The 53670-nt window shown below is 70.1% G+C and carries 59 protein-coding genes (2 of these 59 cut by a window edge); 28 read left to right on the top strand and 31 right to left on the bottom strand.

Going from position 1 to position 53670, the window contains the following annotated elements:
• The 8 genes from rsd to LMJ29_RS07425 form a co-directional block, all read right to left on the bottom strand.
• Positions 1 to 367: the 5' portion of a sigma D regulator gene (gene rsd / locus LMJ29_RS07460; protein ID WP_229604886.1), read on the bottom strand. 98 nt of this gene lie to the left of the window's left edge; 367 of the gene's 465 nt are visible here — the first part of the coding sequence; it begins with the start codon at positions 365 to 367; the stop codon falls past the left edge of the window.
• 193 nt (positions 368 to 560) lie between these two features.
• Positions 561 to 1052, bottom strand: coding sequence for a disulfide bond formation protein B (locus tag LMJ29_RS07455; protein ID WP_229604885.1), 492 nt, complete (start codon positions 1050 to 1052; stop codon positions 561 to 563).
• A 113-nt stretch (positions 1053 to 1165) separates the two neighbouring features.
• Positions 1166 to 2386 (bottom strand): heme biosynthesis HemY N-terminal domain-containing protein, encoded by a 1221-nt coding sequence (locus tag LMJ29_RS07450; RefSeq protein WP_229604884.1) that lies wholly within the window; start codon positions 2384 to 2386, stop codon positions 1166 to 1168.
• Positions 2383 to 3588 carry a uroporphyrinogen-III C-methyltransferase gene (locus LMJ29_RS07445; protein WP_229604883.1) on the bottom strand — a complete coding sequence of 402 codons (1206 nt, stop codon included), beginning with the start codon at positions 3586 to 3588 and terminating at the stop codon, positions 2383 to 2385. Before LMJ29_RS07445 ends, LMJ29_RS07450 begins: the two co-directional genes overlap by 4 nt.
• Positions 3589 to 3641: 53 nt before the next feature.
• Positions 3642 to 4415: a uroporphyrinogen-III synthase gene (locus LMJ29_RS07440; protein WP_229604882.1), complete on the bottom strand. Its 774-nt coding sequence runs from the start codon at positions 4413 to 4415 to the stop codon at positions 3642 to 3644.
• On the bottom strand, positions 4412 to 5353 hold the full coding sequence (gene hemC, locus LMJ29_RS07435) for a hydroxymethylbilane synthase (protein WP_229604881.1): 942 nt from the start codon (positions 5351 to 5353) through the stop codon (positions 4412 to 4414). The genes LMJ29_RS07440 and hemC overlap by 4 nt, the downstream gene beginning before the upstream one ends.
• A gap of 114 nt (positions 5354 to 5467) precedes the next feature.
• Entirely contained in the window at positions 5468 to 6211 is a 744-nt protein-coding gene (locus LMJ29_RS07430) for a LytR/AlgR family response regulator transcription factor (RefSeq protein ID WP_229604880.1), read from the bottom strand.
• On the bottom strand, positions 6208 to 7287 hold the full coding sequence (locus tag LMJ29_RS07425; protein WP_229604879.1) for a sensor histidine kinase: 1080 nt from the start codon (positions 7285 to 7287) through the stop codon (positions 6208 to 6210). The genes LMJ29_RS07430 and LMJ29_RS07425 overlap by 4 nt, the downstream gene beginning before the upstream one ends.
• Before the next feature lie 153 nt (positions 7288 to 7440).
• Here LMJ29_RS07425 and argH point away from each other — a divergent pair, with 153 nt between their 5' ends.
• The 4 genes from argH (at position 7441) to LMJ29_RS07405 (ending at position 11165) form a co-directional block, all read left to right on the top strand.
• Positions 7441 to 8835: an argininosuccinate lyase gene (gene argH / locus LMJ29_RS07420; RefSeq protein ID WP_229604878.1), complete on the top strand. Its 1395-nt coding sequence runs from the start codon at positions 7441 to 7443 to the stop codon at positions 8833 to 8835.
• Positions 8836 to 8950: 115 nt separating this feature from the next.
• Positions 8951 to 9409 carry a hypothetical protein gene (locus LMJ29_RS07415; protein WP_229604877.1) on the top strand — a complete coding sequence of 153 codons (459 nt, stop codon included), beginning with the start codon at positions 8951 to 8953 and terminating at the stop codon, positions 9407 to 9409.
• 52 nt (positions 9410 to 9461) lie between these two features.
• Positions 9462 to 9698, top strand: coding sequence for a TIGR02647 family protein (locus tag LMJ29_RS07410; protein WP_229604876.1), 237 nt, complete (start codon positions 9462 to 9464; stop codon positions 9696 to 9698).
• A gap of 180 nt (positions 9699 to 9878) precedes the next feature.
• Positions 9879 to 11165 (top strand): hypothetical protein, encoded by a 1287-nt coding sequence (locus LMJ29_RS07405; protein ID WP_229604875.1) that lies wholly within the window; start codon positions 9879 to 9881, stop codon positions 11163 to 11165.
• Between the two features lie 73 nt (positions 11166 to 11238).
• Here the strand turns inward: LMJ29_RS07405 and rnk are convergent, their stop codons facing one another.
• On the bottom strand, positions 11239 to 11643 hold the full coding sequence (gene rnk, locus LMJ29_RS07400; protein WP_229604874.1) for a nucleoside diphosphate kinase regulator: 405 nt from the start codon (positions 11641 to 11643) through the stop codon (positions 11239 to 11241).
• Between the two features lie 447 nt (positions 11644 to 12090).
• Entirely contained in the window at positions 12091 to 12423 is a 333-nt protein-coding gene (gene cyaY / locus LMJ29_RS07395) for an iron donor protein CyaY (RefSeq protein WP_229604873.1), read from the bottom strand.
• Positions 12424 to 12583: 160 nt separating this feature from the next.
• On the opposite strand from cyaY, the gene lptM reads away from it, so the two are divergent.
• The 7 genes from lptM to LMJ29_RS07360 all read left to right on the top strand — a co-directional run bounded on the left by lptM (position 12584) and on the right by LMJ29_RS07360 (position 18196).
• Positions 12584 to 12718, top strand: coding sequence for an LPS translocon maturation chaperone LptM (gene lptM, locus LMJ29_RS07390; protein ID WP_229604872.1), 135 nt, complete (start codon positions 12584 to 12586; stop codon positions 12716 to 12718).
• 53 nt (positions 12719 to 12771) lie between these two features.
• Complete coding sequence (lysA, locus tag LMJ29_RS07385) at positions 12772 to 14019, top strand: diaminopimelate decarboxylase (protein ID WP_229604871.1); 1248 nt, start codon at positions 12772 to 12774, stop codon at positions 14017 to 14019.
• Positions 14020 to 14032: 13 nt separating this feature from the next.
• On the top strand, positions 14033 to 14863 hold the full coding sequence (dapF, locus tag LMJ29_RS07380; RefSeq protein WP_229604870.1) for a diaminopimelate epimerase: 831 nt from the start codon (positions 14033 to 14035) through the stop codon (positions 14861 to 14863).
• Entirely contained in the window at positions 14860 to 15546 is a 687-nt protein-coding gene (locus tag LMJ29_RS07375) for a DUF484 family protein (protein WP_229604869.1), read from the top strand. The genes dapF and LMJ29_RS07375 overlap by 4 nt, the downstream gene beginning before the upstream one ends.
• A gap of 130 nt (positions 15547 to 15676) precedes the next feature.
• A complete protein-coding gene (locus LMJ29_RS07370) occupies positions 15677 to 16600 on the top strand; it encodes a tyrosine-type recombinase/integrase (protein ID WP_229604868.1) in 924 nt (307 codons plus the stop codon).
• A gap of 58 nt (positions 16601 to 16658) precedes the next feature.
• Positions 16659 to 17363: an HAD family hydrolase gene (locus LMJ29_RS07365; protein ID WP_229604867.1), complete on the top strand. Its 705-nt coding sequence runs from the start codon at positions 16659 to 16661 to the stop codon at positions 17361 to 17363.
• A 68-nt stretch (positions 17364 to 17431) separates the two neighbouring features.
• The gene (locus LMJ29_RS07360) at positions 17432 to 18196 is read left to right on the top strand and encodes a CPBP family intramembrane glutamic endopeptidase (protein ID WP_229604866.1); all 765 of its coding nucleotides are present in this window, start codon (positions 17432 to 17434) and stop codon (positions 18194 to 18196) included.
• Between the two features lie 59 nt (positions 18197 to 18255).
• On the opposite strand, the gene sutA is transcribed toward LMJ29_RS07360, so the two are convergent.
• From sutA to glnK, 4 genes are all read right to left on the bottom strand, one after another.
• Positions 18256 to 18567, bottom strand: coding sequence for a transcriptional regulator SutA (gene sutA / locus LMJ29_RS07355; protein ID WP_229604865.1), 312 nt, complete (start codon positions 18565 to 18567; stop codon positions 18256 to 18258).
• A 222-nt stretch (positions 18568 to 18789) separates the two neighbouring features.
• A complete protein-coding gene (locus LMJ29_RS07350; RefSeq protein WP_229604864.1) occupies positions 18790 to 20040 on the bottom strand; it encodes an ammonium transporter in 1251 nt (416 codons plus the stop codon).
• Between the two features lie 81 nt (positions 20041 to 20121).
• Positions 20122 to 21438 carry an ammonium transporter gene (locus tag LMJ29_RS07345; protein ID WP_229604863.1) on the bottom strand — a complete coding sequence of 439 codons (1317 nt, stop codon included), beginning with the start codon at positions 21436 to 21438 and terminating at the stop codon, positions 20122 to 20124.
• Positions 21439 to 21484: 46 nt separating this feature from the next.
• Positions 21485 to 21823: a P-II family nitrogen regulator gene (gene glnK / locus LMJ29_RS07340; RefSeq protein ID WP_229604862.1), complete on the bottom strand. Its 339-nt coding sequence runs from the start codon at positions 21821 to 21823 to the stop codon at positions 21485 to 21487.
• A gap of 460 nt (positions 21824 to 22283) precedes the next feature.
• On the opposite strand from glnK, the gene LMJ29_RS07335 reads away from it, so the two are divergent.
• The 5 genes from LMJ29_RS07335 to nhaA all read left to right on the top strand — a co-directional run bounded on the left by LMJ29_RS07335 (position 22284) and on the right by nhaA (position 28396).
• On the top strand, positions 22284 to 22544 hold the full coding sequence (locus LMJ29_RS07335) for an accessory factor UbiK family protein (RefSeq protein ID WP_229604861.1): 261 nt from the start codon (positions 22284 to 22286) through the stop codon (positions 22542 to 22544).
• Between the two features lie 36 nt (positions 22545 to 22580).
• Positions 22581 to 24074, top strand: coding sequence for a YifB family Mg chelatase-like AAA ATPase (locus LMJ29_RS07330; protein ID WP_229604860.1), 1494 nt, complete (start codon positions 22581 to 22583; stop codon positions 24072 to 24074).
• A gap of 84 nt (positions 24075 to 24158) precedes the next feature.
• Positions 24159 to 24596, top strand: coding sequence for a hypothetical protein (locus LMJ29_RS07325; RefSeq protein ID WP_229604859.1), 438 nt, complete (start codon positions 24159 to 24161; stop codon positions 24594 to 24596).
• A 90-nt stretch (positions 24597 to 24686) separates the two neighbouring features.
• On the top strand, positions 24687 to 26696 hold the full coding sequence (gene rep / locus LMJ29_RS07320; RefSeq protein ID WP_229604858.1) for a DNA helicase Rep: 2010 nt from the start codon (positions 24687 to 24689) through the stop codon (positions 26694 to 26696).
• Positions 26697 to 27028: 332 nt separating this feature from the next.
• Entirely contained in the window at positions 27029 to 28396 is a 1368-nt protein-coding gene (nhaA, locus tag LMJ29_RS07315; RefSeq protein ID WP_229604857.1) for a Na+/H+ antiporter NhaA, read from the top strand.
• A 6-nt stretch (positions 28397 to 28402) separates the two neighbouring features.
• Here the strand turns inward: nhaA and LMJ29_RS07310 are convergent, their stop codons facing one another.
• Complete coding sequence (locus LMJ29_RS07310) at positions 28403 to 28822, bottom strand: group II truncated hemoglobin (RefSeq protein WP_229604856.1); 420 nt, start codon at positions 28820 to 28822, stop codon at positions 28403 to 28405.
• Positions 28823 to 28931: 109 nt separating this feature from the next.
• Between LMJ29_RS07310 and LMJ29_RS07305 the strand changes: the two genes are divergently transcribed.
• Complete coding sequence (locus tag LMJ29_RS07305; protein WP_229604855.1) at positions 28932 to 29870, top strand: class I SAM-dependent methyltransferase; 939 nt, start codon at positions 28932 to 28934, stop codon at positions 29868 to 29870.
• A 251-nt stretch (positions 29871 to 30121) separates the two neighbouring features.
• Positions 30122 to 30328, top strand: coding sequence for a hypothetical protein (locus tag LMJ29_RS07300; protein WP_229604854.1), 207 nt, complete (start codon positions 30122 to 30124; stop codon positions 30326 to 30328).
• On the opposite strand, the gene LMJ29_RS07295 is transcribed toward LMJ29_RS07300, so the two are convergent.
• A complete protein-coding gene (locus LMJ29_RS07295) occupies positions 30325 to 30813 on the bottom strand; it encodes a DUF523 domain-containing protein (RefSeq protein ID WP_229604853.1) in 489 nt (162 codons plus the stop codon). The genes LMJ29_RS07300 and LMJ29_RS07295 overlap by 4 nt on opposite strands.
• A gap of 267 nt (positions 30814 to 31080) precedes the next feature.
• Between LMJ29_RS07295 and LMJ29_RS07290 the strand changes: the two genes are divergently transcribed.
• Both LMJ29_RS07290 and LMJ29_RS07285 read left to right on the top strand, forming a co-directional pair.
• Positions 31081 to 32088: a TerC family protein gene (locus LMJ29_RS07290; RefSeq protein WP_229604852.1), complete on the top strand. Its 1008-nt coding sequence runs from the start codon at positions 31081 to 31083 to the stop codon at positions 32086 to 32088.
• A gap of 270 nt (positions 32089 to 32358) precedes the next feature.
• A complete protein-coding gene (locus LMJ29_RS07285) occupies positions 32359 to 33387 on the top strand; it encodes an RNA methyltransferase (protein ID WP_229604851.1) in 1029 nt (342 codons plus the stop codon).
• A 30-nt stretch (positions 33388 to 33417) separates the two neighbouring features.
• Here LMJ29_RS07285 and LMJ29_RS07280 read toward each other — a convergent pair whose 3' ends face one another.
• Positions 33418 to 34230 (bottom strand): DUF2780 domain-containing protein, encoded by an 813-nt coding sequence (locus LMJ29_RS07280; RefSeq protein ID WP_229604850.1) that lies wholly within the window; start codon positions 34228 to 34230, stop codon positions 33418 to 33420.
• Between the two features lie 171 nt (positions 34231 to 34401).
• On the opposite strand from LMJ29_RS07280, the gene LMJ29_RS07275 reads away from it, so the two are divergent.
• Positions 34402 to 34974, top strand: a complete 573-nt coding sequence (locus LMJ29_RS07275) for a xanthine phosphoribosyltransferase (protein WP_229604849.1) — start codon at positions 34402 to 34404, stop codon at positions 34972 to 34974.
• 75 nt (positions 34975 to 35049) lie between these two features.
• Here LMJ29_RS07275 and LMJ29_RS07270 read toward each other — a convergent pair whose 3' ends face one another.
• The 5 genes from LMJ29_RS07270 to dadA form a co-directional block, all read right to left on the bottom strand.
• Positions 35050 to 35472 carry a c-type cytochrome gene (locus LMJ29_RS07270; RefSeq protein ID WP_229604848.1) on the bottom strand — a complete coding sequence of 141 codons (423 nt, stop codon included), beginning with the start codon at positions 35470 to 35472 and terminating at the stop codon, positions 35050 to 35052.
• 152 nt (positions 35473 to 35624) lie between these two features.
• Positions 35625 to 36173 carry a cupin domain-containing protein gene (locus tag LMJ29_RS07265; RefSeq protein ID WP_229604847.1) on the bottom strand — a complete coding sequence of 183 codons (549 nt, stop codon included), beginning with the start codon at positions 36171 to 36173 and terminating at the stop codon, positions 35625 to 35627.
• 147 nt (positions 36174 to 36320) lie between these two features.
• Positions 36321 to 37409 carry an alanine racemase gene (gene alr / locus LMJ29_RS07260; RefSeq protein ID WP_229604846.1) on the bottom strand — a complete coding sequence of 363 codons (1089 nt, stop codon included), beginning with the start codon at positions 37407 to 37409 and terminating at the stop codon, positions 36321 to 36323.
• A gap of 52 nt (positions 37410 to 37461) precedes the next feature.
• A complete protein-coding gene (locus tag LMJ29_RS07255) occupies positions 37462 to 37812 on the bottom strand; it encodes a RidA family protein (protein ID WP_229604845.1) in 351 nt (116 codons plus the stop codon).
• On the bottom strand, positions 37787 to 39085 hold the full coding sequence (gene dadA / locus LMJ29_RS07250) for a D-amino acid dehydrogenase (RefSeq protein ID WP_229604844.1): 1299 nt from the start codon (positions 39083 to 39085) through the stop codon (positions 37787 to 37789). Before dadA ends, LMJ29_RS07255 begins: the two co-directional genes overlap by 26 nt.
• 148 nt (positions 39086 to 39233) lie before the next feature.
• On the opposite strand from dadA, the gene LMJ29_RS07245 reads away from it, so the two are divergent.
• The gene (locus LMJ29_RS07245; RefSeq protein ID WP_229604843.1) at positions 39234 to 39722 is read left to right on the top strand and encodes an Lrp/AsnC ligand binding domain-containing protein; all 489 of its coding nucleotides are present in this window, start codon (positions 39234 to 39236) and stop codon (positions 39720 to 39722) included.
• Between the two features lie 60 nt (positions 39723 to 39782).
• Entirely contained in the window at positions 39783 to 41087 is a 1305-nt protein-coding gene (locus LMJ29_RS07240) for an NAD(P)/FAD-dependent oxidoreductase (protein ID WP_229604842.1), read from the top strand.
• 17 nt (positions 41088 to 41104) lie between these two features.
• Here the strand turns inward: LMJ29_RS07240 and LMJ29_RS07235 are convergent, their stop codons facing one another.
• From LMJ29_RS07235 to radC, 5 genes are all read right to left on the bottom strand, one after another.
• Positions 41105 to 42250: an MFS transporter gene (locus LMJ29_RS07235; protein ID WP_229604970.1), complete on the bottom strand. Its 1146-nt coding sequence runs from the start codon at positions 42248 to 42250 to the stop codon at positions 41105 to 41107.
• A 105-nt stretch (positions 42251 to 42355) separates the two neighbouring features.
• Positions 42356 to 43849 carry an aldehyde dehydrogenase gene (locus LMJ29_RS07230; protein WP_229604841.1) on the bottom strand — a complete coding sequence of 498 codons (1494 nt, stop codon included), beginning with the start codon at positions 43847 to 43849 and terminating at the stop codon, positions 42356 to 42358.
• A 315-nt stretch (positions 43850 to 44164) separates the two neighbouring features.
• Entirely contained in the window at positions 44165 to 44320 is a 156-nt protein-coding gene (gene rpmG, locus LMJ29_RS07225) for a 50S ribosomal protein L33 (protein WP_090312847.1), read from the bottom strand.
• An 11-nt stretch (positions 44321 to 44331) separates the two neighbouring features.
• The gene (gene rpmB, locus LMJ29_RS07220; RefSeq protein ID WP_229604840.1) at positions 44332 to 44568 is read right to left on the bottom strand and encodes a 50S ribosomal protein L28; all 237 of its coding nucleotides are present in this window, start codon (positions 44566 to 44568) and stop codon (positions 44332 to 44334) included.
• Positions 44569 to 44787: 219 nt separating this feature from the next.
• Positions 44788 to 45462, bottom strand: coding sequence for a RadC family protein (radC, locus tag LMJ29_RS07215; RefSeq protein ID WP_229604839.1), 675 nt, complete (start codon positions 45460 to 45462; stop codon positions 44788 to 44790).
• 180 nt (positions 45463 to 45642) lie between these two features.
• Here radC and coaBC point away from each other — a divergent pair, with 180 nt between their 5' ends.
• The 4 genes from coaBC (at position 45643) to argB (ending at position 50682) form a co-directional block, all read left to right on the top strand.
• On the top strand, positions 45643 to 46851 hold the full coding sequence (coaBC, locus tag LMJ29_RS07210) for a bifunctional phosphopantothenoylcysteine decarboxylase/phosphopantothenate--cysteine ligase CoaBC (protein ID WP_229604838.1): 1209 nt from the start codon (positions 45643 to 45645) through the stop codon (positions 46849 to 46851).
• Between the two features lie 6 nt (positions 46852 to 46857).
• Positions 46858 to 47313: a dUTP diphosphatase gene (gene dut, locus LMJ29_RS07205; RefSeq protein ID WP_229604837.1), complete on the top strand. Its 456-nt coding sequence runs from the start codon at positions 46858 to 46860 to the stop codon at positions 47311 to 47313.
• Between the two features lie 1051 nt (positions 47314 to 48364).
• Positions 48365 to 49759, top strand: a complete 1395-nt coding sequence (locus LMJ29_RS07200; RefSeq protein ID WP_229604969.1) for a phosphomannomutase/phosphoglucomutase — start codon at positions 48365 to 48367, stop codon at positions 49757 to 49759.
• 17 nt (positions 49760 to 49776) lie between these two features.
• On the top strand, positions 49777 to 50682 hold the full coding sequence (gene argB / locus LMJ29_RS07195; RefSeq protein WP_229604836.1) for an acetylglutamate kinase: 906 nt from the start codon (positions 49777 to 49779) through the stop codon (positions 50680 to 50682).
• Between the two features lie 32 nt (positions 50683 to 50714).
• Here argB and LMJ29_RS07190 read toward each other — a convergent pair whose 3' ends face one another.
• Complete coding sequence (locus LMJ29_RS07190; protein ID WP_229604835.1) at positions 50715 to 51293, bottom strand: DUF4124 domain-containing protein; 579 nt, start codon at positions 51291 to 51293, stop codon at positions 50715 to 50717.
• A gap of 296 nt (positions 51294 to 51589) precedes the next feature.
• On the bottom strand, positions 51590 to 52231 hold the full coding sequence (gene pyrE / locus LMJ29_RS07185; RefSeq protein ID WP_229604834.1) for an orotate phosphoribosyltransferase: 642 nt from the start codon (positions 52229 to 52231) through the stop codon (positions 51590 to 51592).
• A 71-nt stretch (positions 52232 to 52302) separates the two neighbouring features.
• On the opposite strand from pyrE, the gene LMJ29_RS07180 reads away from it, so the two are divergent.
• Positions 52303 to 53082, top strand: coding sequence for an exodeoxyribonuclease III (locus LMJ29_RS07180; RefSeq protein ID WP_229604833.1), 780 nt, complete (start codon positions 52303 to 52305; stop codon positions 53080 to 53082).
• Positions 53083 to 53139: 57 nt separating this feature from the next.
• Here the strand turns inward: LMJ29_RS07180 and LMJ29_RS07175 are convergent, their stop codons facing one another.
• Both LMJ29_RS07175 and rph read right to left on the bottom strand, forming a co-directional pair.
• Positions 53140 to 53526 carry a DUF4870 domain-containing protein gene (locus tag LMJ29_RS07175; protein ID WP_229604832.1) on the bottom strand — a complete coding sequence of 129 codons (387 nt, stop codon included), beginning with the start codon at positions 53524 to 53526 and terminating at the stop codon, positions 53140 to 53142.
• Positions 53527 to 53567: 41 nt separating this feature from the next.
• A protein-coding gene (gene rph, locus LMJ29_RS07170) for a ribonuclease PH (RefSeq protein ID WP_229604831.1) crosses the window boundary here: on the bottom strand, positions 53568 to 53670 show its end. The gene runs 620 nt beyond the window's last position; only the last 103 of its 723 coding nucleotides appear in the window; its start codon lies off the right edge, out of view; it ends in the stop codon at positions 53568 to 53570.

Here is a 53670-nt window from a genome sequence, read left to right as displayed (position 1 = left end):
GCTGCAACTCGCGACCGAAGCCGACGGTATCGCGGCAGTCGCCGTTGTCGCAGCGGTCGTTGAAGTCGAGCACCGCGAGGGTGCTGGCCTCGATCTGCGGATAGACCTGGGCGGCGAGCGCCAGGGCGGGCTGGTCGCCGAAGGCGTGAGCCTCGCCGAGCAGCTGTTCGTAGATTTCGAAATGACCGGCGGAGACGTAGTCCATCAGTTGGGCACAGAAACCTTCCAGTTCCGGCCCGGCGCCCTGGGGACGACTGTGCAGGAGCTGATAGGCACTGACCAGCTGGTGGCGGTCCTGCAACCAGCGATCCAGCAGCTGGTGCACACCGCCCCAGCGTTCCTGGGCGTTGCGGCAATTCTCGAGCATGCTACACCTCGCTTCCCGCGTCGGATGTGTTGTTATGCGCAAGGGACGCGATGCCACCAGGCATCGACGGCTGGCACGGGCGTGGGTCACGCGGCGACATCCCGGGCTGCCGGTGCCGGCCAGACTATGCTGGCCATCTACCGCCAGCAAGCCGTGGCCGGGAAATTTTTGATACGGGTGTTTGAGGCGATTCTCAGTCGCGCCGCAGCAGCTGCAGCAGCGCCAGCGCCGCCAGTCCGGCGAAGGCCAGCAGACTCCACTCCGGGATGCTCAGGCCGAGCAGGGTCCAGGTCACCTCGGCGCAGTCGGCGGTACCGTGCAGCACCGCACGCACGATGTCCTGGAACGGCAGCGCCTCCATCATGTACTCGAGGCTCGGCAGGCAAGCCGGCAGCTGGTCCGCCGGCAAGCCCTGCAGCCAGACCTGGCGGCCGGCGGTGGCGATGCCGGCCGCGGCGAACAGCAGGCTGAAGAACGCATAGACGCGCCGGCCGCGGCGCTGCGGGCCGTGAATCGCCGCGGCCAGGCCGATCAGGCCGACGGCGATGAATTCGATGCGCTGCACCACGCACAGCGGGCAAGGCTCCAGGCCGTCGACATGCTCCAGGTACAGGCCGAAGGCCAGCAGCCCGGCGCAGAACAGGAAGGCAACGAGATTCAACAGGCGGGGATTGGCCAGCGACATGGCGGCTCCGGTAGCGGGAACGAAGGGGCGTTACGGTAGAGGAAAGCCGGGCGGCCTTTCAAGGCCGCTCGGCAGAGCTGCTGCACCGCTTGTCAAGGGAGTAGCGACAATCGTCACTTCCGCTCGGCAGTCGGTTGCGGCAAGACCGGCAGGGTGGCGCCGAACAGCCCCAGGCCGTCCTGCAGCAGGTGGTTGCTGCGCTCCAGCTCGCCAAGCCGGGCGAGCAGGCGGGCCAGCTCGCCATAGGTCTCGACGCGCCGTTCGAGGCGCAGGCTGTGCTCGAAATAGTCGCGCGCCTTGCCCCACAACTGATTGCGCAGGGCCAGGCGGCCGAGGGCGAGCAGCAGGCCGGGGTGTTCCGGCTGCGCCTTCAGCCAGGCCTCGGCAGTGGCCAGCTGGCGCGCCGGATCGCGGCCCTGGGCGCAACCGTAGAGTTCGACCAGACGGGCATCGAAGTGGCGCTTGAGACCGCCGCGCAACGCCTCCTCGGCCTCCGCCTCGGCGCCCAGGCGCATCAGCTGCTCGGCGTAGGCCGCCAGCGGCGCCGGGCTCTGCCGCTGCGCCTGGGGCAGTTGCTGCCAGGCCTGCTGCAGGGCCGCCAGGCCCTGCTCGGCGGCACGCGCCAGCTGGGCGCGGCGGACGCGCTGCTCGAGCGCGTCCAGTTCGGCGTCGTTGAGCAGCTTGTGGCGACGCAATTCGGGCAGCAGCTCGCCGAGCGCCGCCCAGTTCTCCAGACGCACGTACAGCTCCTGCAGCAGGCGCAGCGCATGGGGGTTGTGCGCCTGCTGCTCGCGCACCGCTCCCAGCGTCGCCACCGCTTCGGCGTCGGCGCCACGCGCCATCAGCAGCTGCGCGCGGGCCAGGGCGATGGCCACGGCGGCCTTCGGCTCGCGCTCGCGGGCCTGGTCGAGCAGCTGTTCGGCGCTGGCGTGCTCGCCCAGTTCGCTGGCCGCGCGCGCCGCCGCCAGGTAGCTGACCAGCGGCTGCTGGCCGTGCTCGGCGGCACGGCGCAGCAGGCGCAGGGCACGCGACCAGCGCCCGGCGGCCAGCTCGAGCAGACCGCGCTCGGCGGCCAGTTGGCCGCGGCGCCGGCGGTTGCGCCGCGACCAGGGGTTGACCAGGCGTCCCGAGGCGCCCATCAGGCCGAGCAGCAGACGCACCCCGAACAGCAGCGCCCACAGTCCGAGGCCGACGGCGAGGAACACCCAGAAGGTGGACTCGTAGCGGAAGCCCTTGTAGGCGATCAGCACGTAGCCGGCCTGGTCGGCGATCGCCAGGCCGAGCAGCGCGGCGGCGAGGATGACCAGCAGGAACAGCAGGAAGGTGCGGCTCATTGCCCCTCCTCCACCGCCGGCTCACCGGCTGCGGGCGCGGCTTCGGGGCGGCTCGCCGGCACGGCCTCTGCCGGAGCGGGCGAGCCGGCCGGTTGCTGGCGCCCCGTCGCCGCCTCCAGCGCGGCGCGCTCGCGCTGGGCGAGGTAGGCCTGCAGGGCGTTGAGCGCCGGGGCCAGGTCGGGCAGCTCCTGGGCCACCGGCTGGTCGGCGAGCTCGCCGAGGCGGTCGTGCAACGCCTGGTTCTCCGGGGTATCCAGGCCGAAGTAGCGCTGCACCAGGGCCCGGCCCTGCTCCAGGGCGCTACGGTAGACCTGCGGCTGGCCGTTGAGCACCGCCCACTGCGCCTGCTCCAGAGCCAGGCGCAGGGCCAGGCGCAATTGCTCGAGGGTCTCCCCGGCGAGCAGCGGCTTGACCTCGTCGGTAGCGGTGAACTCCAGGCGTACGAAGCCGCTGAGGTGTCGCCACCACTCGGCCCAGCGGCTGGCACCGTCGCCCTCGGCGACCCGGGCGGCGGCCGGCAGGTTGTCGCCCTGCGGCGGCTGGAATTCGGGACGCCGGGTATTCAGCCGCGACGCCTGCTCGCCGAGCGCAGTCAACTGCAGGAACACCCCGGAGCGGTCGAGTACCGGCAGACGGCGCAGCGCTTCCAGAGCGTCCACCACCCGCTCGCGGGCGGCGAAGGCGGCCGGATCGTCGTGGTCGCGCAGGATCTGGTCGGCGGCGGCGACCAGGAAGCGCGCGCTGGCGACGTCCTGCAGCGCCGACAGGCGCAGGCTGGCCAGGCGCAGCAGGTGCTCGGCCTCGGCCAGGCGCCACTCCTGGCGGCTGGCGCCCAGCACGCGGTCGACGCGCTCGCTGAGCTGCTGCTGGCCGAGCTGCAGGTCGGCGACCAGCCGGCGGCGCTCTTCCAGCTCGGCCGGCGACGGCAGCTGGGCGAGCTGGTGGCTCATCACCAGATCGCGCTCGGCCAGGCCCATGGACTGGCTGCGCGCCTCCTCCAGGCGGCGCTCCTGCTGCACATCGACATCATGCAGCGCGCGTACCTGCCACAGGCTCCAGGCGCCCGCCAGCAGGCCGCCGGCCCCCAGCAGCAAGGCCAGGACGGAAAGCGCCCGGCCGCTGCCGTGCGCGCGAGGCGGCCCCGGCGGCGCGACGGCAGCCGGAGTGGATGCGGGTTCGGTTTGCGGGGCGGGATCGATCACGTCGGCATCCTTCTGGTCGATTGGCGCGGCCGGCAACTCGGCGTCGGCCGGTCTCAGCGCGGCATGCTTCCCGCCTCGCGGGTCAGACATGCCAGCAGGGCCGCGGCGCTGGCGCCGCGGCAGTCACGTATATCGGTGGCCCCGGCCTCGGCGGCCAGTGCGGCGACCCGCGGGCTGGGCACGAACAGCGGCAGGCGCGCCAGTCCCGACCAGTCGGCGCCGGCCAGGCGCTGCAGATTGGCCAGTCCCTCGCCGCTGCTGACCACCAGGCCATTCAGCGCGTGCTCGCGCACCGCGGCGGCCAGCGCACCGGCGGGATACTCCGGCAGGCGGCGGCGGTACAGGGAAAGATAGTCGACGGCCACCCCTTGCTCGCGCAAGCGTTCGGCGAGCCAGTCGCGACCGCCCTCGCCGCGCAGGATCAGCAGCCGCGGATTGGGCACCGCGAGCGCCTGTTGCAGCTGCGGCAGGGCGAGCAGCGCTTCGCTGTCGTCGCCGTCCTCCGGCCAGCAGGCGTCCAGCCCGTAGGCGTCGAGCAGGGCGCCGGTGGCGGCGCCCACGGCGAACCAGCGCTGGCGCATCGGCGGTTGCGGCCAGTAGCGGTCGAGGAGGGCCAGCCCCAGGCGCGCCGCCGGCTTGCTGACCACCACTACCGCGCTGTAGCGGTCGAGATCGAGAAACAGGCTGCGCTGCTCGGGCGTCTCGGCCAGCGCCTCGAGCTCCAGCAGCGGCAGGCAATGGCCGAACACGCCGTGCTCGGCGAGGGTCTGCGCCAGTGCGGCGCAGTCCTCGGCCGGACGGGTCAGCAGCAGGCGCCAGTCGCTCACGGTTGTTCGACCGCTTCGCCGTAGACTGCGGCAAGGATGCGGTCGGCACCCTGCGCCAGCAGCGCCTCGGCCACCTGCACGCCGAGCGTCTCGGCTGCCGCGCGCGGCGCGCGGGCCTCGGCGCGCAGCAGCGCGCCGCCGTCGGGCTGGCCGACCAGGCCGCGCAGCCACAGGTTCTCGCCCTCGAGCAGCGCGTAGCAGGCGATCGGCACCTGGCAGCCGCCGTTGAGGCGCTTGTTCAGCGCGCGCTCGGCGTTGACCCGGTCGGCGGTGTCGGCGTGATGCAGCGGAGCCAGCAGCGCGTGCACCTCGGCATCGGCCGTGCGGCACTCGATGCCCACCGCGCCCTGGCCGCCGGCTGGCAGGCTGTCCTCGGCGCTGATGAAGGCGCGGATGCGCGCCTCGAAGCCGAGGCGGATCAGCCCGGCAGCAGCGAGGATGATGGCGTCGTACTCGCCGGCGTCCAGCTTGGCCAGGCGGGTGTTCACGTTGCCGCGCAGGAACTGGATCTTCAGGTCGGGACGGCGGGCCAGCAGCTGGGCCTGGCGGCGCAGGCTGGAGGTGCCGACCACGCTGCCGGCGGGCAGCGCGTCGAGGCTTGCGAAGCTGTTGGAAACGAAGGCGTCGCGCGGGTCCTCGCGCTCGCAGATGCAGTACAGGCCGAGCCCCTCGGGGAAGTCCATCGGCACGTCCTTCATCGAATGCACGGCGATGTCGGCCTCGTTCTCCAGCAGGGCGGTTTCCAGCTCCTTGACGAACAGACCCTTGCCGCCGATCTTCGCCAGAGGCGCGTCGAGCAGCTTGTCGCCGCGGCTGACCATCGGCACCAGGGTCACCACCAGACCGGGATGGGCCGCCTCCAGGCGGGCCTTGACGTACTCGGCCTGCCACAGGGCGAGGGCACTCTTGCGGGTGGCAATGCGGATTTCGCGGGACATGGGCAATTCCGGATGCAGGGGGATTGCCGCGATGATAACAGGCTCGGCGCGGCGGCTGGACCGGCCACCGGCAAGGAAAGGCGTCGCCGGGTCAGTCGGCGTCGCCTGTGGCCATCACAGCTCGTTCATCAGCTTGCGCACGCCGGCCACGTGGCGACGGCTGACGATCAGCGCCTCGTCGCCCAGACCGCGCAGGTAGATCTGGAAATGCCCGAGCGGCGTGCGCTGCAGGCGCTCGATGCGCGTGCGGGCCACCAGCGCGTTGCGGTGGATGCGCACGAAGCGCTCGCCGAACTCGTCCTCCAGCGCCTTGAGCGGCTCGTCGAGCAGCACCTCGCCGTGCTCGTGGCGCAGGGTCACGTACTTGTGATCGGCGATGAAGTAGATCACCTGCTCCAGCGGAATCAGGTCGATGCCCTTGCGGGTGCGCGCGCCGATGTGGCTGCGCGGCGGGGCATGCTCGGCGGCGGGACGGCCGAGGGCCGCCAGCTGCATGCGGTTGGGCCGCTCGGCCTTCTTCAGCGCCTCGACCAGCGCCTCCTGGCGCACCGGCTTGACCAGGTAGCCGACCGCGCTGACCTGGAAGGCCTCGAGGGCGAACTCGTCGTGCGCGGTGCAGAAGATCACCGCCGGCGGCGCCTCGCGCTCGCAGAGCTTGGCCGCCACCTGCAGGCCGTCGAGGCCGGGCATGCGAATGTCGAGCAGGACGATGTCGGGCTTGAGGCTGTCGATCAGCGCCAGTGCCTCCTCGCCATTGCCGGCCTGGGGCTCGAGCACCCGATAGCCGTCCAGCTGCCCGACCATTCGAGCCAGGCGTTCACGCGCAAGAGGTTCGTCGTCGACTATCAGGACATTCATGATGCTCTGGCTTCCTGCTTAGGTCTCGCACAAGCATAGCGTAGACAGGTGAAGTGCCGTCCGTCACGGCGCTCGATGCTCAGACTCGCATCTGGTCCGAAAAGTGCCGTCAGCCGCGCCTCGATGTTGCCCAACGCCAGGCGGGTGCCGCCCGACTCCGCGGCCTCCTGGGTCGCCAGCGGGTTGCTCACGCACAGGTGGAAGTGGCCGTCGGCATACTCGGCGCGCACTTCGACCAGGCCGCCGTCGATGCGCGGTTGCACGCCGTGGATGATGGCGTTCTCCAGCAGCGGCTGCAGGGTCAGCTGGGGAATCGGCAGGTCGTCCGGCACCCCGTCGATCCGCCAGTCCAGGCGCAGGCGCTCGCCCAGGCGGTAGCGCTCGATCGACAGGTAGCGCTGCGCCAGGGCCAGCTCGTCGCGCCAGGCGACCAGACTGCCGGGGCGTGCCAGGCTGGCGCGAAACAGGTCGGAGAGATCCAGCACCGCCTGCTCGGCCTTGTCCGGATCGATGGCGACCAGGCTGGCGATGCTGTTCAGGCTGTTGAACAGGAAATGCGGGCGGATGCGCGCCTGCAACGCTTCCAGACGCGCGCGCAGCTCGGCCTGCTGCTGGCGGCGCCACTGGCTCTGCAGCCAGAAGTAGCGCAGCACCAGGCCGGACATGATCAGCGCGATCAGCCCATGGCGCAGGTACAGGTTGAGCTGGCCCTCCAGCGGGCGCGGCGCGGCCAAGCCGAAATGACCGGCGGCCCAGGTGCAGGCCAGGGTCAGCGCCACTACCAGGCCGCCGCACAGCATGCCGGCCAGCGCCTGCGGCAGGCGCATCAGCCAGGGGCGCAGGCGGCACAGCGCCGCCGCCGAGAGCAGCACCAGCCACTGCACGAACAGCGAGGTCAGCGCCATGCGCACCCAGTCGAACGCCGGCTGCAGCGGCTCGGCCAGCACCAGCACCAGCACCAGCAGCTCGGCGAGCAGCACCAGGCTGAGCAGCGCCTCCGGGGTGCACAGCTCGGGCAGGAAAAAGTCGTCGGATGAGGCCGGCGGGCGGGTGCCGGTGGACCAGGGTGCGCGCATCGCACCAGTGTCGATGGCGACCGTTCGTCCGGCAAGCCGCCGCGCATGCGAGCGGTGACCTACGTCACCGAATGCCGCTGCCGGGTTTGGCCGGTCGACCTGCTATCATGCCCGCCACTTACCCCATCGACGCATGCACAGCACGAGACACCGATGAGCAGCGAAAAAACCAACCAGTCCTGGGGCGGCCGCTTCAGCGAGCCGGTCGACGCCTTCGTCGCCCGCTTCACCGCCTCCGTCGACTTCGACAAGCGCCTGTACCGCCACGACATCATGGGCTCGATCGCCCACGCCACCATGCTGGAACAGGCCGGCGTGCTGACCGTCGCCGAGCGCGACGCGATCATCGACGGCCTCAAGCAGATCCAGGCCGAGATCGAGGCCGGCAGCTTCGACTGGCGCGTCGACCTGGAAGACGTGCACATGAACATCGAGGCGCGGCTGACCGACCGCATCGGCATCACCGGCAAGAAGCTGCACACCGGCCGTAGCCGCAACGACCAGGTGGCCACCGACATCCGCCTGTGGCTGCGCGACGAGATCGACGTCATCCTCGCCGAGATCACCCGTCTGCAGCAGGGCCTGCTGGCCCAGGCCGAGCAGCACGCCGAAGTGATCATGCCCGGCTTCACCCACCTGCAGACCGCCCAGCCGGTGAGTTTCGGCCACCACCTCCTGGCCTGGTTCGAGATGCTGTCGCGCGACTACGAGCGCCTGGTCGACTGCCGCAAGCGCGTCAACCGCATGCCGCTGGGCTCCGCCGCGCTGGCCGGCACCACCTACCCGATCCAGCGCGAGATCACCTGCCAGCTGCTCGGCTTCGAGGCCATCGGCGGCAACTCGCTGGACGGCGTGTCGGACCGCGACTTCGCCATCGAATTCTGCGCCGCCGCCTCGCTGGCGATGATGCACCTGTCGCGCTTCTCCGAGGAGCTGGTGCTGTGGACTTCGGCGCAGTTCAACTTCATCGAGCTGCCCGACCGCTTCTGCACCGGCTCCTCGATCATGCCGCAGAAGAAGAACCCGGACGTCCCCGAGCTGGTGCGCGGCAAGAGCGGCCGCGTATTCGGCGCGCTGACCGGCCTGTTGACCCTGATGAAGGGCCAGCCGCTGGCCTACAACAAGGACAACCAGGAGGACAAGGAGCCGCTGTTCGACGCCGCCGACACCCTGCGCGACTCGCTGCGCGCCTTCGCCGACATGGTCCCGGCGATCAAGCCGCGCGTCGAGGTGATGCGCGAGGCCGCCCGCCGCGGCTTCTCCACCGCCACGGATCTTGCCGACTACCTGGTGCGCAAGGGCCTGCCGTTCCGCGACTGCCACGAGATCGTCGGCCACGCGGTGAAGTACGGCGTGCAGACCGGCAAGGATCTGGCCGAGATGAGCCTCGACGAGCTGCGCCAGTTCAGCGACCAGATCGCTGACGACGTATTCGCCGTGCTGACCCTGGAAGGCTCGGTCAACGCCCGCAACCATATCGGCGGCACCGCTCCGGCCCAGGTGCGCGCCGCCGTGGCGCGCGGCCAGGAACTGCTGGCCGCCCGCTGATCGCCCTCGCCTCCGGCCCCGCCCGTGCGGGGCGGAGGCTTGCGACCAACGAGCGCTTGCCCCACCCGCTCCCGGCGCGGTATGAAGGAGGCCACGGCCGCCCGGAATGCCCGCCATGCCCACCGACCGCCCGCGCTTTCGCGTCAGCGCCGACCGCCAGTCGGCACACCGGCGCGTGCGTTACGTCGAAACCAGCCGCCCCGACGAGGGCAGTTGCACCCTCTGCCGGCTGGATGAAGACCCTCCGCCGCCTCCCGACGAGTCCCCCGCCATGAGCGAACACCACGCCGAGGACGATGCCGTCTTCGCCGAACAGAAGCTGATCGAAGCCGTCGAAAACCAGATCGCCGCCGGCGAGCCGCCGGCCGCCCTGGCCACCCTCAACAAGCTGACCCTGGTCGGCTACGAACGCAGCGAGGCCGTGCGCCTGATGGCGCTGATCCTCGCCCACGAGATCGAGAACATGCTGGCCGCCAACCGCTCGTTCGACGGCGCCGGCTACGAAAGCATGCTGCGCGCCCTGCCCGAGCTGCCGGAGGCGCTGGGCGATAGCGAAGAAGAAGACGACGAATAACAACATCCCGCGGACGCCAGCGGCGCCCGCCCTGTCCTGCACTGGAGGCACCATGAACCTGACCCCCGAGCTGATCGCCGAACTGGAACTGCTCACCCTGTTCAACCCGGACAATTCCCAGGAGGGCCTCAAGATCCATCACGACGCGGCGCCGCAGAAGGTCGCCGCCGGCGAGCGCCTGCACGCCAAGGGTCTGATCACCAAAGCCGACGGCGGCTACCTGACCAGCCTCGGCCTCGACGCCACCGAGCAGCTGCGCACCGTACTGACCATTCTGCAGCCGGCCTGAGGGCCCGGTGGGCGGGCCGGGCGCCACACGGCGCCGGCCCGCCAGGCCACGTCCAAACCTCTCTCCCCGCATCGCGGCCCGCCGCCCCGGCTCGAACCGATACGAGCCTTGACTCCCCTGGCAACGCCAGTGGCGGGAAGCCGCCATGCGGCGCAGCTTCTCCCGGACAAGGACGTCCCCATGACTCGTGCTTCTCAGCTCATTCTCGTCGTGCTCGGCGCCGCCGTGCTGCTCGTCTCACTGGCGCTGATCTGGATCCGCGACGTGCCCCTGGACCGCCAGGCGAGCACCTGGGTGGCGGAGGCCCGCGCCCAGCAGAACCCCAGTGCCGGGCACCTCTACCTGCTGGGTCTGGATGCCGCCGCCGAACCGATGAGCGCCGGCCAGGCCCGCCTGGCCGAGTACCGGCAGTGGCGCGCCACGCATTCGCCTTTCGATGATTCGTTCCAGCCGGCGCCGCTGCGCCAGCTGGACATCCCCAAGCTCGCCGCACCGCACGACCAACCCAGCTGCCTGGAACCAGTGCGCAACGCGGCGCATCTGGAGCAAGGCCGGGAACTGCTGGCACGCTACCGACAGGCCGCGCGCCTCGCCGATCTGCGCCGCCTGATCGCCAGCGAGCTGGCGGAACCGTGGCCGAACTATGCCGCCCTGGTCGCCGGCAACCGCCTGCTGGCGCTGGAAGCCTGCCGGCTGCTGCTCGATGGCCAGCCCGAGCAGGCCCGGGCCCTGCTCGAGGAAGACCTCGGCCACTGGCGCCGGCACCTCGCCGCCTCCGACAGCCTGATCCAGAAGATGATCGTCGCCCAGCTGGTCGCCGGCGACATCGGCACTCTTGGCGCGCTGTACCAGCAGGCCCTGATCGAGCGGCCTTCGCCACAGCCCGCCCTGACGGCCGCCGAGCGCTCGCTGCAGAGCGCCATGCAGAGCGAGTTCGTCATGCAGGCCAACGGCTTCGCGGCGATGCGTGACGACCCCACCTTCATCACCGACAAGGGCCGCCTCGCCCTGCAGCTGCTGTACAAGCCGAACATGAGCAGTAACACCATCCTGCCCCACTACCTGCACATTGCCGCCGCCTCGCAGCTGACGGCGAGCGAGTTTGCCGGCTGGCTACGCGAGCAGCCGCAACCTCCGCTCCACCGGGACTGGCGCAACCCTATCGGCAATATATTGGCCGCCGTCGCCGGACCGGACCTGCGCCAGTACCTGGCGCGGTTGCATGACCTGGATGCACGCATCCAGCTCTTCAACCGCCTCAACACCCTGGCTCCCGGCTTCACCGCCGCGCAGGCGCTGAGCGCCACCGCCGAAGGCAATCCCTACGGCGCGGGGCCGGCCCGGCTGCTCGAGGCCAACCCGCCGCAGCTCTGCTATGACGGCCCGCTGGCCGACCCCAAGCACAGACGTTGCTTGCCGCTGCTCGGCCGCGCCGTACCGGCCACGATCGGATCCGCTTCGCGCTAGCGCCTTGCCCCAGAAACGACAAAGCCCGCGACCGATCATCGGTGCGGGCTGTTGCCGTACTCGTCGACCGATTTCAGCGCACCGCGCCGGCCGCCTCCGGCTGGTAGTCGACGCCGAGCAGGGTCAGTTGCAGGGCCTTGCCGCCCGGCACGGCCCAGTCGATGGTCTGCCCCACCGACAGGCCGAGCAGCGCGCAGCCGACCGGCGCCAGCACCGACACGGTGCCCTCGCCGCCCGCCTCGTGCGGGTAGACCAGGGTCAGGCGGTACTCCTTGCCGCTGGCTTCCTCGCGGCAGCGCGCGGTGGAGTTCATGGTCACCACGCCCGGCGGCACCTCGTCCAGACCGACCACCGCGGCGCGGCCCAGCTCGCGCTCCAGGGCCTCGGCGGTGGGTCCGAACTCCTCCAGGCTGTCCAGCAGGCGCTCCAGGCGCTGCAGGTCGAGACGGGTGATGGTGATGGGGGGCGACAGGCTCATGATGTCGGCAGGGCTCCTTGGCAGGTTGCGAAAAAGGAAAACCCCACCCGAACAGGCTGTGTGAAAACGTCGCGAACGTCAGCGAAGCAGGGCCGAAAGCGATGCCCGAGGGGGCGGCCGCTTTCAACGGCGCATCGCCAGACGCGGTGTCTTGACACAACCGGCGCAGGCGGGGTTTGCAACCGACCATACCACAGCAAGGCGAATAGACAAGCCGGTGCAGCCGTCTGGGCCCGGCGGCTCGCGCACAGGCAGGCGCCACGCACACTCCGCTTTCGGCCGCGGGGGCGGACCAGGCAGCGTGCCCACTCAGGGGTGGACACGATCACCAGCGACTGAGCCTTACGGCCTGCTCCCCCGGGGGCGCTGGAACTGCGCGCGCTTCGCGCCCACTCGCGGGAATGCGCCGCGCAGCATGCCAGCGCTGGGCGCAGGCATGCTCAGCCCTCACAGGGCGGAGAAGTCCACCGGCTCGCCGCCCTGCTCGCGGACCAGGCGCGCGAGCATCGCCGGCAGCGCCTCGCCATTGGCGTCGCACACCCAGGTGGCGGCCGTCTCGTCGTAGTCGAAGTGGAAGCCGCCCGAGCGCGCCGCCAGCCACAGCTGGCGCAGCGGCTCCTGGCGGCTGAAGATCAGCTGGCTGCCGTTGTCGAAGCGCACGGTGAGCACGCCACCGCTGTTTTCCAGATCCACATCCAGGTCGCTGGCATCGAAGGCATCCTCGACCGCCCGCTGCAGGGCGTCCACCAGGCTATGGAAGCGGGCTTCGCTGAGACTCATGGGCTTTTCTCCACTGAAACGGAAAGGCTCCCGGAGCGCCTGCCGGACGCTGCGCGACGCAGCGCGCAAGCCGCGCCCGCCGCGCGTCCCGGCGCATAGGCAAGCCCACGGGGGGCCGGTATACTCCGGCGCATTCGATGCTTTTACAAGGATTTCCGCCATGAAGCGCCTGCTGCTTCCGCTCCTCGCGCTGCTCGTGATCAGCGCGGGCCTCACCGGCTGCGGCCAGAAAGGGCCGCTGTACCTGCCCGGCGACGACAAGGCCGGCCACAGCAAAGACCGTTTCGAACTCTAAGATTCTGCGCACCCGCCCCTGCCGCGGGTGCCCCGGCTCCCCCAGGAGGCCTCATGCAACCCTTCCAGTACCGCGACGGCCAGCTGTTCGCGGAGGGCGCGGCGCTGTCCGCCATCGCCGAGCGCTTCGGCACCCCCACCTACGTCTACTCGCGCGCCCACATCGAGGCGCAGTTCCGCGCCTACGCCGACGCGCTGACCGGCATGCCGCACCTGGTGTGCTTCGCGGTCAAGGCCAACTCCAACCTCGGCGTGCTCAACCTGCTCGCCCGTCTGGGCGCCGGCTTCGACATCGTCTCGCGCGGTGAACTGGAGCGCGTGCTGGCCGCCGGCGGCGACCCGGCCAAGGTGGTGTTCTCCGGGGTCGGCAAGACCCGCGACGACATGCGCCGGGCGCTGGAAGTCGGCGTGCACTGCTTCAATGTCGAGTCCGAGGTCGAGCTGGAGCGCCTGCAGCAGGTGGCGGCGGAGCTGGGCGTCAAGGCGCCGGTGTCGCTGCGCGTCAACCCGGATGTCGATGCCCAGACCCACCCGTACATCTCCACCGGCCTCAAGGAGAACAAGTTCGGCGTCAGCATCGACGTCGCCGAGCGCGTCTACGCCCGCGCCGCCGAACTGCCGAACCTCGAGGTGGTCGGTGTCGACTGCCACATCGGCTCGCAGCTGACCCAGCTCGACCCGTTCCTCGACGCCCTCGAGCGCCTGCTGGCGCTGGTCGACCGCCTGGCCGCACGCGGCATCCAGATCAAGCATCTGGATCTGGGCGGCGGCCTCGGCGTGCGCTACCGCGACGAGGAGCCGCCGCTGGCCGGCGACTACATCAAGGCGGTGCGCGAGCGTCTGGCCGGCCGCGAGCTGGCGCTGGTGTTCGAGCCGGGCCGCTCGATCGTCGCCAACGCCGGCGTGCTGCTGACCCGCGTCGAGTACCTCAAGCACACCGAGCACAAGGACTTCGCGGTGATCGACGCGGCGATGAACGACCTGATCCGCCCGGCGCTGTACCAGGCGTGGATGGACATCGTGGCCGTGCAGCCGCGCGACGGCGAAGCGCGCCGCTACGACCTGGTAGGGCCGATCTGCGAGACCGGCGACTTCCTCGGCAAGGACCGCGAGCTGGTGCTGGCCGAGGGCGACCTGCTGGCGGTGCGCTCGGCCGGTGCCTACGGTTTCGTCATGAGTTCCAACTACAACACCCGCGGTCGCGCCGCCGAGGTGCTGGTGGACGGCGAGCAGGTGCACCTGGTGCGCCGCCGCGAAAGCATCGAAGAGCTGTACGCCGGCGAAAGCCTGCTGCCCAACTGATCCGGAGGCCGGCATGCTGCTGCGTTTCACCAAGATGCACGGGCTGGGCAACGACTTCATGGTCCTCGACCTGGTCACCCAGCACGCCCACGTGCAGCCCAAGCACGTGCGCCAGTGGGGCGACCGCCACACTGGCGTCGGCTTCGACCAGCTGCTGATCGTCGAGCCGCCGAGCCGTCCGGACGTGGACTTCCGCTATCGCATCTTCAACGCCGACGGTTCCGAGGTGGAACAGTGCGGCAACGGCGCGCGCTGCTTCGCCCGCTTCGTGCTGGACAAGCGGCTGACCGCCAAGAAGCGCATTCGGGTCGAAACCAAGAACAGCGTGATCGAGCTGAACGTGCGCAGCGACGGGCAGATCACCGTGGACATGGGCGCACCGCGCCTCGAGCCGAGCGAGGTGCCCTTCGTCGCCGCCGAGGCGGCGATCGCCTACGAGGTCGAGGTGGGCGGGCGCACCGTCGAGCTGGCCGCCATCTCGATGGGTAACCCGCACGGCGTGCTGCGCGTCGACGATGTCGACAGCGCCCCGGTGCACGAACTCGGCCCGCAGCTTGAGACCCATCCGCGCTTCCCGCAGAAGGCCAACATCGGCTTCCTGCAGATCGTCGACGCCCACCGGGCGCGCCTGCGCGTCTGGGAGCGCGGCTGCGGCGAGACCCAGGCCTGCGGCACCGGCGCCTGCGCCGCCGCGGTGGCCGCCATTCGCCAGGGCTGGCTGAGCTCGCCGGTGCAGATCGAACTGCCCGGCGGCAAGCTGTCCATCGAGTGGGCCGGCCCCGGCCAACCGGTGCTGATGACCGGCCCGGCGATGCGCGTGTTCGAAGGCCAGGTGCGCCTGTGAGCGAGCTTCCGGAGCTGGACGCCGAACAGGTGGCCGCCTGGCTGGCGGCGCACCCGCAGTTCTTCGTCGGCCGCGACGAGCTGCTCGAGCAGCTGCTGATCCCCCACGAGGCGGGCCACGCGGTGTCGCTGGTCGAGCGCCAGCTGCGCCTGCTGCGCGAGCGCAACCACGAGCTGCGCGCGCGCCTGACCCAGCTGATGGACATCGCCCGCGACAACGATCGCCTGTTCGCCCGCACCCGCCGGCTGATCATCGCCCTGCTCGACGCCGACGACCTCGAGGAGCTGGTGGCCGCCGCCGAGGACAGCCTGCGCCACGACTTCCAGGTGCCCTACGTCAGCCTGCTGCTGTTCAGCGACAACCCGCCGGCGGTGGGCCACTGGGTCAGCCCGGAGCAGGCCCAGCAGGCGGTCGGCGCCCTGCTCGCCGGCAACAAGACGGTATGCGGCGTGCTGCGCCCCAGCGAACTGGCCTTCCTGTTCCCCGCCGAAAACGTCGGCAGCATCGGCTCGGCGGCGGTGGCGGTGCTCGACCACCAAGGTCTGCACGGCGTGCTGGCGCTCGGCAGCCCCGACCCGCAGCATTACAAGAGTTCCTTGGGCACCGTGTTCCTCGGCCACGTGGCGGAGATCATCGCCCGCCTGTTGCCGCGCCTGGTGCCCGCGCTGCGGCCGGTGCGCTGAGGCGACGCCGCGCCGTCTTCGCCAAGCCGGGTGGAAGACGACCGCCGGTGTTTTCCACCCTCCCGATTCTCGGTGGAAAATCGCTGCGCGAGTTTTCACCCCACGTGTGGGGCAACCCCGGGAGCCCGCCATGCACGCCGAACTCGACGCCTACCTCGACCATCTGCGCCGTGAGCGCCAGCTGTCGGCGCACAGCCTGGCCGGCTACCGCCGCGACCTCGACAAGCTGCTCGCCCTGGCCGCCGAGGCCGGCCTGAGCCACTGGGAACAGCTCGACGACAAGGCGCTGCGCCGCCTGCTCGCCAGCCTGCACCAGCAAGGCCTGGCGCCGCGCAGCCTGGCGCGCTGGCTGTCGGCGGTGCGCGGCCTGTACCGCTACCTGATCCGCGAAGGGCATTGCCGCCACGACCCCAGCGCCGGCCTGCGCCCGCCGAAGCGGCTCGACACCGAGCGCGACCAGCAGCTGCTCGACGGGGCTGCGGGCGACGCTGCGCTGGAGCTGGAAGACGACTTCCTCGCCCGCCGCGACCAGGCGATGCTCGAGCTGTTCTACTCCTCCGGCCTGCGCCTGTCCGAGCTGACCGAGCTCGACCTCGCGCACCTCGACCTCGCCGCCGGCCGGGTGCGGGTGCGCGGCAAGGGCGACAAGGTTCGCGAGCTGCCGGTCGGCCGCCAGGCGCGCGAGGCGCTGCAGGCCTGGCTGGCGCTGCGCGAGGGCGTCGCCGTCGACCAGGCGTTGTTCGTCGGCCGGCGCGGCCAGCGCCTCGGTCCGCGTGCGGTGCAGCTGCGCGTGCACCAGGCGGGGGTACGCGCCCTCGACCAGCGCCTGCCTCCGCACATGCTGCGCCCCGATCTCGTCAGCCCCCTGCGCGAGCCGCCCCGGCACCTGCGGGCGGTGCAGGAGTCGCTCGAGCCTGCCGGCATCGGCACTTCGCAGAGCTATGCCCGTCTCGACTTCCAGTACCTGGCGCACGTCTACGACCGGGCCCACCCGCGTGCCCACCGGCGCAGCGCAGAGCCCCCGGCACGCGACGAAGACGACAGCCCGGAATGATTTCCGGCGGTATGATGGGTGGACCTACCGCAATACTCGGCCATTCGGGAGGCCGCCCGTGACCCTGCGCCTGATCACCTTCGACCTCGACGACACCCTGTGGGACGTCGGCCCGGTCCTCGACACCGCCGAAGCCGGCCTGCTCGCCTGGCTGGCCGAGCACGCCCCGGAACTCGGCGCCGCGGCCGGCGAGCGCCTGCAGCACAGCAAGCGCTGGGTACTGGAACAGGACCCGGACCTGGGCGGGCGCATCAGCGAGCTGCGCCGCCGCACCCTGCGCCATGGCCTGCTCGGCGCCGGCTACGCCGAGGCCGAGGCCGCGGCGCTGGCCGAGCAGGCCTTCGAGCACTTTCTCACCGCGCGCCAGCAGGTCAGCCTGTTCCCCGAGGTGCTGCCCACCCTGGAACAGCTCGGCCGCCAGTTCCGCCTGGGCGTGCTGACCAACGGCAACGCCGACGTGCGCCGCATCGGCATCGCCGACTACTTCCACTTCGCCTTCAATGCCGAAGAGCTGGGAGTCAGCAAGCCCGATCCGCGCGCCTTCCACGCCGCACTGGCGCACGCCGAGGTGCCGGCGCACGCCGCCGTGCATATCGGCGACCACCCGCGCGACGACATCCGCGGCGCCCAAGCGGTCGGCATGCGCGCGGTGTGGGTCAATCCGCAGGGCAAACCCTGGGAGGGCGAAGGCCGTCCCGACGCGCAGATCGCCAGCCTGGCCGAACTGCCGGCGCTGCTCGCCGCCTGGCAGGCCGGACGCTGAGCCCGTTGGCGCAGCGTCCCGCTCCCCGCCAGGTCGGCGCGCCATCCCCCCTCTTCTCCCCGTCGCCCGTGCCTCTGGCCGTGACCCTGGCGCTACCCGCCCTGGTGCTGCTGGCCGGCCTGCTCGCCGGCGGCATTCGCCTGCCCGGCCTGCTTGCCGGCGTGCTGTTCGCCGGCTGGCTGCTGTATCCGCCGGGCCATCTGCCGACCAACCTGTGGCTGGGCGCCAGCCTGCTCGCCGGCGTGGCGCTGGCCGCCCATGCGCTGCCCGGCTTCGCGCCGCTGGCGCTCAGCGAGCCGCGCCCGCTCAGCCCCGATGCCGCGCCCTACGGCGTACGCCTGCACTGGGACAAGCTGCTGCTCGGCGCCACCCTGCTGGCCTGGTGGTGGCGAGCCGGGCGCCGGCCGGCTGCGCCGCCACGCCCAGCCGCCGCCTGGCTGTGCGCGCTGGCCACCCTGCTGGGCATGCCGGCGCTGGCCTGGACGCTCGACGTGGTGGCCTGGCAGCCGAAATGGCCGGCGGAACTGCTGCCGTGGCTGGCGGTGAACCTGGGAGTGACGGCGCTGGCCGAGGAGCTGCTGTTCCGCGGCCTGCTGCAGGGCGCGCTCGTCGCCCGTCTCGGTGCGGCGCGCGGTATCGGCCTCACCGCCCTGCTGTTCGGCCTGGCCCACGCGCCGTTCAGCGCGGCCTTCGCCGTGGCCGCCGGGCTGGCCGGGCTCGGCTACGGCTGGATTCTCCAGCTGTCCGGCCGCCTGGGCGCGGCCGTGCTGCTGCACGGCGCGGTCAATCTGGGGCACTTCCTGCTGCTCAGCTATCCGCTGCGCCTGGCCTGAAAACGACGAGGGCGATCCCGGCCAGGCCGGGATCGCCCTCGCTACCCGCTCCGCGCCGATCAGATCGGGCGGCTGCCGTACTTGCTGTCCGGCTTCTTGGGCGGATCGGCAACCACGTTGGATTCGATTTCCTGCACCTTGCCGCCGCGTGCCAGGAATTCCTCCATGGCCTTGGCCAGCGCGTCGCGCTCCTTCTGCTTGGCCTCGACGGAGGGCAGCTCTTCGGGCTCGGCCTCCTTCTTGGACTTCTTGGCAGCCGGTGCGGCCGCTTCCTCCTCGTCGCCGCCGTCGTCATCCGGCGCAGCGCCCAGCTCCTCTTCGCCTTCCTCGGCGCCTTCCAGCTCGTCCTGTTCCAGATCTTCTTCGCTCATGATGGGGACCCCATGGTGCTGCAAAAGCATTTTCTATATAGCCCAACAGCGTCGCTTGCGCGCGCTGCCGGTGCGGATTCCGTCGACCCGGGCGGCCATGGCCCACCGAGTGGTGGGAACAAAGCCCGACTCCAGAGCCATTCGCGCGCATTCTAGCGTGCCGCCAGAAAAAGCAAAGGGCACCCGCAGGTGCCCTTTGTCCGCCGCGCGGAACCACCGGGGTCAACTCTTGCGAGTGAACTCCGGATAGGCCTCCATACCGCATTCGACAATGTCGACGCCGGCATATTCGTCCTCGGCGTCCACGCGCAGGCCCATCACCACCTTGAGGACGCCCCACACCACCAGGCTGGCGGAGAACACCCAGGCGAAGATGCAGGCGATGCCGAGCAGCTGCGCGCCGAAGCTGGCGGCGTCGTTGGTCAGCGGCACGGCGAGCAGGCCCCACAGACCGCCCAGGCCGTGCACGGCGATGGCGCCGACCGGGTCGTCGATCTTCAGCTTGTCGAGCAGCAGCACGCCGCCGACGCACAGCACGCCGCCCACCGCGCCGATCAGCAGGGCCACCTGCGCGGTCGGCGTCACCGGCTCGGCGGTGATCGACACCAGGCCGGCCAGGGCGCCGTTGAGCGCCATGGTCAGGTCGGCCTTGCCGAACAGCAGACGGGCGGCGATCAGCGCGGCGAGCAGGCCGCCGGCGGCGCCCAGGTTGGTGTTGAGGAAGGCCGCGGCCACCGCGTTGGCGTCCTCGATGCTGCTCACCTTGAGCTGCGAGCCGCCGTTGAAGCCGAACCAGCCGAACCACAGGATCAGCGCGCCCAGGGTGGCCAACGGCAGGTTGGCGCCGGGAATGGCGTTGACCTGGCCGTCCGGGCCGTACTTGCCGCGCCGCGCCCCGAGCAGCAGCACGCCGGCCAGCGCCGCCGAGGCGCCGCACAGGTGCACCATCCCCGAGCCGGCGAAGTCGTGGAAGCCGGCCTGGTCGAGGAAGCCGGAGCCCCACTTCCAGTAGCCCTGCACGGGGTAGATGAAGCCGGTCATCACCACCGCGAAGGCGAGGAAGCTCCACAGCTTCATGCGCTCGGCCACCGCGCCGGAGACGATCGACATGGAAGTGGCGACGAACACCACCTGGAAGAAGAAATCGGCGCGCTTGGAGAAGGCCGGTGCGCCCTCGCCACCGGCGGCGACCACGTCGACCGCGTGCTCGTCGCCGATCAGGAAGCCCAGGCTGGGCAGGAAGCCGCCTTCCGGGCTGGAGTACATGATGTGGTAGCCGATCAGCAGGTACATCACGCAGGCCACGCCGTAGAGCACGACGTTCTTGGTGAGGATCTCGGCGGTGTTCTTGGCGCGCACCAGGCCCGACTCGAGCATGGCGAAACCGGCGGCCATCCACATCACCAGAGCACCGCAGACCAGCAGGTAGAAGGTATCGAGGGCGTAGTGCAGGGGAATCAGATTGCTATCCATGGAGAGACCTTTTTTCGCAGGCGCAGGGGCGCCCGTGACGGGCGCCCGAAGGCGCCCGCCATGTCCATCATTGGCGAAGGCTTAGAGGTTGTAGCCGCGCTCGTTGTGCTCGGAGAGGTCGAGGCCGCTGCTCTCGGCTTCCTCGCTGACACGCAGACCGACCACCAGGTCGAGGACCTTGAGGATCACGAAGGTGACGATGGCGGTGTAGACGACGGTGAAGGCCACACCCTTGAACTGGGTGAACAGCTGGGCGCCGATGTCTTCCACGGTGCCGAAGCCACCGAGGGCGGGAGCCGCGAAGGCACCGGTGAGGATGGCGCCGACGATGCCGCCCACGCCGTGCACGCCGAAGGCGTCCAGCGAGTCGTCATAGCCCAGCTTGCGCTTGAGGGTGGTGGCGGACAGGAAGCACACCACGCCGGAAACCAGGCCGATCACCAGGGCGCCCATCGGGCCGGCGGTACCGGCGGCCGGGGTGATGGCGACCAGGCCGGCGACCACGCCGGAAGCGATACCCAGGGCGCTGGGTTTGCCGTGGGTGATCCACTCGGCGAACATCCAGCCCAGGGCGGCGGCGGCGGTGGCGATCTGGGTCACCAGCATGGCCATGCCGGCGGTGCCGTTGGCGGCGATGGCCGAACCGGCGTTGAAGCCGAACCAGCCGACCCACAGCATGCCCGCACCGATCAGGGTGTAGCCCAGGTTGTGCGGCGCCATGTGGGTGGTCGGGTAGCCCTTGCGGCGGCCGATCACCAGGCAGGCCACCAGGCCGGCGATACCGGCGTTGATGTGCACCACGGTGCCGCCGGCGAAGTCCAGCACGCCCCAGTCCCACATCAGGCCGCCGTTGCCGGACCAGACCATGTGGGCGATCGGCGCATAAACGAGAGTGAACCACACGCCGGTGAAGACCAGCATGGCCGAGAACTTCATGCGCTCGGCGAAGGCGCCGACGATAAGCGCCGGGGTGATGATGGCGAAGGTCATCTGGAAGAAGATGAACACGCTTTCCGGGAAGGCGCCGATCAGGCTGTCGGTGCCGAGGCCGGCGAGGAACGCCTTGGACAGGCCACCGATGAAGGAATTGAAGTTGACGACACCCTGTTCCATGCCGGTGGTGTCGAAGGCCAGGCTGTAGCCGTAGATGACCCACAGCACGCTGACCAGGCCGGTGATGGCGAAGCACTGCATCATCACCGACAGGACGTTCTTGGAACGCACCATGCCGGCGTAGAAGAGTGCCAGGCCGGGAACGGTCATGAACAGCACCAGCGCACTGGCGGTCATCATCCAGGCGGTGTCACCGCTGTTCAGGGTGGTCTCGGCGGCCAAGGCCAGACCGGGGTTTACGAGGGACAACAGGGCTCCGAGCCCTGCGATCTTGCGCAGAGTCATGTGTTACTCCTGGGGCGGGGGGTTCGGTGGAGTAAGAAGTGGCGGCTCAGACCGCGTCGGTGCCGGTTTCGCCGGTACGGATGCGGATGGCCTGCTCGAGGTTGACCACGAAGATCTTGCCGTCGCCGATCTTGCCGGTGTTGGCAGCCTTGGTGATGGCGTCGATTACCGAATCCAGCTGGTCGTCGGCGATCGCCACGTCGATCTTCACCTTGGGCAGGAAATCGACCACGTATTCCGCACCGCGATACAGCTCGGTGTGACCCTTCTGACGACCGAAGCCCTTGACCTCGGTGACGGTAATGCCCTGCACGCCGATTTCCGACAGCGATTCGCGCACGTCGTCGAGCTTGAACGGCTTGATGATGGCGGTGACTAGCTTCATGAAAGTTTCTCCCGTAATGGTGGACTTGCCCCAGGAACAACGAACCCATGACAAGTCTAAGCGCAGAGTCCGGCGTTTGTAACAGGGGGCAGGCACTGCGCAGGCTGGATTCAACGTCGGCCGGCTGCTGACAACGGAGCTGTCCCCTGCTCCATCCGGCCTGCGGCTGAAGCCCGCGGGCACCGGCAACACTGCGCACTGCAGGTTTCTTGCCAATTCTTCGCATTCGCTTGTTTTTCATGGACTTACGCCAATTCCCTGAATTTAGCCACCAATTGCCGGCCACTTATGCACCAGTAAAGCGCATCTCCAGCATTTCATCGCTCAATTCGGGTGCAGCCGCTTGCCGCCGCCTGTTGCAAATGCACCAACACTGGGCGCGAATTGCGACAACGCGTGCAGGGGCCGATCGGCCGGGTTGTTCTGCTAGACTGGCGCCTTCTTTTGCAGGAATACCGCCATGCTGCCGCCCAAAGCCGTCCTCGACCTGTTCGCCAGCCAGGCCAGCCGCCTGTTCGGCGCCGACTCGCCGCTGCCGCGCGGCGAACTGGAAGCCCAGTTCAAGGCCCTGCTGTCCAGCGCCTTCGGCAAGCTGGATCTGGTCGGCCGCGACGAGTTCGACGCGCAGATGGCGGTGCTGGCCCGCACCCGCGCACGCCTGGAAGCCCTCGAGGCCCGTGTAGCGGAACTGGAAGCCCGCCTGGAGCCGCCGCACCCATAAGGCGCGCTCCACGGGACAGCCGATCAAGGAGCGATCATGTCCCTCGCCATCGTCCACAGCCGCGCCCAGCTCGGCATCGACGCCCCGGCGGTCAGCGTCGAGGCCCACCTGGCCAACGGCCTGCCCTCGCTGACCCTGGTCGGCCTGCCGGAAACCGCCGTGCGCGAGAGCAAGGACCGCGTGCGCAGCGCGATCCAGAGCTGCGGCTTCGACTATCCCAATCGGCGCATCACCCTCAACCTGGCGCCCGCCGACCTGCCCAAGGACGGCGGCCGCTTCGATCTGGCCATCGCCCTGGGCATCCTCGCCGCCAGCGAACAGTTGCCCGCCGCCGGCCTGGAAAATCTCGAATGCCTCGGCGAGCTGGCGTTGTCCGGCGCCCTGCGCCCGCTGCGCGGCGTGCTGCCGGCGGCGCTGGCGGCGCGCGCGGCCGGGCGCGCGCTACTGGTGCCGCGCGCCAACGCCGAGGAGGCCGCGCTGGTCTCGGGGCTGACCCTGTACGCCGCCGAACACCTGCTGGAGGTGGCCGCCCACCTGGCCGGGCACACCCCGTTGGCGCCCTGGACCGCGACGGGACAACCGGCTGCGGCGCCGAGCCCGGGCGATATCGCCGAGGTGCAGGGCCAACTGGCCGCCAAGCGCGCCCTGCTGGTCGCCGCCGCCGGCCGCCACAACCTGTTGCTCAGCGGCGCGCCGGGCACCGGCAAGACCCTGCTGGCCAGCCGCCTGCCCGGCCTGCTGCCGCCGCTCTCCGAGGCCGAGGCGCTGGAGGTCGCCGCCATCCACTCGGTCGCCGGCCTGGCGCCGCTGTCCGGCTGGCCGAGCCGGCCGTTCCGCCAGCCGCACCACAGTGCCTCCGGCCCCGCGCTGGTCGGCGGCGGCACACGGCCCAAGCCCGGCGAGATCAGCCTGGCGCACCAGGGCGTGCTGTTCCTCGACGAGTTGCCGGAGTTTCCCCGCCACGTGCTCGACGTGCTGCGCCAACCCCTGGAGAGCGGCGAGATCGTCATCGCCCGCGCCCAGGACAAGCTGCGCTTCCCGGCGCGCTTCCAGCTGGTGGCGGCGATGAACCCCTGCCCGTGCGGCTATCTGGGCGACGCCGAGCAGCGCTGCCGCTGCACTCCCGAGCAGGTGCAGCGCTACCGCGCGCGGCTGTCCGGGCCGCTGCTCGATCGCATCGACCTGCATCTGCACGTGCGCCGCGAACCGACCCGCCTGCACGCCGCCGCCGAAGGGGCGGACAGCGCCAGCCTGGCGCGCCAGGTGGCTGCCGCCCAGCAGCTGCAATTCACCCGCCAGGGCTGCGCCAACGCCTATCTCGACCTGCCCGGTCTGCAGGCCCATTGCGCCCTGGCCGAAGACGACCGCCTGTGGCTGGAGAGCGCCGGCGAGCGCCTGCGCCTGTCGCTGCGCGCCCTGCACCGGGTACTCAAGGTGGCGCGCACCCTCGCCGACCTGGAGGGTCGCGAGCGCATCGAGCGCGCCCAGCTGGCCGAAGCGCTGCAGTACCGCGCGCCGGGCGAGGGCTGAACGGCTCGCGCAGCACCGCACCATTCATGGGCGCCGGAAGGGTTCTGGCGCTGTCACGCGGCCTGGCCGCAGAGGGGGAAGGAAATGACGAAATTCACGCTGACGATTCGCAACGAGAAAAGGGAAAGCCAGCGCGTGGCGGTTTTCCAGCAGCCACCACAGGGGCAGGGTGAATACCTGGCCCAGGCCTGGCAGGTGCCGAGCCCGCCGGCGCAGGTCGACTGGTCGTCCGCCTACGAAACGTGGACCGGCGTCACCGTGGCCACGCCGGGAGCCGAGCCCGCCAATCCACGCGGCCTCGACCCAGCGGCCTTCGCGCCCGGCACCCTGGGGCAGTTCTTCGCGCCTGCCGACCAGGCCCCCGCCCCGCAGGAGCCTGAGGCGCTCACCGCCGCCAGCCCAGGCCTCCAGCACCTCGACGGCGGCCCGTTACTGGCCGAGGGCGACGGGGCCCCGGCGCAACCGGTCGACCTCCGCCAGGGGAGTTCCGGCCTGCCCCGGTCCAGCAGCGACACGGACTGAGCTGCGGCCATCCATCCGGACGCCCGGGGCAGTCCGCCGGCGGACTGCCTGCTAAACTGCCGCCTCTTCGCAGCCAGACACCCTGCCCGCATGTCCCGACTCAATCCCCGCCAGCAGGAAGCCGTCCACTACATCAGCGGTCCGCTGCTGGTGCTGGCCGGCGCCGGTTCCGGCAAGACCAGCGTGATCACCCGCAAGATCGCCTACCTGATCCAGCAGTGCGGCATCGCCGCCCGCCACATCGTCGCGGTGACCTTCACCAACAAGGCCGCGCGCGAGATGAAGGAGCGCGTCGGCAGTCTGCTGCGCGGCAAGGAAGGCGCCGGCCTGACGGTGTCGACCTTCCACAACCTCGGCCTCAACATCATTCGCAAGGAACACGCCCACCTGGGCTACAAGCCGGGCTTCTCGATCTTCGACGAGGGCGACATCAAGGCGCTGCTCGCCGACATCATGCAGAAGGAGTACCAGGGCGACGACGGCGTCGACGAGATCAAGAACCTGATCGGCGCCTGGAAGAACGACCTGATCCTCCCCGAAGAGGCGCTGGAGCGGGCGCGCAACCCGCGCGAGCAGACTGCCGCCATCGTCTACCTGCACTACCAGCGCACCCTCAAGGCCTACAACGCGGTCGACTTCGACGACCTGATCCTGCTGCCGGTCAAGCTGTTCCAGGAGCACCCCGAGGTGCTGCAGAAGTGGCGCCACCGCGTGCGCTACATGCTGGTCGACGAGTACCAGGACACCAACGCCAGCCAGTACCTGCTGGTCAAGCTCTTGGTCGCCGAGCGCGCGCAGTTCACCGTGGTCGGCGACGACGACCAGTCGATCTACGCCTGGCGCGGCGCGCGCCCCGAAAACCTCATGCAGCTCAAGGAGGACTTCCCCAGCCTCAAGGTGGTGATGCTGGAGCAGAACTACCGCTCCACCAGCCGTATCCTCAAGTGCGCCAACGTGCTGATCGCCAACAACCCGCACGTGTTCGAGAAGCAGCTGTGGAGCGAGATGGGCCACGGCGACGAGATCCGCGTGATCCGCTGCAAGAACGAGGAAGCCGAGTGCGAGCGCATCGCCATGGAGATCCTCACCCAGCACCTGCGCACCCAGCGGCCGTACAGCGAGTTCGCCATCCTCTACCGCGGCAACTACCAGGCCAAGCTGATGGAGCTGAAACTGCAGCACCACCAGATCCCCTATCGTCTCTCCGGCGGCACCAGCTTCTTCGCCCGCCAGGAGGTGAAGGACCTGATGAGCTACTTCCGCCTGCTGGTCAACCCGGACGACGACAACGCCTTCCTGCGGGTGATCAACGTGCCGCGCCGCGAGATCGGCTCGGCGACCCTGGAGAAGCTCGGCAACTACGCCACCGCGCGCAAGGTGTCGATGTACCAGGCCTGCGACGAGCTGGGCCTGGGCGAGCACCTCGACGCGCGCTTCACCGAGCGCCTGGCGCGCTTCAAGCGCTACATGGACGCGCTGCGCCAGCGCTGCGCCCAGGAGGAGCCGATCGCCGCGCTGCGCCAGATGATCGCCGACATCGACTACGAGAACTGGCTGCGCGAGAACAGCTCCACCGACAAGGCCGCCGACTACCGGATGAGCAACGTCTGGTTCCTCCTCGAGGCGCTGAAGAACACCCTGGAGAAGGACGAGGACGGCGAGATGACCATCGAGCAGGCCATCGCCAAGCTGGTGCTGCGCGACATGCTCGAACGCCAGCAGGAAGAGGAAGACGGCGCCGAGGGCGTGCAGATGATGACGCTGCACGCCTCCAAGGGCCTGGAGTTCCCCTCGGTGTTCATCATGGGCATGGAGGAGGAAATTCTCCCCCATCGCTCGAGCATCGAGGCCGATACCGTCGAGGAGGAGCGCCGCCTGGCCTACGTCGGCATCACCCGCGCCAAGCAGAACCTCGCCATCACCTTCGCCGCCAAGCGCAAGCAGTACGGCGAGGTGATCGACTGCCTGCCCAGCCGCTTCCTCGACGAGCTGCCCCAGGAAGATTTGCAGTGGGAAGGCCAGGAGGACGCCCCGGTGGAGGTCAAGGCGGCGCGCGGCAACAACGCGCTGGCCGATATCCGCGCGCTGCTCAAGCGCTGAGCACGGCGCGCCGGCGGACCTCTGGCGGGCCAGTGAGCGCCGCCGCTGTGTTGCAGGATATGTGCGGCGCAGGCGGCATGGCGAGCCGCGGCGCCGCCTGCACCGACCAAGAAGCCAGCCGATTGGCGCATTGGGTCACCCGTTGACTGCTGCTTTGCCCATCCTGTCCTGAATGTCCCAAGGGTCTGCGCCGCCGGCCGTCCCCTGGCCGGGGCGACTGGCCTTTTCCCCGCGAGCTGTGTAGGGTGAAAACGGGTGTCGGGCTGCGCCAGCAGTCGGACAGGCTTCTTGTGTTGGTCGGGCCGCCACACAGCCGCAGAGCATGAGCGACCATGAACCCGACTCCTTCCCGCAAGGCGCTGCCGGCTGCGCAGCGCATCGCCAGCAAAACCTTCGACGCCCTCGAACACTTCCTGCATATCGAAGCCGTCAGCGGCATCGTCCTGCTGCTCGCCGCCGCCGTCGCCCTGGTGTGGGCCAACTCGCCCGCCGCCGAGAGCTATGAGCACCTCTGGCATCTGCCGCTGGGCTTCACTCTGGGCGGCTTCAGCGTGTCCCAGTCGCTGCATTTCTGGATCAACGACGCGCTGATGACGGTGTTCTTCCTGGTCGTCGGCATGGAAATCCGTCGCGAGATCCACGACGGCGCCCTGGCCGACCTGCGCCAGGCGGCCCTGCCGCTAGGTGCGGCGCTGGGCGGCGTGGCGGTGCCGGCGCTGGCCTACCTGGCCGTCAGCGGCAGCGCGGAGCTGCGCCAGGGCTGGGCGGTGCCGACCGCCACCGACATCGCCTTCGCGGTCGGCGTGCTGGCCCTGCTGGGCAAGTCGATCCCCGCCTGCGTGCGCGTGTTCCTGCTCGCCCTGGCGATCATCGACGACATCGTGGCGGTGCTGATCATCGCCCTGTTCTACTCCGGCGGCCTCGATGCGACCGGCTTCCTGATCGCCGGCGCCGGTCTGTTGCTGGTCCTCGGTTTCCAGGCCATCGGCATCGGCGCGGCCTGGGCCTACGTGCTGCCCGGCGCCGTGCTGTGGTTCGGCCTGCTCAAGACCGGCGCCCACCCCACTCTGGCCGGCGTGGTGCTCGGCTTGCTGACGCCGGTGCGCTCGGCGCCCGGCATTGCTCCTTTGACCAGCGCCCGCCATGCCCTGCAGGAGTTCGCCGCGCGCGCCGTCGACGGCGCGCACGACAGCCAGCAATTGCGCCAGCCGCTCAAGCGCTTGCGCCTTGCCGAGCGCGAACTGCTGCCGCCGGTGGTGCGGGTGCAGATGGCCCTGCACCCCTGGGTGGCCTACGTGATCATGCCGCTGTTCGCCCTCGCCAACGCCGGGGTGAGCCTGGGTGGTGTCGACCTTGGCGGCGGCAATGCGGTTGCGGTGCTGTCCGGCGTCGCCCTCGCCCTGCTGCTCGGCAAGCCGCTCGGCATCCTGCTGAGCAGCTGGCTGCTGGTGCGCCTGGGCTGGTGTCGCCTGCCGGCGGGGATGAGCTGGGGATGGCTGGGGCTGGTCGGCGTGCTGGCCGGCATCGGCTTCACCATGGCGATCTTCATCGCCAACCTGGCATTCAGCGAGGCCGACCTGCTCGGCGCCGCCAAGCTGGGCGTGCTGCTCGCCTCGGCGCTGGCCGCCAGCCTGGGCCTCGCGCTGGGCGGCCTGCTGGTGCGCCGCGCGCGCCGGCAGAGCGCGCCGGCCATGGCCTGAACGGGCTCAGCCGTGGCGGTTGCGGCTGGCCTGGACGATGCGTTCGGCCGGTACGCGCAGCTGGCGCATCAGGTACTCGGCGAACTCCGGGGCGTAATCCTGGCGGGCGATGGCCTGCGCCATGCAATCCAGCCACGCGGCGCTGCCGGCCTCGTCGATCGGCCACTGGGCGTGGAAGGCGGGGATCACGATGGGACCGTACTTCTCGGCGAACAGCTTCGGCCCGCCCAGCCAGCCGCTGAGGAAGCAGGCCAGCTTGTCGCGCGAGGCCTCCAGGCTCTCGGGATGCATGCGGCGCAGGTCGGCGGCGGCGGGCGACTCGTCCATGATCCGGTAGAAGTCGTCGACCAGCCGGCGCAGGCCGTCGAGGCCGCCGGCGGCCTGGTAGGAGGCGTCGCCGACGCCGTAGGTAGGAGTGCTGGTCATGGTGTCCTCGCCGCAGGAAGGGGGAGTCATTCTAGCCCAGGCCGCGCCGCCCCCGGCGGCGCGCCGCAGCGGTTAGAATGCGCGCCCCCCCATTCCGCGACCATCCGCCATGCACGCCGACGCCATCGCCATCCTGCAGCAGCAGCTTCTCACCGCCCTGGACGCCGTACCCGCCGAGGCGCGTCGCCTGTTCCACGGCCGCGGCCGGCGCTGGCCGGGACTCGAGCACGTCACCGCCGACTGGCTGCAGGGCGTGCTGCTGGTCTCGCTGTTCCGCGAACCGGCCGAGGCGGAGCTGGAGCGCCTGCGCAGCATGCTCCTGGAGCTGACCGCCAGCGCCGCCTGGCAACGCAGCGGCGCGCACCACCTGCTGCTGCAGCACCGCTACCTGCCCGACAGCCGCATGGACTGGCTGCTGGGCGAGGAACTGGACGAATGGCTGATCGCCGAGGGCGGCCTGCGCTACAAGCTGGACCTCGGCCGCAAGCAGAACAACGGCCTGTTCCTCGACATGCGCTACGGCCGGCGCTGGGTGCGCGAGCAGGCCGCCGGCCAGCGCGTGCTCAATCTGTTCGCCTACACCTGCGGCTTCTCGGTGGCGGCCATCGCCGGCGGCGCCGCCCAGGTGGTCAACCTGGACATGGCCCGGGCCGCCCTCAGCCGCGGCCGCGACAATCACCGCCTCAACGACCACGACCTGGCGCGGGTCGAATTCCTCGGCCACGAGCTGTTCAAGTCGTGGGGCAAGGTGAAGAAGTACGGTCCCTACGAGCTGGTGATCATCGATCCGCCGTCGTTCCAGAAGGGCAGCTTCGCCCTGACCACCGACTACCGCAAGATCCTCCGCCGCCTGCCCGAGCTGCTCACCGCGCAGGGCACGGTGCTGGCCTGCGTCAACGACCCGGGTATCGGCCCGGATTTCCTGATCGAGGGCATGGCTGCCGAGGCGCCGGGCCTGCGCTTCGTCGAGCGTCTGGACAATCCGCCGGAGTTCGCCGACATCCACCCCGACAGCGGTCTGAAGGCGCTGGTGTTCCGCCAGGGCTGAGCCGCCGTCCTCTCCTGGCCGGCGCGTTGCACAGGGAACGCGGCCGGCAGATGCCGGAGGCCATTGGGATCCGGCGGCGGTGCCCTACTGACGCGGCCTGCCGCAGGTGCCGCATCCGCTGCAGGGCAGCGCTGCGCCGGCGGTCACGGACGGCTTCGCGCCGTCCCTCGCGGCTGGCCGCGCGAGGTATTGGCGACGGGGTGAGCGGGGCTTACTATCGACTTCCCCTCTCCGGTACGCGGAGCTCGGTGATGAAAGTCGTGATCGAACAGGCGAGCGGCCAGGCAGGCTGGGTAGTCTGGCTGGATCGCCAGGCGGTGCGCTTCCGCACCCAGGCCGAGGCGCAGGCGTACGCCGAACGCCTGTGTGCCCGTCTCGAGGCCCCGCACCCGCCGCCAGCCGGCTGTCGGGCGCTGCTCTGCGAACCCCAGCGCCCGCGCCGGCGGTGCCGCGCCTAAGCCCCCAGCGCCTGCAGCGCCCGCGCTGCCTCATCCAGCTCGTCCTCGTTGAACACCTGGACGCCCTCGCGGCGCAGCAGCGCGGCCGTCACCCCTTCGCCCGCCACCCGCCGGCCGCTGAAGCTGCCGTCGTAGTTCTCGCGATTGCCGCACGACGGGCTGCGCGCCTTAAGCACGGCGATGCGGATGCCGTGCGCGCGCACCAGCGCCAGGGCGGCCGCGGCTCCCCTCAGGAACGCCTCGCTGACGTCCGCGCCCTCGATCGTGCGCACCGGCACGCGCCGCTCGAGCACCGCCGCGCCCTGCCCGCCGGGGATCTCCGCCGGCGGGCGCGGCGTCGGCAGGCCGCCGGCCACCTCCGGACACAGCGCCACCACCCGCCCCTCGGCCTGCCAGCGCAGCAGCAGGTCGACGGGGCCGTGGGCGCCGCCGTCGTAGCGCACCGCATGGCCGAGCAGGCAGCGGCTGACCAGGATCTTTTCCATGGGCTTGCGAACCGGATGGGCTGGGGCTTCCAGTCTAAACCGCGCGGCCGGCCGCGTCCCGCCGCCGGGCGCCGCTAGCCGCGCGCCACTAGCCGTGCGCCACTAGCCGTGCGCCACGTGCCGCGCCGGCAAAATCTTGCAACCAGCTGATGGTTGAGCGCCACGCTCGGATTTTCTAGCCTGAGCGCGTGACACCGGGCCCCTCTGACGGTCAGCACCGCCATGTCGGAGTCACAGTTGATAACACTTCGACTGCAGGAGGGGCCCATGACTGCCCTATATGCTTTTCTGTTCGCCGACTTCCTCGGCACCGCCACCTGGCTGTGGCTCGCGTTCTTCGCGCTGGTATTCGCCCTGCTGGCCTTCGACCTCGGTGTCCTGCACCGCGACAATCATGAGATCGGCGTCAAGGAGAGCCTGCTGCTGTCGGCCGGCTATATCGGCGTCGGCCTGCTGTTCGCCGTCTGGGTCTGGTTGCACAAGGGCGGCGACGCCGGCCTGGACTATCTGACCGGCTTCTTGATCGAGAAGTCGCTGTCGATGGACAACGTGTTCGTGATGGCGGTGATCTTCGGCTTCCTCGCCATCCCCCGCCAGTACCAGCACAAGGTGCTGTTCTGGGGCATCCTCGGGGTGATCGTGCTGCGCGCCCTGATGATCGGCCTGGGCGCGGCGCTGATCCACCAGTTCAGCTGGATCCTCTACGTGTGCGGCGGCTTCCTGGTGCTCACCGGGGTGCGCATGCTGTTCGCCCGCCTCGACGAGACACCGGACCTCGCCAACAACCCGATGGTGCGCTTCCTGCGCAGCCACCTGCGCATCACCGAGCAGCTGCACGAGCAACGCTTCTTCGTGCGCCAGGCGGACGCCAGCGGCCGACCGGTGCTGTGGGTCACGCCGCTGTTCCTCGCCCTGCTGCTGATCGAGTGCGCCGACCTGGTGTTCGCGGTGGACAGCGTGCCGGCGATCTTCGCCATCACCCAGGACCCGTTCATCGTCTACACCTCGAACATCTTCGCCATCCTCGGCCTGCGCGCGCTGTACTTCGCACTGGCGGCGCTGATCCACCGCTTCGTCTACCTGAAGTACGCCCTGGCCCTGGTGCTGGTGTTCATCGGCGCCAAGATCTTCCTGGTCGGTATCGTCGGCAAGCTGCCGGCGGCGTTCTCCCTCGGCGTGACCCTGACCCTGCTGGTCGGCGGCGTTGTGGTCTCGCTGTGGAAGACCCGCGGCCAGCCCGCCCCCGCCGCGCAGGACCCCGGCACGGCCCGCTGAGGCACGGGCGAGTTCAAGGGCAGGCCAGCTCGGCGGCGAAGCCCGCCATGTTGAGGCGCCGGCCGTTCTGCACCTGGCCGGCCCGCTTGGCGGCGGGTCGCCTTGCCGGGCAGCGCACTCCTGATCCGCGCCCCAGTGGCGCAGGGATTGAATGCGGCGTAGAAGGCGGCGGCGCCGGTGACCGCGGGATGGCCATCGCGGTACCGCCGGCCAGCCCCTCGCGCCCGGCGGCTGCCCTCACCGCCCCGCCGATGCTAGGATGCGCGCCCTATGCGCATCCACGACCTGCACCAACGCCTTGCCGCCTGCGGCGCGCAACCCTGCCACAGCGGGCGCATCCTGCGTGCCTGGCTCAACGGCCAGGCGCTGGACAGCGGCCCGCGCAACCGCCCGGCCGCCGACTACTTCCCGCTGTCGGTGCGCGCCGCGCTGCCGGCCCTTAGCGAGGAAGTCGCCGGTCTCGCGCGGCTGCGCTCCGAGCACCCCGGCGCCGACGGTTCGGCGCGCCTGCTGGTCGAGCTGGCCGACGGCCAGATGGTCGAAAGCGTGCTGCTGCCCAGGGATGGCCTGTGCGTGTCGACCCAGGTCGGCTGCGCGGTGGGCTGCCTGTTCTGCATGACCGGCAAGAGTGGCCTGCTGCGCCAGCTCGGCAGCGCCGAGATCGTCGCCCAGGTCGCCCTGGCGCGGCGCTTCCGCGCGGTGAAGAAGGTGGTGTTCATGGGCATGGGCGAGCCGGCGCACAACCTCGACAACGTGCTGGAGGCCATCCACCTGCTCGGCACCGACGGCGGCATCGGCCACAAGAACCTGGTGTTCTCCACCGTGGGCGATCGCCGCGTGTTCGAGCGCCTGCCGCTGGAGCGGGTCAAGCCGGCGCTGGCGCTGTCGCTGCACACCACCCGCGCCGATCTGCGCCATGAGCTGCTGCCGCACGCGCCGCCGATCGATCCGGCCGAACTGGTCGAGCTGGGCGAAGACTACGCGCGCGCGGTCGGCTATCCGATCCAGTACCAGTGGACGCTGCTCAAGGACATCAACGACAGCGTCGAGGAAATGGACGCCATCCTGCGCCTGTTCAAGGGCAAGTATGCGGTGCTCAACCTGATTCCCTACAACAGCCTGGAAGGCGACGACTTCCAGCGTCCCGACGGCGAACGCATCGTGCAGATGGTGCGCTACCTGCACAGCCGCGGCGTGCTGACCAAGGTGCGCAACAGCGCCGGCCAGGACGTCGACGGCGGCTGCGGCCAGCTGCGCGCGCGCGCCGAGGGGGTCAGGAGCCGCCGCCAGCCGCGCTGAGCGACTGCCGGCGGAGGATCGTCCGGCGCCTCAGGAGGCGGGGCTGTTCGCCACTGGGGTGCCGATCACCGGGGTGCCGGCCACCGGAGTGCCGGCCACCGGCGCCGCCGGATTCACGCCCCAGATGCCGCCCAGACTCTGCAGCAGCGCGCCGGCCAGACCCTGGCTGCCGAGGAACTGCAGCAGCACCTGGCCGAACTGGCCGACCAGGCTGGTATCCATGCCCAGTACCGAGAAGGATTGGGCGACGCCGGCGAGGCTATCGACCGGTGCCGGCGCCGCCGGCTGCGCGGCTTGGCTGCCGCCACCGAGCAGACCGCTCAGTGCACCCAGTCCGCCGAGCAGGCCGCCGCCGCTGGCCGCGCTGCCCGCAGCAGCCGGATTGCCGCCCAGCAGCGCCAGGCCCGGCACGGCGCTGTTCAACTGCGCATAGTCGGCCGCGCCCAGGCGGCTCTGCGCCAGGCCGAGCAATGCGCCGATCCCGCCCACCGCCTGCTGCGGCGTCACCTGCAGGGCTCTGAGCTGGTCGATCAGCGCCAGGGTCTGCGGATTGACCAGGCCGCCGAGCGCGGCGGCACCGGCAGGCTGCGCCGGGGAAACGGCTGTCCCCGGCGCGGCGCCGATCGGCGTGGTCGGGGCAGCGGGGCTGGCCGGCAGCGTCGAGGCGCTCTGGTCGGCCGGCTGGCTGTCGACCGGCTGACTGGCCACCGGCGAAGTCACCTGCAGAGCCGGGGCGGCCGGGGCCGCGATGGCCTGGACGGTCTCGCCGGCCGTCGCGGCGAACACCGGTGCGCTCGCCGCGAGCAGCAGGGCGGACAGACTGAAGGGGCGAAGCAGGGGCATGGGACGAACCTCGAAATTCAGGCAGGTCCGCATCTGACCACGACCGACGCGCAAATGCTGAGCGGGCGGTGGGAAATCCGGCGAACGGTGCCTGTCCGGCTGGCCGGGATCTGCACGCGACCGACCGGCTGCCCTACACTGAGCGGCGCCGAGCATGCTCAGGAGGCCGTCATGGAGCTGCTGAAACAGAAGATCCGCGAGCAGGGCAGCGTGCTGTCCGCGCAGGTGCTCAAGGTGGATGCCTTCCTCAATCACCAGGTCGACCCGCTGCTGATGGATGAGATCGGCGCGGAGCTCGCCCGCCGCTTCGCCGACGCGGGCGTCGACAAGGTGCTGACCATCGAGGCCTCGGGCATCGCCCCGGCGCTGATGACCGCCCTGCACCTGGGCGTACCCATGCTGTTCGCCCGCAAGCAGCAGTCGCTGACCCTCACCGGCGAGCTGTTCACCGCGCGGGTGTACTCCTTCACCAAGCAGGTGGAGAGCACGGTCGCGGTGGCCGCGCGCCACCTCGGCGCCGGCGAGCGGGTGCTGATCGTCGACGACTTCCTCGCCCACGGCCAGGCGGCGCAAGGCCTGGCGTCGATCATCGAGCAGGCCGGCGCGCGGGTCGCCGGCATCGGCATCGTCATCGAGAAGTCGTTCCAGCCCGGCCGCACCGAGCTCGACCGCCTCGGCTACCGGGTCGAGTCGCTGGTGCGCCTCGCCTCGCTGGAGGGCGGCACGGTGCGCTTTCTCGACTGAGCGGCACGCCGCAGAGCGAACACGCGGACACGAAAAAGCCGCCCTCAGGCGGCTTTTTGGCGATGCCGGCGATTATTACAGGCCGGACATCTTGTGGATCGCGCCCTTCAGCTCGTCGTCGGAGCAGTCTGCGCAGGTGCCCTTCGGCGGCATGGCGTTGCGGCCGGCGATGGCCGACTTGAGGAGGCCGTCGATACCACCGCGCTCGCCGGCACGGGCTTTCCAGTCGGCGGCGTCGCCGATCTTCGGCGCGCCCAGTACGCCGGAGCTGTGGCAGGCGCCGCAGTACTTGGCGATCACGTCGTCGCCGCTGCGTGCACCGGCACCGGCGGAAGCCGCCACGGCGCCGACGCCCTTGCATTCCTGGCCGGCGATGCACACTTCGCCTACCGGCTTCAGACGTTCGGCGATGGCGTCATCGCTCGCGGCCTGGGCGCCAACCGCCCACAGGGCCAGCACGGCAGCTTGGGCTGCCAAGACTTTCTTGATCAGGTTCACCCTTACACCCTCTATGGCTAGTCACGCCCGGGGCGGTAGGGCCGCGCGGGCGGCGGGAGTATAACGGCAAAGCGAAGCGCGCCGAAACAACCCCGATGGTCGCAGGGGCTTGACACCTAAGGTGCAGAGGCTTCGGCGGCCCCGCTGGCGGCTCAGAAGTTGGCCGGGGTGGTGGCGCTGATCAGCCGCGCCGGGATGTCGAACGGGTTGCGGAAGCGGTGCGGCTGGCTGCTCTCGAAGTAGTAGCTGTCGCCGCTCTCGAGGATGTACACCGCCTCGCCCACGGTCAGCTCCAGGCGTCCCTCGACCACCACGCCGGCCTCCTCGCCCTCGTGGTTGAGCATCTCGATACCAGTGTCGGCGCCCGGCGGGTAGGTCTCGTCGAGGAAGGCCATGACCCGGTTGGAATGGGCGCGGCCGACCAGCTTCATGGTCACCGCGCCGCTACCGATGTCGATCAGCTCGTCCGACTTGTACACCACCTGGGCCTGGTTGCCCTCGGCGAGATCCATGGAGAAGAACTCCACCAGCGACATGGGAATGCCGCCGAGCACCTTCTTCAACGAGCTGATCGAGGGGCTGACGCTGTTCTTCTCGATCATCGAGATGGTGCTGTTGGTCACTCCTGCGCGCTTGGCCAGCTCGCGCTGGGACAGGCCTTTGAGTTTGCGGATCTCGTGCAGACGGGCGCCGACGTCCAAGGCTGGAGACCTCCTCGGTCATTCAGGGTCAGGGGATGGTTGGGAATAATGATGGCAAGGCTGTTCAGTATTTTCAACACGACGAACAGCCAACCCCCGCGCGAGCGGGTCGGGCGGGGGTGGCGGGAAACGGACAGGATGGGCGGTTCAGGCCACGCCGGAGTAGTGGCGCGGCGCCCGCTTGAGGTTGCAGAACAGCTGGTAGGGGATGCTCTCGGCCGCCGCCGCCACTTCGCTGGCCGGCACCTGGCGGCCCCACAGCTCGACGCGGCTGCCGAGGCCCGCCTGCGGGAGGTCGGTCAGATCGACGGTGAGCATGTCCATCGACACCCGGCCGATCAGGCCGGTGCGCTGGCCCTCGACCGCCACCGGTGTGCCGCTCGGCGCGTGGCGCGGGTAGCCGTCGGCGTAGCCCATGGCCACCACGCCGACGCGGGTCGGCCGCGCGCTGACGAAGCGCGCGCCGTAGCCGACCGGCTCGCCGGCGGGCAGTTCGCGCACGGCGATGATCCGCGACTCCAGGGTCATCACCGGCTCAAGGCGCGCGGCCCGGGCCTGTGGCTGCTCGAACGGCGTGGCGCCATAGAGCATGATGCCCGGACGCACCCAGTCGCCGGGCTGCGCCGGCCACGCCTGCGGCCAGCCGAGCAGCGCCGGCGAATTGCACAGGCTGGTCTCGGCGACCAGTTCGCCGCGCGCGGCCTGGAACACCGCCAGCTGCTCGGCGGTGCGCGGGCAGTCCGGCTCATCGGCGCGGGCGAAGTGACTCATAAGTACGATTTTCGCCACCTTGCCGCTGGCCAGCAGGCGCTGGTGGGCGGCGCGGTAGTCCTCCGGGTGCAGGCCGACCCGGTGCATGCCCGAATCCAGCTTCAGCCACACGGTCAGCGGGCGCGCCACGGCACTGCGCTCGATAGCCTCCAGCTGCCACAGCGAGTGCACCACGCACCACAGCTCGTGCTCGACGATCAGCGCCAGTTCGGCGGCCTCGAAGAACCCCTCGAGCAGCAGGATCGGCGCGCGGATGCCGGCGGCGCGCAGCTCCAGCGCCTCCTCGATGCAGGCCACGGCGAAGCCGTCGGCCTCGTCGGCCAGCGCCTGCGCGCAGGGCAGCGCGCCGTGGCCGTAGGCGTCGGCCTTGACCACGGCGAGGGCGCGGGCGCCGCTCAGCTCGCGGGCCAGGCGGTAGTTGTGACGCAGGGCGTCGAGGTCGATCAGGGCACGGGCGGGACGCATGGCGGCAATCGCTTTCTCGTTATGGATGCGCGCCACACGGGGCGCGGCAGGGTCAGGGCAGCGCGGCGACCACGGTCATCTCGACGCGGGCGCGCGGGTCGTACAGGCGGGCCTCGACGCAGGCGCGCGCCGGCGCGCAGCCGGCGGGCAGCCAGGCGTCCCAGACCGCGTTCATGCCGGCATAGTCGGCCATATCGGCGAGGTGGACGTTCACCGCCAGCAGGCGCGACTTGTCGCTGCCGACCTCGCCGAGCAGGCGTTCGATGTTGGCCAGGGTCTCGCGGGTCTGCCGGTCGATGTCGCCGGCGAAGTCGTCGGCCAGCTGGCCGGCCAGGTAGACGGTGCCGTTGTGGACGACGATCTCGCTGTAGCGGGTTTCAGTGCGCAGGCGCTGGATAGACATGATCGGTTTGCTCCTTGGTGGTGGCGTAGCGGGAAATGTCCAGGCCCTGCGGACTGATCTGCGGGCGCTTTTTCGCCATCAGGTCGGCGAGCAGGCGACCGGAGCCGCAGGCCATGGTCCAACCAAGGGTACCGTGTCCGGTGTTGAGGAACAGGTTGCGGTAGCGGGTGGCACCGACGATCGGCGTGCCGTCCGGGGTCGCCGGACGCAGGCCGGTCCAGAACTCGGCGCGCGCCAGGTCGCCGCCCTGCGGGTACAGATCGGCGGTGATCATCTCCAGGGTCTCGCGGCGGCGCGGGTTGAGCGACAGGTCGTGACCGGCGATCTCGGCCATGCCGCCGACGCGGATGCGATCGTCGAAGCGGGTGATCGCCACCTTGTAGGTCTCGTCGAGGATGGTCGAGGTCGGCGCCATGGCCGCATCGACGATCGGCACGGTCAGCGAGTAGCCCTTCAGCGGATACACCGGCGCCTTGATGCCCAGCGGCTTGAGCAGCTGCGGCGAGTAGCTGCCCAAGGCCAGCACGAAATGGTCGGCGCGTTCCAGACGGCCGTCGACCCACACCCCGGTGACGCGCTCGCCGTCGCTCTGCAGACGCTCGATGTTATGCCCGAAGCGGAACTCGACGCCCAGATCGCGGGCCATCTCGGCCAGCTGGGTGGTGAACAGGAAGCAGTCGCCGGTCTGGTCGTTGGGCAGGCGCAGGGCGCCGGCCAGCTTGTCGGAAACCTTGGCCAGCGCCGGCTCGACGCGGGCGATGCCGGCGCGATCGAGCAGCTCAAAGGGCACGCCGGCCTGCTCGAGCACGGCGATGTCCTTGGCGGCGGCGTCGACCTGCGCCTGGGTACGGAACAGCTGGGTGGTGCCGAGCTGGCGGCCCTCGTAGGCGATGCCGGTCTCGGCACGCAGCTCGTCGAGGCAGTCGCGGCTGTACTCGGCCAGGCGCACCATGCGCTCCTTGTTCACCGCATAGCGCGTCGCGGTGCAGTTGCGCAGCATCTGCGCCATCCACAGGTACTGGTCGAAGCTGGCGGTGAGCTTGATGGCCAGCGGCGCATGGCGCTGCACCAGCCACTTCATGGCCTTCAGCGGGATGCCCGGGGCGGCCCAGGGCGAGGCGTAGCCGGGGGAGACCTGGCCGGCGTTGGCGTGGCTGGTTTCCAGGGCGACGCCGGCCTGGCGGTCGATCACCACCACCTCGAACCCGGCGCGGGCCAGGTAGTACGCGCTGGCGGTGCCGACCACACCGCTGCCAAGAACCAGGACTCGCATGTTCATCTCCCTGCCCGGCACGCCCGGGTTGAAACCGTTGTTGTTGGAGCGGAGTGTAGGTCGGCCACTGCAGTGATATTCACTGTTTGACAGGCTATATTTGGCGAGAATTCTCGGCAGAATCGCTTTTTATGGAGGGGCATACCCCATGAATGGCCCGCAAAAGACCCGGCGCGACCTGGACCGCACCGACCGCAACATCCTGCGCATCCTGCAGCAGGAGGGGCGGATTTCCTTCACCGAACTGGGCGAGCGGGTCAACCTGTCGACCACTCCGTGCACCGAGCGGGTACGCCGCCTGGAGCGCGACGGGGTGATCCTCGGCTACCACGCGCGGCTCAACCCGCAGCTGCTGCGCGCGAGCCTTTTGGTGTTCGTCGAGATCAGCCTGGACTACAAGTCCGGCGACACCTTCGAGGAGTTCCGCCGCGCGGTGCTCAAGCTGCCGCATGTGCTGGAGTGCCATCTGGTGTCCGGCGACTTCGACTACCTGGTCAAGGCGCGCATCTCGGAGATGGCCTCCTACCGCAAGCTGCTCGGCGACATCCTGCTCAAGCTGCCGCACGTGCGCGAGTCGAAGAGCTATATCGTCATGGAGGAGGTCAAGGAGACCCTGGCATTGCCGATCCCGGACTGATTGGCGGGCCCCTGCCTACGGCCTATGCTCGGGGCAGCCGCCACCCGCCCCGGAGCCGCCATGCCGCGCACGCCAACGCACACCGCCGACCACGCGCCCTCCTGGTACGCGGCCAGCGTCAACCGAAGCCTGGAGTTCCCCGCCCTGGACGGCGAGATCGACGCCGACGTGTGCATCGTCGGCGGCGGCTACACCGGCCTCAACTGCGCCATCGAGCTGGCCCGCCGCGGCTACGCGGTGGTGCTGTTGGAGGCGCGCCGGATCGGTTGGGGCGCCAGCGGGCGCAACGGTGGTCAACTGATCCGTGGCGTCGGCCATGATGTCGAGCGCTTCCGCCCGCTGCTCGGCGACGCCGGGGTGCGCCGCCTCAAGCTGTACGGCCTGGAGGCGGTGGAGCTGGTGCGCCGGCGCATCGAGGAGTTCGCCATCGACTGCGACCTCACCTGGGGCTACTGCGACCTGGCCAATCGTCCCGATCACCTGGACGACTTCGTCGCCGCCCGCGACGAGCTGCTGGCGCTCGGCTATCGCCATGAGCTGCGCCTGCTGCAGGCCGGCGAGATGCACGAGGTGGTCGGCTCGACGCGCTACTGCGGCGGGCTGATCGACATGGGCTCGGGGCACCTGCACCCGCTCAACCTGGCGCTCGGCGAGGCGGCCGCCGCGGCGAAACTGGGCGCGCGACTGTTCGAGCGCTCGGCGGCGACGCGCATCGACTACGGCGCGCAGATCCGCGTGCACACCGCGCGCGGCCTGGTGCGCGCCGGGCGGCTGATCCTCGCCTGCAACGCCTATCTCGACGGCCTGCAACCCTGGCTGGCCGGCAAGGTGCTGCCGGCCGGCAGCTACCTGATCGCCACCGAGCCGCTCGGCGAGGAGCGCGCCCGCCAGCTGATCCCCCGCGACATGGCGCTGTGCGACCAGCGCGTGGCGCTCGACTACTATCGACTGTCGCCCGACCGCCGCCTGCTGTTCGGCGGCGCCTGCCACTATTCCGGCCGCGATCCGGCGGACGTCGTCGCCTATATGCGGCCGAAGATGTTGAAGGTCTTTCCGCAACTGACGGATGTGCGCATCGACTACGCCTGGGGCGGCATGATCGGCATCGGCGCCAATCGCCTGCCGCAACTCGGCCGCCTGCCCGGGCAGGCCAACGTCTGGTACGCCCAGGCCTACTCCGGCCACGGTCTCAACGCCACCCACCTGGCCGCCCAGCTGCTCGCCCAGGCCATCCACGGCGAGGACAGCAGCGGTTTCGACCTGTTCGCCCGCGTGCCGCACGCGTCCTTCCCCGGCGGCCCGCTGCTGCGCGCGCCGCTGCTGGCCCTCGGCATGCTCTGGGAGCAGCTCAAGGAACGCCTGTAGGCGGGTGCTTCTTTCCTTCAGCGCGGATCGCCGCGCAGCTCGAAGGCGCCGCGCCGCGCGGCCAGGGCGAGGAACAGCGCCGCGCCGCCGGCCAGCAGCAGCGGCAGACCGTGGCCGCTCAGCCACTGGCTGGCCGCGCCGCTGGACAACGGACCGAGCAGGCAGCCGACTCCCCACAGCAGGGCGATGTGCGCATTGGCGCGCACCAGGGCGTCGTCGCGATAGCGCGCACCGACCAGCACCAGCGCCAGGGTGTACAGGCCGCCGGCGCTGGCGCCGAGCAGCGGCAGCAGCAGCCAGACCAGCGCCGAGTGCAGCAGCAGCGGCAGGCTCAGGCTGCTGATCAGCAGCAGCAGGCCGCAGGTGCGGAACAGCGCGGCGCGCGGCAGGCGGTCGGCGAGCAGGCCGAGCGGCAGCTGCAGCAGGGCGTTGCCCAGCACCAGCGCCCCGAGCATGCGCAGCGCGCTGGCCTGGGCGATGCCCTCATGCAGCAGGTACACCGGCAGCAGGGTGAGCACCAGCACGTCGAAGGCTGCGAACAGCACCACCGCCCAGGCGATCGCCGGCTGGCCGCGACAGAAGCCCAGCAGTCCGCCGGCGCCGGCGGCGTGGCGGCCGACCTCGGGCGCGCCGTCGCGACCGAGCAGCAACAGGCAACCGAGCACCAGCAGGGCCGCGGCCAGCCAGAACGCCCGGTCGCCGGCGGTGCCCAGCACGCTGAGCAGCAGCGGCCCGCACAGCTGACTGAGCGAGAAGGCGGTGCCGTACAGCGCCACCAGGCGGCCGCGCCAGGCGTCGCTGGCCAGCTGGTTGATCCAGCTCTCGCCGAGCACGAACACCACGGTCAGCGAGATACCCAGCAGCAGGCGCAGCGCCAGCCACAGCCCATAGTCCGGCCACAGCGCCAGGCCGGCGACCGAGGCGGCGCTGAGCAGCAGGCTCGCCTGCAGGCTGCGCGGCGTGCCGCAGCGGGCGGCGAAGGCATGGGTCAGCCGCGCGCCGAGCAGCACGCCGATGGCCGGCATGGCCGCCATCACGCCGATGGCGAACTGGCCGTAGCCCCACTGGTCGAGGCGCAGCGACACCAGCGGCAGGCTGAGGCCCAGCGCCAGGCCGACCAGCACCACCGCGCCGGTCACCGCCCCATAGGTCGTCCAGCGCACCATCGTCCCTCCTCGACGCCCCTTGGAGGTGGCGCAAAAACGGCTGCGGCCGGGCCCCGCTAAGGGTGGCCCGGCCGCAGTCAGGGTGGCTCCGGATCGCCCGGATTACAGCTTGATCCAGGTGGCCTTGAGCTCGGTGTACTTGTCGAAGGCGTGCAGCGACTTGTCGCGGCCGTTGCCGGACTGCTTGAAGCCGCCGAACGGCGCGGTCATGTCGCCGCCGTCGTACTGGTTGACCCACACGCTGCCGGCGCGCAGCGCCTTGGCGGCGAGGTGGGCGCGCGACAGGTTGCTGGTCCAGATCGCCGCGGCCAGGCCGTAGGGAGTGTCGTTGGCGATGCGGATCGCCTCGTCGAGGCTGTCGAAGGCGATCACCGACAACACCGGGCCGAAGATCTCCTCGCGGGCGATCTTCATCGCGTTGCTCACCCCGTCGAACACCGTCGGCGCGACGAACACCCCGCCGCTTTCCGCCAGCACCCGGCCGCCGCCGCAGCGCAGCTGGGCGCCCTCGGCATGGCCGGCGGCGATGTAGCCGAGCACGGTGTTGAGCTGCTGCTCGTCGACCAGCGCGCCGACGTTGGTGGCCGGATCCAGCGGATGGCCGGGCTGCCAGCGCTGCATCTCCTCGAGCAGCAGAGTCATGAACTCGTCCTTGATCGGCGCCTCGACCAGCAGGCGCGAACCGGCGGTGCACACCTCGCCCTGGTTGAAGCAGATCGCCCCGGCGGCGGCGCGCGCGGCGGCGCGCAGGTCGGGGGCGTCGGCGCAGACGATGTTCGGGCTCTTGCCGCCGGCCTCCAGCCAGACGCGCTTCATGTTCGACTCGCCGGCGTAGATCATCAGCTGCTTGGCCACCCGCGTCGAGCCGGTGAATACCAGGCAGTCGACGTCCATGTGCAGCGCCAGCGCCTTGCCGACGGTATGGCCGTAGCCGGGCAGCACGTTGAGCACGCCGGCCGGGATGCCGGCCTCGACCGCCAGCTTGGCGATGCGGATGGCGGTCAGCGGCGACTTCTCCGAGGGCTTGAGGATCACCGAGTTGCCGGCGGCCAGCGCCGGGCCGAGCTTCCAGCAGCTCATCACCAGCGGGAAGTTCCACGGCACGATGGCCGCGACCACGCCGATCGGCTCGCGGGTGACCAGACCCAGCTCGTTGTGCGGGGTCGGCGCCACCTCGTCGTAGATCTTGTCGATGGCCTCGGCGCTCCAGCGGATGGCGCGCACCGCGGCCGGCACGTCGACCCGCAGGGCGTCGCCGATCGGCTTGCCCATGTCGAGGGTTTCCAGCAGCGCCAGCTCCTCGTCGTGGGCCTCAAGCAGGCCGGCGAAGCGCTGCATGATCGCCTTGCGCTTGGCCGGCGCCAGGCGCGACCAGACGCCCGACTCGAAGGTGGCGCGGGCATCGGCGACCGCGCGCTCGGCATCGCCGGCGTCGCAGCTGGCGACCTGGGCCAGCACGCGGCCGTCGATCGGGCTGATGCAGTTGAAGCTCGCCGCGGACGCCGCCGGGCCGTACTCACCATGGACGAAGGCGCGGCCCTCGATGTGCAGGATGCTGGCGCGATGTTCCCATTCGATGCGGCTCGGGTTGCTCATGACGTGCTCCGGATGCTGGGGTTCAAAGCATGATGGCTGCAGGGCAAACGCTAGCGCAACTTCAGCGGCTCGCCAAAGTGTGCGGAAAGATCATCGCCGTGCACAAAATTTTTGACAACCCCCCGCTCGACGCGCTATATCGTTCAGCATATTGCACACATTGCTGAACAGTCGGTCGTGCAGCAACCGTGTCACCCATGCCTAGCCCGTTTCCAGACGGGCATTTTTTTGTCCGCGGAAATTGTCCGGGCAAAAATCGCGGGCAAGAAAAAACCCGCCACGAGGGGCGGGTTTTTCCTTCAAGGGCCGGATCAATTACTTGATCTTGGCTTCCTTGTAGATCACGTGCTTGCGAACGACCGGATCGTATTTCTTGATCTCGATCTTCTCAGGCTTGGTGCGCTTGTTCTTGTCGGTGGTGTAGAAGTGGCCGGTACCGGCGCTGGACACCAGACGGATCAGGTCACGCATGATGATGCTCCTTAGACTTTTTCGCCGCGGGTGCGGATTTCAGCCAGTACGACGTCGATGCCGCGCTTGTCGATGACGCGCATGCCCTTGGCCGATACGCGCAGACGCACGAAGCGCTTCTCGGACTCGACCCAGAAACGATGGTACTGCAGGTTCGGCAGGAAACGACGACGGGTTTTGTTGTTCGCGTGGGAAATGTTGTTCCCGGTAACCGGACCCTTACCGGTCACTTGACAGACTCTCGACATACCTCAGCCCTCTTGACCACATGCCCAACCCGGCATGGGTTGGCCGCTTGAATCGCTATGAATCTCAGTTTCTTCGGGGGTCTTACCGACCGCGCCAACGGCCTGAATGGTCGGGCCCCAGAAAAGAGCGCAGTTTTATAGCAGAAAGCCGCCGCCCTCGCAAGGCACCAGCCGCGCTACCGACCGCCGGCGCGACCCGGCTGCAGGCCGCGCATTCTCTCAGATCCAGCCGTATTCGGCGAGCGACACCGGCTCGCCGTCGCCGATCACGAAGTGGTCGAGCACGCGTACCTCGACCAGCGCCAGCGCCTCCTTGAGCTTCGCGGTCAGCTGGCGGTCGGCCTGGCTGGGCTCGGCCACGCCGGAGGGATGGTTGTGGGTGAGGATCAGCGCCGCGGCGTTGTGCGCCAGGGCGCGCTTGACCACCTGGCGCGGGTACACGCTGGCGCCGTCGATCGAGCCCTGGAACAGCACCTCGAAGGCCAGCACGCGGTGGCGGGTGTCGAGGAACAGGCAGGCGAACACCTCGTGCGGCTCGTGGCGCAGGCGCGCCTTGAGGTAGTCGCGCACCGCCTGCGGGCTCTCCAGCGCCGAGTCGCGCTGCAGGCGCGCGGCCAGGTGGCGGCGGCCCATCTCCAGCACTGCCTGCAGCTGGGCGTACTTGGCCGGGCCCAGGCCCAGATGGGCGGCGAAGCTGGCGAGGTCGGCCTCCAGCAGCGGGCGCAGGCCGCCGAACGCGTCGAGCAGGTGGCGCGCCAGGTCCACCGCGCTGCGTCCGGCCACCCCGGTGCGCAGGAAGATCGCCAGCAGCTCGGCGTCGCTCAGCGCCGCCGCGCCCTGGGCCAGTAGTTTTTCCCGCGGCCGCTCGGCGGCCGGCCAGTCCCGAATGCTCATTCCCCACCTCCGTGTGCGGTCGGCGGCCTCCATGGCCGCCGGCGCCCGCCCGGCTGCGCTGCCGGCGCGACTGGCGCTGTGCTATCTTAGCCCGCCCGATTTTCCATCCGGCGCCGACCGTTGTGACCCCGTTCGCGGCGCCGCGCAATCCACCCCGATCAGAGAATAAAAGGCAGGCTCATGCAGCGGTTGCAGCGTAAACGCATCGTCCTGGGAGTCGGCGGCGGCATCGCCGCCTACAAGAGCGCCGAGCTGATCCGCCGGCTGCGCGACCAGGGCGCCGAGGTGCGCGTGGTGATGACCCGCGCCGCCCGCGAATTCATCACCCCGCTGACCCTGCAGGCGCTGTCCGGCCACCCGGTGTTCAACGACCTGCTCGACCCGGCCGCCGAGGCGGCCATGGGTCACATCGAGCTGGCCAAGTGGGCCGACCTGGTGCTGATCGCCCCGGCCACCGCCGACCTGATGGCGCGCCTGGCCCAGGGCATCGCCGACGACCTACTGACCACCCTGGTGCTGGCCACCGACGCGCCGGTGGCGCTGGCGCCGGCGATGAACCAGGCGATGTGGCGCGATGCCGCCACCCAGGCCAACGCCGAGCTGCTGGTGCAGCGCGGCATGCGCCTGTTCGGCCCCGCCGCCGGCAGCCAGGCCTGCGGCGACGTCGGGCCCGGGCGCATGCTGGAGGCCGACGAACTGGCGCAGCGGGCCGCCGACTGCTTCGCGCGCGGCCTGCTCACCGGCTGCCGGGTGCTGATCACCGCCGGCCCCACCCAGGAAGCCATCGACCCGGTGCGCTACATCACCAACCACAGCTCGGGCAAGATGGGCTTCGCCCTCGCCGAGGCGGCCGCCGAGGCCGGCGCCCAGGTGACCCTGGTCAGCGGCCCGGTGCACCTGGTCACCCCGCAGCGGGTCGAGCGCGTCAACGTGGTCAGCGCCCGCGACATGCTGGCCGCCTGCGAGGCGGCGATGCCCTGCGAAATCCTGATCGCCGCCGCCGCGGTGGCCGACTACCGTCCCGAAGTGATCGCCAGCCAGAAGATGAAGAAGGACCCGGGCAGCGACGACGGCCTGACCCTGCGCATGGTGCGCAACCCGGACATCCTCGCCACCCTCGCCCAGCGCGCCGACCGTCCGTTCAGCGTCGGCTTCGCCGCCGAGACCGAGAACCTGCTCGACTACGCGGCGCGCAAGCTCAGGGACAAGAACCTCGACCTGATCGTCGCCAACGACGTGGCCAACCCGAGCATCGGCTTCAACAGCGAGGAGAACGCGATCACCATCATCGACCGCCAGCTCCAGCAAAATAGTTTCCCGCAGACCAGCAAGGGCAAGATCGCCCGCCAGCTGGTCGCCTTCATCGCCGAACGCTACCACCGGAACTGATTCCCGATGCACGCACTGCAAGCCCGCATTCTCGATCCGCGCCTGGGCCGCGACTTCCCCCTGCCCGAGTACGCCACCCCCGGCTCGGCCGGCCTCGACCTGCGCGCCATGCTGCAGGAGGAGCTGATCCTCGAGCCCGGACAGACCGTGCTGATCCCCACCGGGCTGTCCATCCACATCGCCGATCCGGGCCTGGCCGCGCTGATCCTGCCGCGCTCGGGCCTGGGCCACAAACACGGCATCGTCCTCGGCAACCTGGTCGGCCTGATCGACTCCGACTACCAGGGCGAGCTGATGGTGTCCTGCTGGAACCGCGGGCAGAGCGCCTTCACCCTCGCCGTCGGCGAGCGCCTCGCCCAGCTGGTGCTGGTGCCGGTGGTGCAGGCCCGCTTCGAGCTGGTCGAAGCCTTCGACGACAGCCAGCGCGGCGCCGGCGGCTTCGGCCACAGCGGCCAACACTGAACACGCCAAGGATTGCAGCGAGCGCCCCATGAAGCCGACCTCCCCCCTGCGCCGCGGCCTGCTGCCGGTCGCCATCGGCAGCCTGCTCGGCCTGCTGGCCGGCGGCGGCCTGCTCTGGCAGGCCCAACTGCAGGCCGCGGCGGACAACCGCGCGCAGCTGCTCGAGGCCTGGAGCAGCGGCCCGCTCGGCGCCCTGCGCCAGGGCCTCGCGCACCTCGCCAGCGACGACCGCCAGCTGGCCGCCCACCCTGCGCTGCGCGCTGCCGCCGGCGCTGACGAGGCGGCGCGCAACGCCGCGCTCGCCCAGTTGCTGGACGCCCGCCGCGATCTGGTCGAGGCCCGCTTCACCGCGCTCGGCGGCGGACATCTCGACGACCAGCGCGCCGCGCCGCTGAACTTCGCCGCCCTCGACCTGCTGCGCCGCGCCGAGCGCGGCGAGACGCCGCCCCCCGAGGCCTACCGGATCGGCGAGCGCTGGTTGCTGTACAGCGCGGTCGCCGTCCCCGGCGCCGATGGCGGGGTGGCCGGCACCCTGCTGCTGGTACGCGAGCTCGACGTGCTGCTCGCCCTGCTGCCGGAGCTGCCCGCCGCGCTCGGCGAACTGCAGCTGCGCCAGCAGTTCCCCGACAGCCCGCCGCAGCTGCTGACGCAACGCGGCAGCGGCAACGGCGCAATGGCCAGTTGGCCCAGCGCCCACCCCTACTGGCAGCTCAGCCTGGGCCCGGTGGATGCCCTGCAGCCGGCCACGCCCGCGCCCTGGCAGACGGTGCTGGCGGCGGTGCTGGCCATCGGCGGCGCCCTGGGCGGCGCCGCCCTCGCTCGCCCGGCCAGCGCACGCCCCGCCGGCAGCGCGCCGGCACCGGTGGCGGCCCCGGTGGAGGAAGCCGTCGCGGCGAGCAGCGAACCTCGCCCGGCCGCGCCGGTCTCAGTTGTCGAGGCGTCGCCAAGCGTGGCGGCGCCCGCCACCGTCGATCCGGCCCTGGCCGACGTCTTCGATCTGCTCGACAGCGACACGACCCTTTCGCTCAATCGCACGGAGTCCCCCTCCCCGATGAACACCTCCAGCGTTCCGCGCCTGCCGGCCGGCATCTTCCGCGCCTACGACATCCGCGGCGTGGTCGGCGACAGCCTGACCGCGGAAACCGCCTACTGGATCGGCCGCGCCATCGGCGCGGAGAGCCTCGCCTGCGGCGAACGCGGCGTGGTGGTCGGTCGCGACGGCCGGCTGTCCGGGCCGGAGCTGGCCGGCGCGCTGATCCGCGGCCTGCAGGACAGCGGCTGCGACGTCAGCGACGTCGGCATGCTGCCGACCCCGGCGCTGTACTTCGCCACCCACGTGCTCGGCGCGCGCAGCGGGGTGATGGTCACCGGCAGCCACAACCCGCCGGACTACAACGGCTTCAAGATCGTCATCGCCGGCGACACCCTGGCCAACGAGCGCATCCAGGCGCTCCACCAGCGCCTGGAGAACAATGAGCTGAGCAGCGGCAGCGGCACCCTGCGCGAGGTGGAAGTGCTCGAGCAGTACCACCAGCGCATCGAGGACGACCTGGTGCTGGCCCGCCCGCTCAAGGTGGTGGTCGACTGCGGCAACGGCGTCGCTGCGGTCAACGCGCCACAGCTGATCGAGGCGCTCGGCTGCGAGGTGATCCCGCTGTACTGCGAGGTGGACGGCACCTTCCCCAACCACCACCCGGATCCGGGCAAGCCGGAAAACCTCGTCGATCTGATCGCCGCGGTCCGGGCCACCGGCGCCGACCTCGGCCTGGCCTTCGACGGCGACGGCGACCGCGTCGGCGTGGTGACCAACCAGGGCGAGATTATTTACCCCGACCGCCTGCTGATGCTGTTCGCCCGCGACGTGCTGAGCCGCAACCCCGGCGCCGACGTGATCTTCGACGTCAAGTGCACGCGCGGCCTGGCCGCCCTGATCCGCGGCTACGGCGGCCGCCCGCTGATGTGGAAGACTGGCCACTCGCTGATCAAGGCCAAGATGAAGGAGACCGGCGCCCTGCTGGCCGGCGAGATGAGCGGACACATCTTCTTCAAGGAGCGCTGGTACGGCTTCGACGACGGCATCTACAGCGCCGTGCGCCTGCTGGAGATTCTCAGCTTGGAGAAGCGCAGCGCGGCCGAGGTGTTCGCCGACTTCCCGGTGGCGCTGTCCACGCCGGAAATCAACGTCAAGGTCGGCGACGAGCGCAAGTTCGCCCTGATCGACGCCCTGCAGCGCGACGCCCAGTGGGGCGCCGACGCCAACCTGTTCACCCTCGACGGCGTGCGCGTCGACTACCCACACGGCTGGGGTCTGGTGCGCGCCTCCAACACCACCCCGGTGCTGGTCCTGCGTTTCGAAGCGGACAGCGCCGATGAACTCTCGCGGATCCAGCAGGTCTTCCGCGCCCAGCTCAAGGCTGTGGCCCCCGACCTCGATCTGCCCTTCTGATGCCACTGGAGCCCAGCATGCCCCTCAATCGTGAAGCCGCCCAACAGGTAGCCCAGGTCCTCGCCGAAGCCCTGCCCTACATCCGTCGCTTCAGCGGCAAGACCCTGGTGGTCAAGTACGGCGGCAACGCCATGGAAAGCGACGAGCTGAAGACCAGCTTCGCCCGCGACATCGTGCTGATGAAGGCGGTCGGCATCAACCCGGTGGTGGTGCACGGCGGCGGCCCGCAGATCGGCGACCTGCTCAAGCGCCTGAACATCGAGAGCCACTTCATCGACGGCATGCGCGTCACCGACAGCGCCACCATGGACGTGGTGGAGATGGTGCTCGGCGGCCAGGTCAACAAGGACATCGTCAACCTGATCAACCAGCACGGCGGCAGCGCCATCGGCCTGACCGGCAAGGACGCCGGCCTGATCAAGGCGAAGAAGCTCAAGGTCAGCCGCCAGACTCCGGAAATGACCCAGCCGGAGATCATCGACATCGGCCACGTCGGCGAGGTGGTCGACGTCAACGTCGAGCTGATCAACATGCTGGTGGCCGGCGACTTCATCCCGGTGATCGCCCCGATCGGCGTCGGCGAGAACGGCGAGTCGTACAACATCAATGCCGACCTGGTGGCCGGCAAGGTGGCCGAGGCGCTCAAGTGCGAGAAGCTGATGCTGCTGACCAACACCGCCGGTCTGCTCGACAAGCAGGGCCAGGTGCTGACCGGCCTGTCGACCGCCCAGGTGGACGGCCTGATCGCCGACGGCACCATCTACGGCGGCATGCTGCCGAAGATCCGCTGCGCCCTCGAGGCGGTGCAGGGCGGCGTGCACAGTGCGCACATCATCGACGGCCGCGTACCCAACGCCGTGCTGCTGGAGATCTTCACCGACAGCGGTGTCGGCACCCTGATCACCAACGCCGCGCGCGGCTGACCCACCACGCCGCCGGGCTCGCCCGGCGGCATTCAGCGCTTGGCGCCGAGCAACTCCTGCAGGCGCACGCGTTCGCGGACGAACTCCGCCTCGCTGCTCGCGCGCAGCTCCTGCACGCGCTTGAGTTCGGCCTCGAGGCGATGCTGCTCGCGCTGCAGCTGGTCGCGCTGGGTCAGCAGCTCCGGCGCCAGCGGCTGACCGGCGCGCTGGCGCTCGGCGGCCTGGCGCTCGACCTTCTGCAGCTGGCCGCGGGCCGTATCCAGGTTGGCGCGGACGATGCCGATCAGGGCGTCCTGGTCGCGCAGCTGGCGCACCTGGGCCCACTCCAGCTCGGCGGCGCTGGTGTAGCGCTGCAACAGGTCGGCGTCGAACGCCGCCTGGCGCTGGGCGGCGGCGCGGCGCTCCAGCTCCTCGGCGCTGGGCGCCGGCGGCACCACGCGCAGCAGCTGGCCTTCGTCGTCGAGCACCTCGTAGCCGTTGGCGACGTATTCCGGCGGCACGCCCTGGCGATCCAGCGCCACCACGCCCTGGCGGTTCACGTAGCGATACACCTCGGCCTGGGCCGCGGTCACGACCAGCACACCGGCCAGCAACAGCCACACCTTGTTCACCTTCCGCATCGCTCTGCCGCTCACCTCGCTGGGCTGGTTGGGGCCGGGCCGCGGCCCGCTCGGAAATGTTTCGGGCACCCGCGCCCGGCGGGCTGCGGATGATCGCGCAGGGTTATCCAGCACGCTTCGGCGCAGGTCAAGGATTCGCCGCCGGCCGGCAACAAAGGCCCGCCGAGCCACGCTGCCGAACCCATCCGGCGCCGCTGCGAGATGGCCCGGCCAAGAAAAAGTCGGCTTGCGCCGACTTCTTCGCCAGGCAGCCGCAGCCGCGGACTGCGCACGCCGCCCGACGCCGCTCAGATGCCGTACTGCGCGCGGTAGGCCTGCACCGCCGGCAGGTGTTGCTGGAGCCCGGCATCCTCGGCCAGGTATTCGAGCACCTGGCTGAGCGACACGATGCTCACCACCGGAATGCCAAAATCGCGCTCGACTTCCTGGATCGCCGACAGCTCGCCCTGGCCACGCTCCTCGCGGTTCAGCGCGATCAGCACGCCGGCAGCCTGGGCGCCCTGCGCCTGGATGATCTGCATCACCTCGCGGATCGCAGTGCCGGCGGTGATCACGTCGTCGACGATCAGCGCGCGGCCGGTCAGCGGCGCACCGACCAGGGTGCCGCCCTCGCCGTGGTCCTTGGCTTCCTTGCGGTTGAAGCACCAGGGCAGGTCGCGATCATGCTGCTCGGCCAGGGCGATGGCGGTGGCGCCGGCCAGCGGGATGCCCTTGTAGGCCGGGCCGAACAGCACGTCGAAGTCGATACCGCTGGCCTGCACGGCTTCGGCATAGAAGCGGCCGAGGCGGGCCAGGGCCAGACCGCTGTTGAACAGGCCGGCGTTGAAGAAGTAGGGGCTGGTGCGTCCGGACTTGAGGGTGAACTCGCCGAAGCGCAGGACGCCGCGCTCGATGGCGAAGCGGATGAATTCGCGTTGATATGCCTGCATGAGATGCCCGATTTAGCCAAAAAAGCGTGAACCTCAGGTATCATACACACTGGTTTTTTCAGGGGCCATTTATGCGGATCGTCAGTATTAACGTGAACGGCATTCAACCGGCGGTCGAGCGCGGCCTGCTCGGCTGGCTGCAGAGCCAGAATGCCGACGTGATCTGCCTGCAGGACACCCGCGCCTCGTGCTACGACATGGAAGACCCCGCCTTGCAGCTGGACGGCTACTTCATGTACGCCGTCGACGCCGAAGTCCCCGGGCAGGGCGGTGTGGCACTGTACTCCCGGCTACAGCCCAAGGCCGTGATCTTCGGCCTCGGCTTCGAGCAGGCCGACCGCTACGGCCGCTACCTGCAGGCCGACTTCGACAAGGTCAGCATCGCCAGCCTGCTGATGCCCAGCGGGCAGAAGGGCGACGCCGACCTGAACGCCAAGTTCAAGTTCATGGACGACTTCACCAGCTACCTGAACAAGCAGCGCCGCAAGCGGCGCGAGTACATCTACTGCAGCTCGCTGTACGTGGCGCACCAGAAGCAGGACGTGAAGAACTGGCGCGACTGCCAGCAGATGCCGGGCTTCCTGGCTCCCGAGCGTTCCTGGATGGACGAGGTGCTGGGCAACCTCGGCTACGCCGACGCCCTGCGCGAGGTCAGCCGCGACAGCGACCAGTACAGCTGGTGGCCGGACACCGAGCAGGCGCAGATGCTCAACCTCGGCTTCCGCTTCGACTACCAGCTGCTCACCCCCGGCCTGCGCCGCTTCGTGCGCAACGCCCAGTTGCCGCGCCAGCCGCGCTTCTCCCAGCACGCCCCGCTGGTGGTCGACTACGACTGGACGCTGAGCATCTGAGCCACGCCAGCCGGTATGAAAAAGCCGACCTCAGGGTCGGCTTTTTTCGTTGCGCCGCTACTTCAAGAAGCGGATGCAGAACGGGTAGCGCCAAGGCCGGCCCTCGTTGGCCTTGATGCCGGCGATGATGGTCAGCACCAGGCCGACCACGCTGACCAGCAGCATCAGCGGGAAGCCGATCAGCAGCCAGGCCAGCACGCCGCAGACCATCAGCGCGAGGCTCAGGGTCAGCTGGAAGTTGAGCGCCTCGCGCCCCTGCTCGTCGACGTAGGGATCTGACTCGCGCTTGAGCTGCCAGACCACCAGCGGGCCCACCACGTTGCCGACCATCGGCGCCAGGAACCAGGCGAAGGCCGCGTAGTGGCAGAGCATCGCCCACTTGCGCGCCTCGGCGGCGGGTGGAGTCGGCAGGGTCGACGGCACGTCTGGCTGTTGCTCGCTCATCGCGGGACCTCCTCTTCAGGCCGGGCCTGCGCCCGCCCTCTTCACTCGCCGTCGAGCGCCGCGCGTTGCAGCTCGAACAGCTCCTCAAGGCCCTTGCGCGCCAGCGCCAGCATGGCGTTGAGCTCCTCGGGCTGGAACGGCGTG

The sequence above is a fragment of the Pseudomonas oryzagri genome, from assembly GCF_020831405.1.
GTDB classification, from domain to species: domain Bacteria; phylum Pseudomonadota; class Gammaproteobacteria; order Pseudomonadales; family Pseudomonadaceae; genus Geopseudomonas; species Geopseudomonas oryzagri.
This window is presented reverse-complemented; position numbering and strand designations above follow the sequence as displayed.

Excerpts from the sequence above, each read along its gene's own strand:
- LMJ29_RS07290 (WP_229604852.1), top strand. The coding sequence starts at position 31,081 with ATGACTGCCCTATATGCTTTTCTGTTCGCCGACTTCCTCGGCACCGCC.
- LMJ29_RS07350 (WP_229604864.1), bottom strand. The coding sequence starts at position 20,040 with ATGGATAGCAATCTGATTCCCCTGCACTACGCCCTCGATACCTTCTAC.
- pyrE (WP_229604834.1), bottom strand. The coding sequence starts at position 52,231 with ATGCAGGCATATCAACGCGAATTCATCCGCTTCGCCATCGAGCGCGGC.
- LMJ29_RS07345 (WP_229604863.1), bottom strand. The coding sequence starts at position 21,438 with ATGACTCTGCGCAAGATCGCAGGGCTCGGAGCCCTGTTGTCCCTCGTA.
- alr (WP_229604846.1), bottom strand. The coding sequence starts at position 37,409 with ATGCGTCCCGCCCGTGCCCTGATCGACCTCGACGCCCTGCGTCACAAC.
- LMJ29_RS07245 (WP_229604843.1), top strand. The coding sequence starts at position 39,234 with ATGAATGGCCCGCAAAAGACCCGGCGCGACCTGGACCGCACCGACCGC.
- LMJ29_RS07200 (WP_229604969.1), top strand. The coding sequence starts at position 48,365 with ATGAACACCTCCAGCGTTCCGCGCCTGCCGGCCGGCATCTTCCGCGCC.
- LMJ29_RS07330 (WP_229604860.1), top strand. The coding sequence starts at position 22,581 with ATGTCCCTCGCCATCGTCCACAGCCGCGCCCAGCTCGGCATCGACGCC.
- argH (WP_229604878.1), top strand. The coding sequence starts at position 7,441 with ATGAGCAGCGAAAAAACCAACCAGTCCTGGGGCGGCCGCTTCAGCGAG.
- lptM (WP_229604872.1), top strand. The coding sequence starts at position 12,584 with ATGAAGCGCCTGCTGCTTCCGCTCCTCGCGCTGCTCGTGATCAGCGCG.
- LMJ29_RS07335 (WP_229604861.1), top strand. The coding sequence starts at position 22,284 with ATGCTGCCGCCCAAAGCCGTCCTCGACCTGTTCGCCAGCCAGGCCAGC.
- LMJ29_RS07455 (WP_229604885.1), bottom strand. The coding sequence starts at position 1,052 with ATGTCGCTGGCCAATCCCCGCCTGTTGAATCTCGTTGCCTTCCTGTTC.
- dapF (WP_229604870.1), top strand. The coding sequence starts at position 14,033 with ATGCTGCTGCGTTTCACCAAGATGCACGGGCTGGGCAACGACTTCATG.
- LMJ29_RS07285 (WP_229604851.1), top strand. The coding sequence starts at position 32,359 with ATGCGCATCCACGACCTGCACCAACGCCTTGCCGCCTGCGGCGCGCAA.
- lysA (WP_229604871.1), top strand. The coding sequence starts at position 12,772 with ATGCAACCCTTCCAGTACCGCGACGGCCAGCTGTTCGCGGAGGGCGCG.
- LMJ29_RS07410 (WP_229604876.1), top strand. The coding sequence starts at position 9,462 with ATGAACCTGACCCCCGAGCTGATCGCCGAACTGGAACTGCTCACCCTG.
- hemC (WP_229604881.1), bottom strand. The coding sequence starts at position 5,353 with ATGTCCCGCGAAATCCGCATTGCCACCCGCAAGAGTGCCCTCGCCCTG.
- LMJ29_RS07425 (WP_229604879.1), bottom strand. The coding sequence starts at position 7,287 with ATGCGCGCACCCTGGTCCACCGGCACCCGCCCGCCGGCCTCATCCGAC.
- rpmG (WP_090312847.1), bottom strand. The coding sequence starts at position 44,320 with ATGCGTGACCTGATCCGTCTGGTGTCCAGCGCCGGTACCGGCCACTTC.
- rnk (WP_229604874.1), bottom strand. The coding sequence starts at position 11,643 with ATGAGCCTGTCGCCCCCCATCACCATCACCCGTCTCGACCTGCAGCGC.
- LMJ29_RS07230 (WP_229604841.1), bottom strand. The coding sequence starts at position 43,849 with ATGAGCAACCCGAGCCGCATCGAATGGGAACATCGCGCCAGCATCCTG.
- dadA (WP_229604844.1), bottom strand. The coding sequence starts at position 39,085 with ATGCGAGTCCTGGTTCTTGGCAGCGGTGTGGTCGGCACCGCCAGCGCG.
- coaBC (WP_229604838.1), top strand. The coding sequence starts at position 45,643 with ATGCAGCGGTTGCAGCGTAAACGCATCGTCCTGGGAGTCGGCGGCGGC.
- LMJ29_RS07180 (WP_229604833.1), top strand. The coding sequence starts at position 52,303 with ATGCGGATCGTCAGTATTAACGTGAACGGCATTCAACCGGCGGTCGAG.
- LMJ29_RS07240 (WP_229604842.1), top strand. The coding sequence starts at position 39,783 with ATGCCGCGCACGCCAACGCACACCGCCGACCACGCGCCCTCCTGGTAC.
- LMJ29_RS07275 (WP_229604849.1), top strand. The coding sequence starts at position 34,402 with ATGGAGCTGCTGAAACAGAAGATCCGCGAGCAGGGCAGCGTGCTGTCC.
- radC (WP_229604839.1), bottom strand. The coding sequence starts at position 45,462 with ATGAGCATTCGGGACTGGCCGGCCGCCGAGCGGCCGCGGGAAAAACTA.
- dut (WP_229604837.1), top strand. The coding sequence starts at position 46,858 with ATGCACGCACTGCAAGCCCGCATTCTCGATCCGCGCCTGGGCCGCGAC.
- LMJ29_RS07280 (WP_229604850.1), bottom strand. The coding sequence starts at position 34,230 with ATGCCCCTGCTTCGCCCCTTCAGTCTGTCCGCCCTGCTGCTCGCGGCG.
- rep (WP_229604858.1), top strand. The coding sequence starts at position 24,687 with ATGTCCCGACTCAATCCCCGCCAGCAGGAAGCCGTCCACTACATCAGC.
- LMJ29_RS07415 (WP_229604877.1), top strand. The coding sequence starts at position 8,951 with ATGCCCACCGACCGCCCGCGCTTTCGCGTCAGCGCCGACCGCCAGTCG.
- rpmB (WP_229604840.1), bottom strand. The coding sequence starts at position 44,568 with ATGTCGAGAGTCTGTCAAGTGACCGGTAAGGGTCCGGTTACCGGGAAC.
- LMJ29_RS07310 (WP_229604856.1), bottom strand. The coding sequence starts at position 28,822 with ATGACCAGCACTCCTACCTACGGCGTCGGCGACGCCTCCTACCAGGCC.
- LMJ29_RS07295 (WP_229604853.1), bottom strand. The coding sequence starts at position 30,813 with ATGGAAAAGATCCTGGTCAGCCGCTGCCTGCTCGGCCATGCGGTGCGC.
- glnK (WP_229604862.1), bottom strand. The coding sequence starts at position 21,823 with ATGAAGCTAGTCACCGCCATCATCAAGCCGTTCAAGCTCGACGACGTG.
- LMJ29_RS07325 (WP_229604859.1), top strand. The coding sequence starts at position 24,159 with ATGACGAAATTCACGCTGACGATTCGCAACGAGAAAAGGGAAAGCCAG.
- cyaY (WP_229604873.1), bottom strand. The coding sequence starts at position 12,423 with ATGAGTCTCAGCGAAGCCCGCTTCCATAGCCTGGTGGACGCCCTGCAG.
- argB (WP_229604836.1), top strand. The coding sequence starts at position 49,777 with ATGCCCCTCAATCGTGAAGCCGCCCAACAGGTAGCCCAGGTCCTCGCC.
- LMJ29_RS07175 (WP_229604832.1), bottom strand. The coding sequence starts at position 53,526 with ATGAGCGAGCAACAGCCAGACGTGCCGTCGACCCTGCCGACTCCACCC.
- sutA (WP_229604865.1), bottom strand. The coding sequence starts at position 18,567 with ATGAGCGAAGAAGATCTGGAACAGGACGAGCTGGAAGGCGCCGAGGAA.
- LMJ29_RS07430 (WP_229604880.1), bottom strand. The coding sequence starts at position 6,211 with ATGAATGTCCTGATAGTCGACGACGAACCTCTTGCGCGTGAACGCCTG.
- LMJ29_RS07405 (WP_229604875.1), top strand. The coding sequence starts at position 9,879 with ATGACTCGTGCTTCTCAGCTCATTCTCGTCGTGCTCGGCGCCGCCGTG.
- LMJ29_RS07255 (WP_229604845.1), bottom strand. The coding sequence starts at position 37,812 with ATGTCTATCCAGCGCCTGCGCACTGAAACCCGCTACAGCGAGATCGTC.
- LMJ29_RS07300 (WP_229604854.1), top strand. The coding sequence starts at position 30,122 with ATGAAAGTCGTGATCGAACAGGCGAGCGGCCAGGCAGGCTGGGTAGTC.
- nhaA (WP_229604857.1), top strand. The coding sequence starts at position 27,029 with ATGAACCCGACTCCTTCCCGCAAGGCGCTGCCGGCTGCGCAGCGCATC.
- LMJ29_RS07305 (WP_229604855.1), top strand. The coding sequence starts at position 28,932 with ATGCACGCCGACGCCATCGCCATCCTGCAGCAGCAGCTTCTCACCGCC.
- LMJ29_RS07450 (WP_229604884.1), bottom strand. The coding sequence starts at position 2,386 with ATGAGCCGCACCTTCCTGCTGTTCCTGCTGGTCATCCTCGCCGCCGCG.
- LMJ29_RS07370 (WP_229604868.1), top strand. The coding sequence starts at position 15,677 with ATGCACGCCGAACTCGACGCCTACCTCGACCATCTGCGCCGTGAGCGC.